Source organism: Pseudomonas sp. GW823-FHT05G12 (assembly GCF_058795575.1).
In genome coordinates this window covers 2108311-2165657 of the sequence record NZ_CM179501.1, presented here as the reverse complement: position 1 = coordinate 2165657, position 57347 = coordinate 2108311, and the positions used below count along the sequence as shown (strand labels likewise).

52 protein-coding genes, 1 tRNA gene and 2 pseudogenes (2 of these 55 only partly in view) are annotated in these 57347 nt (G+C 62.1%); 33 read left to right on the top strand and 22 right to left on the bottom strand.

Translation table 11 applies throughout. From position 1 onward, the window contains the following. Together AC3RCM_RS09755 and AC3RCM_RS09750 are read right to left on the bottom strand one after the other, a co-directional pair. Nucleotides 1–651, bottom strand: partial view of a four-carbon acid sugar kinase family protein gene (locus AC3RCM_RS09755; RefSeq protein ID WP_064491903.1) — the beginning only. It extends 741 nt beyond the left edge of the window; 651 of the gene's 1392 nt are visible here — the first part of the coding sequence; it begins with the start codon at nt 649–651; the stop codon falls past the left edge of the window. A gap of 3 nt (nt 652–654) precedes the next feature. Then, a complete protein-coding gene (locus AC3RCM_RS09750) occupies nt 655–1932 on the bottom strand; it encodes a ribulose-bisphosphate carboxylase large subunit family protein (protein WP_492629542.1) in 1278 nt (425 codons plus the stop codon). A 178-nt stretch (nt 1933–2110) separates the two neighbouring features. On the opposite strand from AC3RCM_RS09750, the gene AC3RCM_RS09745 reads away from it, so the two are divergent. Beyond that, on the top strand, nt 2111–2989 hold the full coding sequence (locus tag AC3RCM_RS09745; protein WP_198747833.1) for a LysR substrate-binding domain-containing protein: 879 nt from the start codon (nt 2111–2113) through the stop codon (nt 2987–2989). A 35-nt stretch (nt 2990–3024) separates the two neighbouring features. Here AC3RCM_RS09745 and AC3RCM_RS09740 read toward each other — a convergent pair whose 3' ends face one another. Continuing rightward, the gene (locus AC3RCM_RS09740; RefSeq protein WP_104886348.1) at nt 3025–3792 is read right to left on the bottom strand and encodes an SDR family NAD(P)-dependent oxidoreductase; all 768 of its coding nucleotides are present in this window, start codon (nt 3790–3792) and stop codon (nt 3025–3027) included. Nucleotides 3793–4172: 380 nt separating this feature from the next. On the opposite strand from AC3RCM_RS09740, the pseudogene AC3RCM_RS09735 reads away from it, so the two are divergent. Further along, nucleotides 4173–4539: pseudogene (locus tag AC3RCM_RS09735) on the top strand (transposase); the annotation flags it as partial. Between the two features lie 257 nt (nt 4540–4796). Here AC3RCM_RS09735 and AC3RCM_RS09730 read toward each other — a convergent pair. Next, a tRNA-Ser gene (locus tag AC3RCM_RS09730) sits at nt 4797–4884 on the bottom strand. Between the two features lie 133 nt (nt 4885–5017). Between AC3RCM_RS09730 and AC3RCM_RS09725 the strand changes: the two genes are divergently transcribed. The 8 genes from AC3RCM_RS09725 (at nt 5018) to AC3RCM_RS09690 (ending at nt 10761) form a co-directional block, all read left to right on the top strand. After that, nucleotides 5018–5689 carry a Bax inhibitor-1/YccA family protein gene (locus AC3RCM_RS09725; protein WP_064491922.1) on the top strand — a complete coding sequence of 224 codons (672 nt, stop codon included), beginning with the start codon at nt 5018–5020 and terminating at the stop codon, nt 5687–5689. Nucleotides 5690–5852: 163 nt separating this feature from the next. Further along, nucleotides 5853–7232, top strand: coding sequence for a nucleobase:cation symporter-2 family protein (locus AC3RCM_RS09720; protein WP_492629541.1), 1380 nt, complete (start codon nt 5853–5855; stop codon nt 7230–7232). Between the two features lie 95 nt (nt 7233–7327). Then, nucleotides 7328–7720, top strand: coding sequence for a sulfurtransferase complex subunit TusD (gene tusD, locus AC3RCM_RS09715; RefSeq protein WP_003251188.1), 393 nt, complete (start codon nt 7328–7330; stop codon nt 7718–7720). Nucleotide 7721: 1 nt separating this feature from the next. Continuing rightward, nucleotides 7722–8081 carry a sulfurtransferase complex subunit TusC gene (gene tusC / locus AC3RCM_RS09710; RefSeq protein WP_064491924.1) on the top strand — a complete coding sequence of 120 codons (360 nt, stop codon included), beginning with the start codon at nt 7722–7724 and terminating at the stop codon, nt 8079–8081. Continuing rightward, nucleotides 8081–8377, top strand: coding sequence for a sulfurtransferase complex subunit TusB (gene tusB, locus AC3RCM_RS09705; protein WP_064491925.1), 297 nt, complete (start codon nt 8081–8083; stop codon nt 8375–8377). Before tusC ends, tusB begins: the two co-directional genes overlap by 1 nt. After that, the gene (locus AC3RCM_RS09700) at nt 8374–8709 is read left to right on the top strand and encodes a TusE/DsrC/DsvC family sulfur relay protein (protein ID WP_010954804.1); all 336 of its coding nucleotides are present in this window, start codon (nt 8374–8376) and stop codon (nt 8707–8709) included. The genes tusB and AC3RCM_RS09700 overlap by 4 nt, the downstream gene beginning before the upstream one ends. Further along, nucleotides 8706–9707 carry a glycosyl transferase family protein gene (locus AC3RCM_RS09695; RefSeq protein ID WP_064491926.1) on the top strand — a complete coding sequence of 334 codons (1002 nt, stop codon included), beginning with the start codon at nt 8706–8708 and terminating at the stop codon, nt 9705–9707. Before AC3RCM_RS09700 ends, AC3RCM_RS09695 begins: the two co-directional genes overlap by 4 nt. Nucleotides 9708–9801: 94 nt before the next feature. After that, nucleotides 9802–10761 (top strand): glutathione S-transferase family protein, encoded by a 960-nt coding sequence (locus AC3RCM_RS09690; protein WP_198747835.1) that lies wholly within the window; start codon nt 9802–9804, stop codon nt 10759–10761. A gap of 106 nt (nt 10762–10867) precedes the next feature. On the opposite strand, the gene cysG is transcribed toward AC3RCM_RS09690, so the two are convergent. From cysG to AC3RCM_RS09660, 6 genes are all read right to left on the bottom strand, one after another. Next, the gene (gene cysG / locus AC3RCM_RS09685; protein WP_064491927.1) at nt 10868–12259 is read right to left on the bottom strand and encodes a siroheme synthase CysG; all 1392 of its coding nucleotides are present in this window, start codon (nt 12257–12259) and stop codon (nt 10868–10870) included. Continuing rightward, entirely contained in the window at nt 12260–13540 is a 1281-nt protein-coding gene (gene serS / locus AC3RCM_RS09680) for a serine--tRNA ligase (RefSeq protein WP_020191942.1), read from the bottom strand. A 30-nt stretch (nt 13541–13570) separates the two neighbouring features. Next, nucleotides 13571–13945 (bottom strand): fluoride efflux transporter CrcB, encoded by a 375-nt coding sequence (gene crcB / locus AC3RCM_RS09675; protein ID WP_003251205.1) that lies wholly within the window; start codon nt 13943–13945, stop codon nt 13571–13573. Beyond that, nucleotides 13942–15267: a replication-associated recombination protein A gene (locus AC3RCM_RS09670; RefSeq protein ID WP_010954809.1), complete on the bottom strand. Its 1326-nt coding sequence runs from the start codon at nt 15265–15267 to the stop codon at nt 13942–13944. The genes crcB and AC3RCM_RS09670 overlap by 4 nt, the downstream gene beginning before the upstream one ends. 12 nt (nt 15268–15279) lie before the next feature. Beyond that, nucleotides 15280–15903, bottom strand: a complete 624-nt coding sequence (gene lolA / locus AC3RCM_RS09665; RefSeq protein WP_064491928.1) for an outer membrane lipoprotein periplasmic chaperone LolA — start codon at nt 15901–15903, stop codon at nt 15280–15282. Between the two features lie 62 nt (nt 15904–15965). Then, nucleotides 15966–18470 carry a DNA translocase FtsK gene (locus AC3RCM_RS09660; protein WP_014590374.1) on the bottom strand — a complete coding sequence of 835 codons (2505 nt, stop codon included), beginning with the start codon at nt 18468–18470 and terminating at the stop codon, nt 15966–15968. Nucleotides 18471–18877: 407 nt separating this feature from the next. Here AC3RCM_RS09660 and aat point away from each other — a divergent pair, with 407 nt between their 5' ends. The 3 genes from aat (at nt 18878) to infA (ending at nt 20642) form a co-directional block, all read left to right on the top strand. Further along, on the top strand, nt 18878–19558 hold the full coding sequence (gene aat / locus AC3RCM_RS09655; RefSeq protein ID WP_234546822.1) for a leucyl/phenylalanyl-tRNA--protein transferase: 681 nt from the start codon (nt 18878–18880) through the stop codon (nt 19556–19558). Nucleotides 19559–19614: 56 nt separating this feature from the next. Next, entirely contained in the window at nt 19615–20322 is a 708-nt protein-coding gene (locus AC3RCM_RS09650) for an arginyltransferase (protein ID WP_003251215.1), read from the top strand. Between the two features lie 101 nt (nt 20323–20423). Next, the gene (infA, locus tag AC3RCM_RS09645) at nt 20424–20642 is read left to right on the top strand and encodes a translation initiation factor IF-1 (RefSeq protein ID WP_002553999.1); all 219 of its coding nucleotides are present in this window, start codon (nt 20424–20426) and stop codon (nt 20640–20642) included. Nucleotides 20643–20728: 86 nt separating this feature from the next. Here the strand turns inward: infA and clpA are convergent, their stop codons facing one another. Further along, nucleotides 20729–22999, bottom strand: coding sequence for an ATP-dependent Clp protease ATP-binding subunit ClpA (clpA, locus tag AC3RCM_RS09640; protein ID WP_064491929.1), 2271 nt, complete (start codon nt 22997–22999; stop codon nt 20729–20731). A 30-nt stretch (nt 23000–23029) separates the two neighbouring features. Beyond that, the gene (clpS, locus tag AC3RCM_RS09635) at nt 23030–23392 is read right to left on the bottom strand and encodes an ATP-dependent Clp protease adapter ClpS (protein ID WP_003251220.1); all 363 of its coding nucleotides are present in this window, start codon (nt 23390–23392) and stop codon (nt 23030–23032) included. 230 nt (nt 23393–23622) lie between these two features. On the opposite strand from clpS, the gene cspD reads away from it, so the two are divergent. Continuing rightward, complete coding sequence (gene cspD / locus AC3RCM_RS09630; RefSeq protein ID WP_014590372.1) at nt 23623–23889, top strand: cold shock domain-containing protein CspD; 267 nt, start codon at nt 23623–23625, stop codon at nt 23887–23889. A 71-nt stretch (nt 23890–23960) separates the two neighbouring features. On the opposite strand, the gene icd is transcribed toward cspD, so the two are convergent. Then, nucleotides 23961–25217 carry an NADP-dependent isocitrate dehydrogenase gene (gene icd / locus AC3RCM_RS09625; RefSeq protein ID WP_014755963.1) on the bottom strand — a complete coding sequence of 419 codons (1257 nt, stop codon included), beginning with the start codon at nt 25215–25217 and terminating at the stop codon, nt 23961–23963. Nucleotides 25218–25631: 414 nt separating this feature from the next. On the opposite strand from icd, the gene AC3RCM_RS09620 reads away from it, so the two are divergent. The 13 genes and pseudogenes from AC3RCM_RS09620 to AC3RCM_RS09560 form a co-directional block, all read left to right on the top strand. Then, nucleotides 25632–27857 (top strand): NADP-dependent isocitrate dehydrogenase, encoded by a 2226-nt coding sequence (locus AC3RCM_RS09620; RefSeq protein ID WP_492629540.1) that lies wholly within the window; start codon nt 25632–25634, stop codon nt 27855–27857. A gap of 201 nt (nt 27858–28058) precedes the next feature. Beyond that, entirely contained in the window at nt 28059–28499 is a 441-nt protein-coding gene (locus tag AC3RCM_RS09615; RefSeq protein WP_010954816.1) for an NUDIX hydrolase, read from the top strand. Nucleotides 28500–28558: 59 nt separating this feature from the next. Then, nucleotides 28559–29683, top strand: coding sequence for a tRNA 2-thiouridine(34) synthase MnmA (gene mnmA, locus AC3RCM_RS09610; RefSeq protein WP_064491931.1), 1125 nt, complete (start codon nt 28559–28561; stop codon nt 29681–29683). Further along, nucleotides 29680–30306, top strand: coding sequence for a high frequency lysogenization protein HflD (gene hflD, locus AC3RCM_RS09605; RefSeq protein WP_010954818.1), 627 nt, complete (start codon nt 29680–29682; stop codon nt 30304–30306). Before mnmA ends, hflD begins: the two co-directional genes overlap by 4 nt. Nucleotides 30307–30521: 215 nt before the next feature. After that, the gene (gene purB / locus AC3RCM_RS09600; protein WP_010954819.1) at nt 30522–31892 is read left to right on the top strand and encodes an adenylosuccinate lyase; all 1371 of its coding nucleotides are present in this window, start codon (nt 30522–30524) and stop codon (nt 31890–31892) included. Nucleotides 31893–31973: 81 nt separating this feature from the next. Continuing rightward, the gene (locus AC3RCM_RS09595; RefSeq protein ID WP_014590368.1) at nt 31974–33140 is read left to right on the top strand and encodes a ribosomal protein uL16 3-hydroxylase; all 1167 of its coding nucleotides are present in this window, start codon (nt 31974–31976) and stop codon (nt 33138–33140) included. Then, complete coding sequence (locus AC3RCM_RS09590) at nt 33133–33561, top strand: GNAT family N-acetyltransferase (RefSeq protein WP_003251237.1); 429 nt, start codon at nt 33133–33135, stop codon at nt 33559–33561. The genes AC3RCM_RS09595 and AC3RCM_RS09590 overlap by 8 nt, the downstream gene beginning before the upstream one ends. A 210-nt stretch (nt 33562–33771) precedes the next feature. Continuing rightward, nucleotides 33772–35733 (top strand): DNA topoisomerase III, encoded by a 1962-nt coding sequence (locus tag AC3RCM_RS09585; protein ID WP_198747841.1) that lies wholly within the window; start codon nt 33772–33774, stop codon nt 35731–35733. Nucleotides 35734–35879: 146 nt separating this feature from the next. After that, nucleotides 35880–37169: an NAD(P)/FAD-dependent oxidoreductase gene (locus tag AC3RCM_RS09580; RefSeq protein ID WP_064491932.1), complete on the top strand. Its 1290-nt coding sequence runs from the start codon at nt 35880–35882 to the stop codon at nt 37167–37169. A gap of 185 nt (nt 37170–37354) precedes the next feature. Next, a complete protein-coding gene (locus AC3RCM_RS09575; RefSeq protein ID WP_064491933.1) occupies nt 37355–38185 on the top strand; it encodes an alpha/beta fold hydrolase in 831 nt (276 codons plus the stop codon). Between the two features lie 183 nt (nt 38186–38368). After that, nucleotides 38369–39148 (top strand): TSUP family transporter, encoded by a 780-nt coding sequence (locus tag AC3RCM_RS09570; RefSeq protein ID WP_060489072.1) that lies wholly within the window; start codon nt 38369–38371, stop codon nt 39146–39148. Between the two features lie 110 nt (nt 39149–39258). After that, nucleotides 39259–40035 carry an RHS repeat-associated core domain-containing protein gene (locus AC3RCM_RS09565; RefSeq protein WP_155741801.1) on the top strand — a complete coding sequence of 259 codons (777 nt, stop codon included), beginning with the start codon at nt 39259–39261 and terminating at the stop codon, nt 40033–40035. Nucleotides 40036–40038: 3 nt separating this feature from the next. After that, nucleotides 40039–40170 (top strand): annotated as a pseudogene (locus AC3RCM_RS09560) (TSUP family transporter); the annotation flags it as partial. A 27-nt stretch (nt 40171–40197) separates the two neighbouring features. Here the strand turns inward: AC3RCM_RS09560 and nudC are convergent. Further along, nucleotides 40198–41028, bottom strand: coding sequence for an NAD(+) diphosphatase (gene nudC / locus AC3RCM_RS09555; protein WP_104886353.1), 831 nt, complete (start codon nt 41026–41028; stop codon nt 40198–40200). Nucleotides 41029–41064: 36 nt separating this feature from the next. Then, nucleotides 41065–41877, bottom strand: a complete 813-nt coding sequence (locus AC3RCM_RS09550) for a crotonase/enoyl-CoA hydratase family protein (protein ID WP_104886354.1) — start codon at nt 41875–41877, stop codon at nt 41065–41067. A 150-nt stretch (nt 41878–42027) separates the two neighbouring features. Between AC3RCM_RS09550 and nhaB the strand changes: the two genes are divergently transcribed. The 3 genes from nhaB to AC3RCM_RS09535 all read left to right on the top strand — a co-directional run bounded on the left by nhaB (nt 42028) and on the right by AC3RCM_RS09535 (nt 45269). Then, on the top strand, nt 42028–43530 hold the full coding sequence (gene nhaB, locus AC3RCM_RS09545) for a sodium/proton antiporter NhaB (RefSeq protein ID WP_104886355.1): 1503 nt from the start codon (nt 42028–42030) through the stop codon (nt 43528–43530). A 146-nt stretch (nt 43531–43676) separates the two neighbouring features. Then, nucleotides 43677–44222, top strand: a complete 546-nt coding sequence (locus AC3RCM_RS09540) for a lipocalin family protein (protein ID WP_020193701.1) — start codon at nt 43677–43679, stop codon at nt 44220–44222. Nucleotides 44223–44309: 87 nt separating this feature from the next. After that, nucleotides 44310–45269 (top strand): ribonuclease Z, encoded by a 960-nt coding sequence (locus AC3RCM_RS09535; protein WP_104886357.1) that lies wholly within the window; start codon nt 44310–44312, stop codon nt 45267–45269. On the opposite strand, the gene AC3RCM_RS09530 is transcribed toward AC3RCM_RS09535, so the two are convergent. Together AC3RCM_RS09530 and AC3RCM_RS09525 are read right to left on the bottom strand one after the other, a co-directional pair. Next, complete coding sequence (locus AC3RCM_RS09530; protein WP_064491938.1) at nt 45266–46549, bottom strand: Zn-dependent hydrolase; 1284 nt, start codon at nt 46547–46549, stop codon at nt 45266–45268. The genes AC3RCM_RS09535 and AC3RCM_RS09530 overlap by 4 nt on opposite strands. 49 nt (nt 46550–46598) lie before the next feature. After that, the gene (locus AC3RCM_RS09525) at nt 46599–48089 is read right to left on the bottom strand and encodes an NCS1 family nucleobase:cation symporter-1 (protein ID WP_064491939.1); all 1491 of its coding nucleotides are present in this window, start codon (nt 48087–48089) and stop codon (nt 46599–46601) included. A gap of 342 nt (nt 48090–48431) precedes the next feature. Between AC3RCM_RS09525 and hydA the strand changes: the two genes are divergently transcribed. From hydA to preA, 3 genes are all read left to right on the top strand, one after another. Continuing rightward, the gene (gene hydA, locus AC3RCM_RS09520; RefSeq protein ID WP_014590358.1) at nt 48432–49871 is read left to right on the top strand and encodes a dihydropyrimidinase; all 1440 of its coding nucleotides are present in this window, start codon (nt 48432–48434) and stop codon (nt 49869–49871) included. Nucleotides 49872–50006: 135 nt separating this feature from the next. After that, on the top strand, nt 50007–51374 hold the full coding sequence (locus tag AC3RCM_RS09515) for an NAD(P)-dependent oxidoreductase (RefSeq protein WP_492629539.1): 1368 nt from the start codon (nt 50007–50009) through the stop codon (nt 51372–51374). Next, a complete protein-coding gene (gene preA, locus AC3RCM_RS09510) occupies nt 51375–52649 on the top strand; it encodes an NAD-dependent dihydropyrimidine dehydrogenase subunit PreA (protein ID WP_064491940.1) in 1275 nt (424 codons plus the stop codon). Between the two features lie 133 nt (nt 52650–52782). Here preA and AC3RCM_RS09505 read toward each other — a convergent pair whose 3' ends face one another. The 5 genes from AC3RCM_RS09505 to gnd form a co-directional block, all read right to left on the bottom strand. Beyond that, a complete protein-coding gene (locus AC3RCM_RS09505) occupies nt 52783–53403 on the bottom strand; it encodes a TetR/AcrR family transcriptional regulator (RefSeq protein ID WP_028697673.1) in 621 nt (206 codons plus the stop codon). Continuing rightward, entirely contained in the window at nt 53403–53759 is a 357-nt protein-coding gene (locus AC3RCM_RS09500) for a VOC family protein (RefSeq protein WP_003251273.1), read from the bottom strand. The genes AC3RCM_RS09505 and AC3RCM_RS09500 overlap by 1 nt, the downstream gene beginning before the upstream one ends. A 66-nt stretch (nt 53760–53825) precedes the next feature. Then, complete coding sequence (locus tag AC3RCM_RS09495) at nt 53826–55622, bottom strand: glycoside hydrolase family 15 protein (RefSeq protein ID WP_336085149.1); 1797 nt, start codon at nt 55620–55622, stop codon at nt 53826–53828. A gap of 116 nt (nt 55623–55738) precedes the next feature. Continuing rightward, a complete protein-coding gene (gene zwf / locus AC3RCM_RS09490) occupies nt 55739–57244 on the bottom strand; it encodes a glucose-6-phosphate dehydrogenase (protein ID WP_064491942.1) in 1506 nt (501 codons plus the stop codon). Continuing rightward, nucleotides 57241–57347, bottom strand: partial view of a phosphogluconate dehydrogenase (NAD(+)-dependent, decarboxylating) gene (gene gnd / locus AC3RCM_RS09485; protein WP_064491943.1) — the 3' end only. It continues 877 nt past the right edge of the window; 107 of the gene's 984 nt are visible here — the last part of the coding sequence; its start codon lies beyond the right edge, outside the window — the gene reads right to left on this strand; its stop codon occupies nt 57241–57243. The genes zwf and gnd overlap by 4 nt, the downstream gene beginning before the upstream one ends.

The following is a 57347-nucleotide window of genomic DNA, read 5'->3' as shown; positions in this document are numbered from 1 at the left end:
GGTACCATCAAACAGCACTGCATCGTGCTGCTGTGACATCGCGTCGACTAATCGGCTGAGCTCTGCACTCTTTTCGAGCTGGCGAATATCCACTTTGCCAATCGACAAGTTCTTTTGCTTGCCGATATGGATACTCAAGTCCGCTTCATGCATCGGGGTAATCGGGTGGGCACTCATAATAGGGTGCCGGTCAATCCTGTGAACCTTGTGATCTGTCTTGGACAAGGCATAGAGGTTGCCGAAAACGCAGTAACGGCCCAATGCGGGATTGCCTGCAATGATCGGAATCCCTTTCACATCATAGATGCGAGATGCCAGCTCAATGACGTGCCCAATGCTGCCCACGGAGTCGGCACTGTCAAAAGTCGAGCAAACCTTGTAGTGAATCAACGCTGGCGATAGACGTTTGATGCCCTCAAAAATCCCGGGCAACACCGCATCCATCTCGCCATTGGACAAAGCACGGCTATCACCAGCGATGCCGATGGCGTCAAATTCACCGAGCTCCGCCAGGCGTTCTGGGGTCGGAGGAGCGAGGAACAGGGCACATTTAAGTCCAGCAGCCGTCAGAACCTCTAGAGCATCGGTCGAGCCAGTGAAGTCATCACCATAAAAGACCAACGGCAGCTTGGTAACGTGATGGGAGGTCATGACTTATTTGCCTCCAAACTTCTGGAGGGCCGCTGACAGGGCTGGCCTACCCTCTGCGTAACGCTCAAGAGGCATATGCTGTACAGCAGCTTCCCAGCCCTCACGCATGCTTTGCAAGCCTGCTTCGATACCCATCGGATGACCGATGATGCCGCCGCCAGCGAGGTGCATCAGGTCAACAGATTGAAGCCTGTTGAAAAGCTCAGGCGCCTGGCCCGCCCATTGTCCGGAGGAGAAGACAGGCATCAAGGGGCGCATGCCGGCAAATGGAGCAAGGCAGCTCTTGGCAGAGGAGATTACGGAGTCGTCCGCCTCGTAGAACTTGCCCTGAATACCATTCACATGCAGATGGTCGATCCCGGCCAGCCGCCAGATCTTCTGATACACCTCGAATGAGAAACCTAACTGGGGATAACGAGTCAGAGCTCCCCAGCCATTACGATGACCATGAATAGGCAACTGGGCATGCTTTCGAATGTGCTCTACCGCCGAATGCCCAACCCAATTCAGGCAAAGCATCACGCAGGTACCACCCGCCTCAAGCACTGCATCTTGGCGGCGCATCATCTCGTCGATGCTGCCCGAGATGTTGATAGCGTACATGGGCATGCGTCCGAGGCGATCTGCATGCTTGTGAAGCACAGGCATCACAGCACCGAGACGGGCATCGAACGAAGCGTAGGTAGGATCGATGAGCAACTCATCATCCTTGATGAAATCGATACCTCCGGCGCAGAGCTCATCGACCACAGAAGCTGTCTGCTCGGGAGTAAGGCCGATACTCGGCTTGACGATGGTTCCAATGATCGGTCGGTCATGAACACCGGCTAGCGCCCTGGTGCCCTCAATTCCGAATTGAGGGCCAATGAATCCCGATGCAAACCGCTCGGGAAGCTCCAGATCTAGCACCCTCAGCCCGCTCACCTCGCCGATCTCAAAGAGATTGCCGGCAATGGTGGTGAGCAACGCAGGGATATTCGTTCCGATATTGGCTGTAGGGAACGCGATAGTGACCTCACCTCGATGGTAGGTCTCAGAGGGATTGTGGCGAGCCAGGTAGTCGCTGTGCAGAGAAGGGCTGGAAACGGACGGCAGCGGCTCAATAGCTACGACACGAGCACGAGAGCGTTCTTTAAGCTCCGCCGATTCGCCAGGAAGTGAGAGGAAGGTACCGCTGGATTGCTCTCCTGCGATTACCTCGCTAACCCGTTCAATTGGGTAGCTGCTCTCTACAAAAAATCGGGCAGTAAATTCCTCTCGCCCGGCCTTGTGATCGACCATGATGGGTGCCTCAAATCTATTTGTTATTGTGAATCTGCCCGAAATGCCCAAGACAGTTTCAAATCAATATACATTGACCCTGTATCAATCCAACCGATATGATTTCCTTCGAGAGTGAGAAAAACTCACACTAGAATCCTAGCTATGGCCGAGGCTTCGGTCTTAAGGAGGTGCGTATATGACGTCGCCAGTCAGGCCTTCGCTCAATGCCCTACGAGCGTTTGAAATGATCGCGCGCAAAGGATCGTTCAGCGATGCAGCGGATGCTCTGTGCGTGACTCACGGAGCTATCAGCCGTCATGTCCGAAGCCTGGAAGACGCCCTAGGTGTAATTCTGCTCACCCGAAATGCACATGGCACCAAGCTCACCCCAGAGGGATCACGCCTCGCCTCGGGCTTGGCCAGGGCTTTTGCCTTGATACAAGAGAGCATTGATGAGGTTCGCCCTCGCCCGCTCGAACTCTCCTGCTCCGCCTCGATCATGATGCATTGGCTGCTACCTCGACTTGCCAAGCTACACAGCAGCTTCCCCACCATGGAATTAGGCTTGAAAACGGGTCACGGCCCCATTGATTTCGCCCACGAAGGCGTCAGCGTCGCGATACGCCTCGACAGCATCGAACCACCGCCAGGGATCGAGCCGATACCCTTGACCAGCGAATGGGTAGGTGCGATCTGTTCGCCTGCTTATCTGGCTGCGTCCGGCGTCACAGAGGTGAGCGACTTAGCTAAAGAACGTTTGCTGACCACAAAAACACGCCCTCACGCATGGAAGGACTGGTACTCATCTATTGAGGAGGAACCTGGTCAGCTGCTTGAGATGGAGTATTTCGAACACTTCTACTTGCTGATCCAGGCTGCCAAGCTTGGCTTGGGGTTCGCCTGTGTCCCACGCATGCTGGTGGAGGCAGAGCTTGAAAGTGGTGCCTTGGTGGCTCCCTTTGGCTTTGTGCAAGGGACAGCAAAATTGGTTCTGTGGGTTTCACCCAATGCGAGGCTACGCACTGATACAGCAGATTTGGAAAAGTGGATAAAGAAAGAGATGGCTCAAAGCTAGACAAGCGCCCGCTTGGGCGCTTGCAATAGTGCCGATTACAGGTCGCCTGCGCCCCAGGCCAGGAACCCGCCATCCACAGGCAGAACAACACCATTCACGTAAGCGGCTACGTCAGATGCCAGATAGCTAACTGCGCCGGCAATTTCTTGAGTCGTTCCGTAGCGCTTAGCCGGAATAGCATTGCTATAAGCCTGGCGGAAGGTGTCGCTGTGCAACTCCTTGGTCATCGGGGTATCGACCGGGCCCGGCGCAATAGCGTTAGCAGTGATCCCATATTCGCTGAGTTCCACAGCCATCTGCCGGGTCAACGCAATGACTGCACCTTTAGAAGTACCGTAAGCGGTTCGACCCTTGCCCACGGCACGCATACCAGCGACCGACGCGATGTTGATGATTCTGCCGAACCCGTTTTTCCGCATGATTTGAGCGGCGAGTTGGCAGCACATGAACGTGCCAGTGACGTTGATGTGCATGGTCTTGTTGAAAACGTCTAGATCAAACTCCAGGAACGGCATGGTCTTGGCGATACCTGCGGAATTCACTAGGACATCGCACCTGCCGAACTCGCTATCGATCCAAGAAAATGCATCCCTTACAGACTCCATCGAGGCTACATCTACCTGACATGCGTCAGCCGTGTAGCCCTCCTCACGCAGATGTCGCGAAAATTGCTCAGCCGCGTCGACATTGATGTCACAAATGACGACATGATGCCCGTCCCTTGCCAGTGAAACGGCAGCTTCAGCACCGATACCCATCGCACCGCCTGTAACCACGGCGATTTTCTTGTCTGCGTACTTCATCGAAACCCTCTCTTGTTATGACCGCCAAAGGCTTATTGGATCGCTGAAGGCTAGAGCTGTCAGGGGGCTTTGCGCAATGGATAAAAACTCGTGCTTAGGAGAGGAAACCTCACACAAGCCAGCGCGATTAACTGCACCAACTGAAGCCCCATACTAGGGTGGCATACCGAGGGGCCTTCACAGCAAATAAATAGTGACTACGTTGAACACATAAAAACTTTTAAATTCTATATGTCCACCAGAGGAAATAGCCGGGTGCTCGACAACCACTGAATTCACAACAGAGGTGAAATGTATGGGTGATGTCAAAATTTCCGCCATCCTTCCATCACATAAATATTTACGAGTAGCTACACCTGCCCACCACAGAGAGGTGCCTGATGATCAAGCAACGCCGCACCTTCACATCCGCATTTCAGCGCGAAGCCGCCCGCTTGGTGCTCGACCAGGCTACAACATCGAGGCGGCGCGGTGGCTTGGACTGGCTGAGTCAGCCTTGCCCAGGTGGATCGCCCAGCCTCTGCAGGAACGTGGCGGTGTTACACCGACCAGTGAAGCGCTGACGCCTGAGCAGCAAAAACCCAGGAACTGGAAGCGCGGATCATTTGGCAGGCGCAGGAGAAATCGATCCTAAAGAGCTACCGAGCGCTTGATGGCCGAGGAGCAGGAGCGCTCGCGTTAATCGATCAACTCTGCTGCGAAGCGCCGGTTGACCTGTTGTGCTCGCTTTTTGACATGAGCGCATCGCCTGCCCAGCAGGATATCGGCTGATTCCTGAAACAACGGCACATCTGGAAACGGCCGCATCAGCTCAACGACGGGTTACCGCCTGCGGTCGCCGAGGAAGAATGTTGCGCAGCGCCCAGGACCACTTGGCCAATACCAACAGCTCACACACAGCATGCGGAAATGATCAGAGAAATGCGGGCGCGATCCGTAAGACAAGGGCAGAAAATCGAAGCCCCAAAAACGCAAAAAGCCCTGAATAATCAGGGCTTTGAATATGGCGGAAGCGTAGAGATTCGAACTCTAGGATAGTTGCCCATCGACGGTTTTCAAGACCGTTGCCTTAAACCACTCGGCCACGCTTCCAGCTCGTTTTGCGGCCGCCATAATACCTTAATGAAACACGCTGTCAAACTCTCTGTGTCGCGGGTTGCAGGAGCTCTGATAGACTCCTAGCATCTGAACGTCCGAAACCACAGGTTTACCAAGGAGTGTCGCCATGCGCGAACAGGATTACGCCGTCCACCACGGCCAGCAGGTCGAGCAGCAGGAGATCAGCAAGGTCCTGCGCAACACGTACAGCCTGCTGGCGCTTACTCTCGCCTTCAGCGGTGTCATGGCTTTCGTTGCCCAGCAGCTGCGCGTCGGCTACCCGAACGTGTTCGTGGTGCTGATCGGCTTCTACGGGCTGTTCTTCCTTACCAACAAACTGCGTGATTCGGCCTGGGGCCTGGTGTCCACCTTCGCGCTCACAGGTTTCATGGGCTTCATCCTCGGCCCGATCCTCAACCGTTACCTGGGCATGGCCGGTGGCGCCGAGGTAGTGAGCTCCGCGTTTGCCATGACTGCGCTGGTATTTGGTGGTCTGTCGGCATACGTGCTGATCACCCGCAAGGACATGAGCTTCCTGAGTGGCTTCATCACTGCTGGCTTCTTCGTTCTGCTGGGTGCTGTCGTTGCCAGCTTCTTCTTCCAGATCAGCGGCCTGCAACTGGCAATCAGCGCTGGCTTCGTGCTGTTCTCGTCGGTCTGCATCCTGTTCCAGACCAGCGCGATCATTCATGGTGGCGAACGTAACTACATCATGGCAACCATCAGCCTGTATGTGTCGATCTACAACCTGTTTGTCAGCCTGCTGCAGTTGTTTGGCATCATGGGTCGTGACGACTGATTGATTGCTGTACCGCAAGAAGCCCGCTTCGGCGGGCTTTTTTGTGGGCGCCGGAAATGGGTTGAGCTGCAAGATGCTCGTGCCGTCATCCCGTTTTCTCTACCGCTATCCGCCATCACCCCGTAGAATGCGCTCCTTTTTTCTTCCGGGGCGGCTTTCAGCAATGAGCTCACACGAACACAGCCCAGGCGCAGCGGCGCCTGCCAATGAACTGGTGCTTGGTCTGGAGGACAAGCCACGGCTGGTGATCGGCCTGCTGGCAGCCCTGCAGCACCTGCTGGCGATCATCGTGCCGATCGTCACCCCTGGCCTGCTGATCTGCCAGGCGTTGGGTGTATCTGCACGTGATACCAATTTGATCGTTTCGATGTCGCTGGTGATCTCGGGTATCGCCACCTTCGTCCAGTGCAAACGCTTCGGCCCATTTGGCGCGGGGCTGCTGATCGTTCAGGGTACCAGCTTCAACTTCGTCGGCCCGCTGATTGCCGGCGGTGCGCTGATGGTCAAGCAAGGCACGCCGGTTGAGGGCGTAATGGCAGCTATTTTTGGCGTAGTAATCGCAGGCTCGTTCGTCGAGATGGGCGTGTCGCGCATCCTGCCCTTCGTCAAACGCCTGATCACCCCGCTGGTGACCGGCATCGTGGTGTTGATGATCGGCCTGACGCTGATCAAGGTCGGCCTGATCAGCATGGGCGGTGGTTTTGGAGCCATGGCCAATGGCACCTTTGCCAATGGCGAAAACCTGCTGATGTCGGGCGTGGTACTGGCGATCATCGTCGTTCTCAACCGTATCCCGGTGGTGTGGATGCGCAGCTGCGCCATCGTCATCGCCCTCGCGGTCGGCTATGCGCTGGCCGGATACCTGGGCCGCCTGGACTTTACCGGCATGCACGAGGCCGCGCTGTTCCAGGTGCCGACACCACTGCACTTTGGCTTGGGCTTCTCGTGGGCGCTGTTCATTCCGATGCTGGTGATTTACCTGGTCACTTCGCTGGAAGCCATCGGTGACGTTACCGCCACCAGCAAGGTGTCGCGCCAGCCGGTCGAAGGGCCGGTGTGGATGCAGCGGATCAAGGGGGGCGTGCTGGTCAACGGCGCCAACTCGCTGCTGGCCGGTCTGTTCAACACTTTCCCTAGCTCGATCTTTGCCCAGAACAACGGGGTGATTCAGCTGACCGGTATTGCCAGCCGTCATATCGGTATGTGGATTGCCGTCATGCTGGTGTTGCTGGGTCTGTTCCCGAGTGTTGCCGGGGTGATTCAGGCCGTGCCGGAGCCGGTGCTGGGCGGCGCGGCGATGGTCATGTTTGGTGCGGTTGCTGCGTCGGGGATCAATATTCTGGCCAGCACCCGGCTGGACCGTCGGGCGCTGCTGATTATTGCCGTGTCGTTGGCACTGGGCCTGGGTGTGGCGCAGGTGCCGGAATTCCTGGCGCACATGCCGGCAGCGATTCGCAATGTGCTGGAGTCGGGTGTGGCTACCGGGGGGATTTGTGCGCTGGTGCTGAACTGGTTCTTGCCAGAGGGCAAGGAGCAGGCTTGAACCTGGCGTTTGAATGAAAAGCCCGCGCCCGCTTGCACAAGCGGGCGCGGGCTTTTTTGCTTTATCATGGCACCATTCCTTTGCATGAGTTAGCCATGAAATTCGCTATCGCGGTGTTCTCCCCGGCCCATGCGCCCTCTTCGCGACGCGCCCTGCGCTTCGCCGAGGCGGTGCTGGCCGGCGGGCATGAGATTGCCCGACTGTTCTTCTATCAGGACGGGGTGCACAGTGCCTCGGCCAACGTCGTCGCGCCCCAGGACGAACTGGACGTGGCTGGCCAGTGGCGCACCTTCATACAGACCCATCAGCTGGACGCCGTGGTGTGTATCGCCGCCGCCCTGCGCCGTGGCGTGCTCGACGAAGCCGAGGCCAACCGCTACCAGCGCCCGGCCGTGAACCTGCCCAAGCCCTGGGAACTGTCGGGGCTGGGCCAACTGCACGAGGCCGCGCAAGTGGCCGACCGCCTTGTCTGCTTCGGAGGCGACTGATATGGCCAAGTCCTTGTTGATCATCAGCCGTCAGGCACCGTGGAATGGCCCCTCTGCCCGCGAGGCGCTGGACATCGCCCTGGCTGGCGGCGCGTTCGACCTGCCGTTGGGCATGCTGTTCCTCGACGATGGTGTGTTCCAGCTCGCGCCAGACCAGCAACCCGCCGCCGTGCAACAGAAGAACCTGGCCGCCAACCTGCAGGCGTTGCCGATGTTCGGTGTCGAAGAACTGTTCGCCTGCAACCACAGCCTGACCCGTCGTGGCCTGGCAGCCCATACCCTGGCGCTGCCGGTGCAAGTGCTCGATGACGCAGCGCTGGCCGCGCTGATAGCCCGTTTCGACCAGGTGATAACGCTCTGATGAAGACCCTGCATGTAATTGCCCATTCCCCGTTTGGCGACGAGCGCCTGGCCAGTTGCCTGCGCCTGCTCGGTGCCGAAGATGCCCTGCTGCTGTGCGGCGATGCCGTGTATGCCCTGCGCAGCGGCAGCGAGCCGCATGGCCATCTGCAAGCCGCCGACCTGGCCCAGCGCCTGTTCGCCCTGGACGAGGATGTACAGGCCCGCGCGGTCGGCAACGACCTGGCAAAGGCCGTGGACTACGCCGGGTTCGTCGAACTGTCGCTGCAATACGACAAGGTCAACAGCTGGCTATGAATACGCTCACCGTTGGCGATCAGGTGATCGCCCTGGACAAGGATGGCTTCCTGGTCGACCTGCAAGACTGGTCCCACGACGCCGCCGAGGCTTTGGCCAAGCGCGAGGGTATCCCGTTGACGGCGGACCACTGGGAAATCCTCGAACTGCTCCGTCAGTTCTACCAGGAATACCAGCTGTCTCCGGCCACCCGCCCGCTGATCAAGTACACGGCCCTCAAGCTGGGCCCTGAAAAGGGCAACAGCCCGCACCTTAACCGCCTGTTCAACGGCACCCCCGCCAAACTTGCCGCCAAGCTGGCGGGCCTGCCCAAGCCGACCAACTGCATATGACCGAACCTCGTCCGCTCACTCTGGAAACCCCCGCCGAACACCCGTTCGCCGAATTCGTGCGCATTCTCGGCAAAGGCAAGCGCGGCGCGCGTGGCCTGACCCGCGAGGAGGCCCGTGCAGCCATGACCCTGCTGCTGGAAGGCAAGGTCGAAGACACCCAGCTCGGTGCCTTCCTCATGCTGCTGCGGCACAAGGAAGAAAGCGCCGAAGAGCTGGCCGGCTTCACCGAGGCCTTGCGCGCCCACCTGCAGGCGCCACGCATCGCCGTTGACCTGGACTGGCCCACGTACGCTGGCAAGAAGCGTCACCTGCCCTGGTACCTGCTGGCGGCCAAGTGCCTGGCCAACAATGGCGTACGCATCCTGATGCACGGCGGCGGCGCACACACTGCCGGGCGTATGTACACAGAGCAACTCCTCGACCTGCTGCAGATTCCGCTGTGCCGCGACTGGGCCGCCGTCGGCAACGCGCTGGACCAGCATCAACTGGCATTCTTCCCACTGCACGACTGGGCGCCGCAGCTGCAACGCATGATCGACCTGCGCAATACCCTGGGCCTGCGCTCGCCCATCCACTCGCTGGCTCGGGTGCTCAACCCGCTGGGCGCTCGCTGTGGATTGCAGAGCATCTTTCACCCCGGTTACCAGGCCGTGCACCGCGAAGCCAGCCGCTTGCTGGGCGACCATGCCGTGGTGATCAAGGGTGATGGCGGCGAAATCGAGGTCAATCCCGATGTCATCAGCCATCTCTACGGCACCACGGCGGGTGAGGCGTGGGATGAAGAGTGGCCAGCGCTGAGCGAACGCCGCCATGTCAAGCCGCCCAGCCTGCAGGCAGAGCACTTGCTGGCGTTCTGGCGTGGCGAAGTGGAAGACAGTTATGGCGAAAAGGCCCTGATCGCGACCATGGCCCTGGCCCTGCGTGGCCTGGGACAGCATCGCGAGCAGGCCTTCGTAACAGCGCAAGGCTATTGGGGTACTCGAAATAGATCGATCTAGCCGATAATAGAACCCCGATCTTTGCGCTATTTCTTCGAACGATTTGCCCTAGACTGGGCTCCAACGACAAACAACTTTGTTTCAGGAGCTCACCATGGGCCTATTGATCGACGGTCGCTGGCACGACCAGTGGTATGAAAACGGCAAGGACGGCACGTTCAAGCGTGAGAATGCCCAGCGCCGCAATCAGCTGCCCGCCCCCGAGGCCGGCCGCTACCACCTGTATGTGTCGCTGGCCTGCCCATGGGCCCACCGCACCCTGATCTTTCGCGCGCTGAAAGGCCTGGAGCCGTTGATCGACGTGTCGGTGGTCAGCTGGCTGATGCAGGACCATGGCTGGACCTTCGATCAGCAGCAAGGCTCCAGCGGGGACCACCTCGACGCCCTGCAGTACCTGCACCAGCGCTACACCCAGGATGACCCGCACTACACAGGGCGCGTGACGGTGCCTGTGCTGTGGGACAAGAAAGAGAAGCGCATCGTCAACAATGAGTCGGCAGAAATCATCCGCATATTCAACAGCGCGTTCAACGAGCTGACCGGCAATACCCTGGACCTCTACCCCACATCGCTGCGCCCGACCATCGAAGCACTGAACGAGCGCATCTACCCGGCGGTGAACAACGGCGTGTACCGCGCAGGCTTTGCCACCACGCAAGACGCTTACGAGGCTGCCTTTGACGATGTGTTCAACGAGCTGGATTACCTGGAAGCCTTGCTAGGCCGCAATCGCTACCTGGCGGGTGAGTACCTGACCGAGGCTGATGTACGCCTGTTCACTACACTGGTGCGCTTCGATGCCGTGTACCACGGGCACTTCAAGTGCAACCTGCGCCGCCTGAGCGACTACCACAACCTGTCGAACTGGCTGCGTGAGCTGTACCAGTGGCCCGGGGTGGCGGGTACGGTGAACATGGAGCATATCCAGAAGCACTATTACATGAGCCACAAGACCATCAACCCGAACGGGATCGTGCCTAAAGGGCCTTTGCAGGACTTTGGCTTGCCGCATGATCGAGAGCGGTTGGCGGGCAAAGGGATTTGGCAGGCTTGAGAAAGCCGGGGCTGCTTTGCAGCCCATCGCAACACAAGGCCGCTCTTACAAGGACCTTGCAATGCCTGGGGCATATGCGATGGGCCGCAAAGCGGCCCCAACGATTTCAGCTGTTCTGCGAACCTTCGAACCAGGCCAGCTTGTCACGCAACTGCACCACTTCCCCCACAATCACCAGGGTCGGCGCATGCACCTCATGCTGGGCCACCAGGTCTGGCAAGTCCGCCAAGGTGCCGGTGAACACGCGCTGATTACGCGTGGTCCCCTGCTGCACCAACGCCGCCGGGGTACTCGCGGCACGCCCGTGGCGAATCAGCTCGGCACAGATGGTCGGCAAGCCCACCAAGCCCATGTAGAACACCAAGGTCTGCGCCGGCGCCACCAGGTCATTCCATGGCAGGTTGCTGGTGCCATCCTTGAGGTGCCCGGTGACGAAACGCACCGACTGGGCATAGTCGCGGTGAGTCAGCGGAATGCCGCCATACGCCGAGCAGCCGCTGGCTGCGGTAATGCCCGGCACCACCTGGAACGGAATGCCATGCTCGGCCAGCTCTTCGATCTCTTCGCCACCCCGGCCGAAGATGAACGGGTCGCCACCCTTCAGGCGCAGCACCCGCTTGCCCTGCCGAGCCAGATCGACCAACAGGCGGTTGATCTGGTCCTGCGGCACTGAATGATCAGCGCGGCGCTTGCCTACGTAGATACGCTCGGCATCACGGCGACACATATCGATGATGGCGGGTGCAACCAGGCGGTCGTACAGCACCACGTCGGCCTGCTGCATCAGGCGCAACGCACGGAAGGTCAACAAGTCCGGATCACCCGGGCCTGCACCAACCAAGTACACCTCACCACCCTGCTGCACCGGTGCGCCATCCACCATCGCCTGCAACAGACGTTCGGCTTCAGCACCCTGCCCGGCCAGCTGGCGCTCGGCGATCGGCCCCTGGAACACGGTTTCCCAGAAGCCGCGACGCTGGTTGACGTCCGGGTACAGGGATTTGACCTTGTGCCGGAAGCGTGCAGCCAGCCCGGCCAGCTCACCGTAGGCCGAAGGGATCCACGCCTCGAGCTTGGCTCGAATCAGGCGTGCCAGTACCGGGGCGTCACCGCCGCTGGAAACAGCGATTACCAGCGGCGAACGGTCCACGATCGCCGGGAAGATCACCGTACACAGGGCCGGCGCATCCACCACATTGACCGGCAGGCTAAGGGCCTGCGCATCGGCCGACACCTGGGCATTCAGCCCAGGGTCGTCAGTCGCCGCGATCACCAGCCGGCAACCGATCAGGTCGGCTGCCTGATAGCCACGCACCAGCACCTCACCGCCACCTTCCCGGGCCAACGCCGCCAACTGGCCGTCGACGTCCGGCGCCACCACGCGCAGCACGCCGCCGGCATCGGCCAGCAGGCGCGCCTTGCGCAAGGCGATCTCACCGCCACCGACGACCAGCACGCGGCCGCCCTGCAGCTTGTGGAACAGCGGCAGGTAATCCATTTAGCGGATGACCTCGACGCCGCCCATGTACGGCTTCAGCACTTCCGGCACCAGGATCGAACCGTCGGCCTGCTGGTAGTTTTCCAGCACAGCAACCAGGGTACGGCCTACGGCCAGACCAGAGCCGTTGAGCGTGTGCACCAGCTCTGGCTTGCCGGTTTCCGGGTTGCGCCAGCGAGCCTGCATGCGGCGCGCCTGGAAGTCACCACAGTTGGAGCAAGAGCTGATTTCGCGGTACTTGTCCTGGCTCGGCACCCACACTTCCAGATCGTAGGTTTTCACCGCACCAAAGCCCATGTCGCCAGTGCACAGGGCCAGCACGCGGTATGGCAGCTCCAGCAGCTGCAGCACGCGCTCGGCATTGGCAGTCAGGCCTTCCAGGGCTTCCATCGACTTGGACGGCTCTACCACCTGCACCATCTCGACTTTGTCGAACTGATGCTGGCGGATCATGCCGCGGGTGTCACGGCCGGAAGCGCCGGCTTCGCTGCGGAAGCAAGGGGTATGGGCAACCAGTTTCAGCGGCAGCTGCTTGGCGTCGAGGATTTCACCTGCCACCAGGTTGGTCAGCGACACTTCGGCGGTCGGGATCAGGTAGAAGTCAGCCTCGCCATCGCGGGTGATCTTGAACAGGTCTTCCTCGAACTTCGGCAACTGGCCAGTGCCCTGCAGCGCCGGCGCCTGCACCATGTACGGGGTGTAGTGTTCCTCGTAGCCATGCTCGCCGGTGTGCAGGTTGATCATGAACTGCGCCAGGGCGCGGTGCAGGCGGGCAACCGGACCACGCAGCACAGCAAAACGGGCGCCGGACAGCTTGGCAGCCGCTTCGAAGTCCAGGCCACCGCTGATTTCACCGAGGGCCACATGGTCCTTGATTTCGAAGTCGAACGCCTTCGGCGTGCCCCAACGGCGCACTTCGACGTTGTCGTCCTCGCTGGCACCGACCGGTACGCTGGCGTCCGGCAGGTTGGGAATGGTCAGCAGGATGCCATCCAGCTCGGCCTGAATAGCGTCCAGCTCAGCCTTGCCGGCAGCCAGTTCGTTGGCCATGCGCTCGACGTCAGCCATCAGCGGGGCGATGTCTTCGCCCTTGGCCTTGGCCTGGCCGATGGACTTGGAACGGGCGTTACGCTCAGCCTGCAGTTGTTCGGTGCGGGTCTGCACCGCCTTGCGGCGCTCTTCCAGTGATTCGATGCGCGCGACATCCAGGCTGAAGCCACGGGAGGCCAGGCGGTCCGCCACTTCCTGAAGTTGGCCGCGTAACAGTTTGGAATCGAGCATATCGTTCTCTCGTTATATGTAGGTGTTGGTTCAGAATCGGGTCAGGGACAGGCCAGCCCAGGTTGCGAGCAGCCCGCCCACCACGCTGATACTGGTATAGCCCAAGGCAAGGGGCACTTGCCCGCTTTCCATCAGGCGCACGGTATCGAGCGAGAAGGAGGAAAAGGTCGTCAGGCCACCGAGAAAGCCGACAATCAGGCCGGCGCGCAATTCGACCGGCGCCAGCGGCTTGTGCAAGAACAAGCCATAGAGCAAGCCGATCAGCAGGCAGCCAACCAGGTTGACCGCCAGCGTACCGGCATAGAAGTGTCGTGGCCAGTGGGCCGCCACCCAGTTGGTGGTAGCGAAGCGCAACAAGGTACCAGCAATACCACCGGCGCTGACCGCGGCGATGAGTGCAATCATGGTTTTCTCCGCTGGCGGGGGCTGTTGCGGTCGAGGTCAGCCAGGTGGCGCAGCTTCTCGCCAATTTTCAGTTCCAGGCCACGGGGCACCGGCTGATAGTACTGGCGCGGCTCCAGTTCATCGGGGAAGTAATCCTCTCCGGCGGCGTAGGCGTCGGGTTCATCATGGGCATAGCGGTACTCGTCGCCATAGCCCAACTGCTTCATCAGCTTGGTCGGGGCATTGCGCAGGTGCAACGGCACCTCCAGCGAACCGTGCTCGGCCGCTTCACGCAGGGCGGTCTTGAAACCCACGTACACCGCGTTGCTCTTGGGTGCGCAGGCCAGGTAGGTGATGGCCTGGGCCACCGCCAACTCGCCCTCGGGGCTGCCAAGGCGCTCCTGCACATCCCAGGCAGCCAGGCACAGGCTAAGCGCACGCGGGTCGGCATTGCCGATGTCCTCGCTGGCCATGCGCACCACTCGGCGGGCGATGTAAAGCGGGTCACAGCCGCCGTCGAGCATGCGTGCAAACCAGTACAGGGCGCCATCGGGATTGGAGCCACGCACCGACTTGTGCAGCGCGGATATCTGGTCGTAAAACGCCTCGCCGCCTTTGTCGAAGCGGCGGCGACTGTCACCCAGCAGGCTCTGTAGCATCTCGACGTCGATCTCGCTGCCGTCTTCAGCCAGGTCCGAGGCGTTCTCGAGGAAGTTGAGCATGCGCCGGCCATCGCCGTCGGCAGCGGCCATCAGCATCTTGAAGGCGTCGTCGCCCACCCGCAGGTTGCGCTTGCCCAGGCCACGCTCTTCCGTCAGCGCACGGTTGACCAGCTTGCGCAGGGCGGCTTCGTCCAGGCTCTTGAGCACATACACCCGCGCCCGTGACAGCAGCGCGTTGTTCAGCTCGAACGACGGGTTTTCGGTGGTGGCACCGATGAACAGCAGGGTGCCGTCCTCGACATAGGGCAAAAAGGCGTCCTGCTGCGACTTGTTGAAGCGGTGCACCTCGTCAACGAACAGGATGGTTCGACGGCCATATTGGCCAGCCTGCTGTTTGGCCACCTCCACAGCCTGGCGGATCTCTTTCACCCCGGCCAGCACCGCCGACACCGTTTCGAAGTGCGCATCGCAGAACTGCGCCAGCAACCGCGCCAGCGTGGTCTTGCCGACCCCGGGCGGCCCCCAGAAGATCATCGAGTGCAGCGCACCTTGTTCCAGCGCTTCGCGCAGCGGTTTACCGCGCGCCAGCAGGTGCTCCTGGCCGACGTACTCATCCAGGCTGGACGGGCGCAGACGGGCGGCCAGGGGCTGGGCGACGGGTTCGCTTCGAAACAGGTCCATGGCGAGCTCTGGTTACTCCTTGATCACGTCCGCGCCCTTGGGGATGTCGAACTTGAACTTGCTGTCCGGCACCGCCTGGTTGGCCTTGACGCCATTGAACAGGATGTTGGTGCGCTGGCCGACGCTGTCGACCAGCTGCATGTCATTGATCAGGCCTTTGCGGAACGACACGCGCAGCGAGTCGAACAGGGTGTCCTTGGTCTTTGGCTTGAGGGTGAAGTCCATTACTTCGCCCTGCTCCTTGGACGCAATATCAAAGCTCTGGCTGATCTTCGACACGTCACCGGACAGCAACAAGGCCGGGGTCTGGTTCAGGCGCACGTCGAGCTTCTTGATGGTGGCCTGTTCCAGGTCCGGGTCCCACAGGGTGACGTTCTTGCCGTCCGACACCACCACCTGCTCCTGCGGTGCATCGGTGTGCCAGTAGAACAGGCCCGGGCGCTTGACCGTCATCTTGCCCGAGGTTTCCTGCAGGCTGGTGCCATCGGCGCCCAGGGTCAGCTGGGAGAAGTTGGCCTCGATGGTCTGCGACTTTTCCAGCAACTGGGTCAGGCGTTGTACGTCTTGCTCACCGGCATAAGCAGTAACCGAGCCCAGGGTAAGGGCAGAAACCAACAGCATGCGAATCGCGCGCATGGGAATCCTCATTGAGCGTTGAAAAGGCCTGGCGCCACCGTTGGTGCCAGGCAGGGTGTTCATCAGTCGCGCGGGCCGCCCGGGGCTATCACTTCCCGCGAGCCGTTGCTGTTCATCGGGGTGACAACGCCGGCCATCTCCATCGACTCGATCATGCGCGCGGCACGGTTGTAGCCGATCTTCAGCTTGCGTTGCACGGCAGAAATGGAGGCACGACGGCTCTCGAGCACGAATTGCACCGCCTCATCATACAGGGCGTCGGTTTCGGCATCGTCACCCTCGCCACCGCCGCCGCCGCCGTCAAAGCCGCTACCGGCCTCTTCGACGCCGTTGAGGATGTCGTCGTTGTAGTCCGGGGCGCCACGCAGCTTCCACGCCTCGACCGTGCGGTGCACTTCGTCGTCAGACACGAATGCGCCGTGCACCCGGATCGGCAGGCTGGTGCCCGGCGGCATGTACAGCATGTCGCCATGGCCCAGCAACTGCTCGGCACCACCTTGGTCGATGATGGTACGCGAGTCGATCTTGCTCGACACCTGGAACGCCATACGGGTCGGGATGTTGGCCTTGATCAGGCCGGTGATCACGTCCACCGACGGGCGCTGGGTGGCGAGGATCAGGTGAATACCGGCCGCCCGTGCCTTCTGCGCGATACGGGCGATCAGCTCTTCGACCTTCTTGCCGACGATCATCATCATGTCGGCGAATTCGTCCACCACCACCACGATGGTCGGCAGGGTTTTCAGCGCAGGCGGCTCATCGTCCATGCTCTCACGGCGATACAGCGGGTCATGGATGATTTCGCCAGCTTCCTGGGCGTCCTTGATCTTGCGGTTGAAACCGGCCAGGTTACGCACGCCCATGGCCGCCATCAGTTTGTAGCGCCGCTCCATTTCGGCCACGCTCCAGCGCAGGGCGTTGGCGGCGTCCTTCATGTCGGTGACCACCGGGCACAGCAGGTGCGGGATGCCTTCGTAGATCGACAGTTCAAGCATTTTCGGGTCGATCATGATCAGCCGCGCGTCTTCCGGACTGGACTTGAACAGGATCGACAAAATCATCGCGTTCACACCCACCGACTTACCGGAGCCGGTTGTACCGGCCACCAACAGGTGCGGCATCTTGGCCAGGTCGGTGATCACCGGCTTGCCGCCAATGTCGTGGCCCAGCGCCAGCGTGACGGGCGATTTCTGCTCGTCGTACTGCGGCGTGGCCAGCACTTCGGAGAAGCGCACCATCTGGCGGTTTTCGTTGGGTATCTCGATACCTACCGTGGTCTTGCCAGGGATGACCTCGACCACTCGCACACTGGTCACGGCCAGCGAACGCGCCAGGTCCTTGGCCAGGTTGGCGATGCGGCTGACCTTCACACCGGCGGCCGGCTGGATTTCATAACGGGTAATCACCGGGCCGGGGTGGATCGAATCCACCGCCACTTCCACACCGAATTCCTTGAGCTTGATTTCCAGCAGCTGACCGACGCCGGCCAGGGATTCTGGCGAATACTCGATCTTTTTCTGTTCGGCCGGGTCGAGGATGGAAATCGAGGGCAAGGTGCCTTCCACGGCGCTGTCGACGAACAGCGGCGCCTGCTTTTCCTTCATCGCCCGCTTGCTCGGCTCCGGCGCTCTGCTGGCGGCTGACGGCGGCACAATGGTGGGCGCTGCGTGCTGCTGGCGGGGCACCACGGTTTCGCGCGGCGCCAATGCCTCAGGCGCCGTTTCACGTGGCGGCACAATCGGTTCGCGTGCAAGGGTTGGCTCACGCGGCTCGACCGGCTGAGCGGGTGGCTCTTCACGCTTGAGGATGCGCTCGCGCAGTGACGGCTTGGCCGGCTCGCGCTTCTCGGCAGCCATCGGCGCGGCCTTGAACACCGGTTCGTCCTCGCGCAACTGTGCCTCGAGGCGCTTGCGCTCGTTGCGCGCTTCCCACCAGCGGGTGGCAGCCCCTTGCACCAGTTCGAACAGGTCGAGGGTGATCTTGCCGGTCAGGTCCATCACCTTGAACCACGACAGGTCGGTGAAGACGGTCAGGCCGAACAGGAACAGGGCAATGAACATCAGCGTGCTGCCCTGCACGTTCAGCAGGTTGCGCGCCAGGTCGCCCAGGCTTTCGCCCAGTGCACCACCGGCAGAGAACGGCAGGCTGGCGGGCGGGTGGAAGTGGATATGCGCAAGCGCCGCCCCCGACAGCACCAGGAACACCAGGCCAATCAGCCGCCAGGAGAACAGCCAGCCGCTCCAGTCCCATGGCTGGTGGCGTTCGCGGAAAATCTGCCAGGTCTTGACCGCCAGCAGCAGCGGAAAAATATAGGCGAAGTAACCCAGCACCATGAACAGGATGTCGGCGAAATAGGCACCGGCACGCCCGGCCGCATTCTGCACCTGGTCGACGTTGCTGGTGTGGCTGAAGCCCGGGTCCGACGTATCGTAGGTCAGCAGCGCCATCCACAGGTACAGGCACAGCGCGCCGACAGCGATCAACGCACCTTCCTTGAGGCGATAATGCAGCTGCTGCCGCCACAGTGGCACAGGCAATGGAGCTGGAGTTGCGGTGGATTTCTTCAAAACGCGTCTATTCCTGCGCGTGGTGCGCGTCCAATAGTGATCGGCCGCTGCGCGACCAACGAACCACTACTTTTAACATTACTGCCCGCCAGCCGCCATGGCGGCACGCCGTATGGGGGTTTGGCCGGGGGCGAATTCATATAGCTGCAATTTGAGCATGCATTTTCTTTCGTGACAAAGGCTTATGCTGTGTTTTTGCACAGGTGTGACAGCAAATGTAGCGGATGGTGCCTGCGGTTTGATGAATGTGTAGGAAATTGCCCTGAATTGCCGCAAAACTGCCTCACTTCCCTGTAGGGGTAGCCTTGTGCAGGTTACCGCGCTGGCTTTGAGACCCCCAAAGAGATTGACCCCGCTTTTCACCCAAGCCATGCTGCCCTCTCCCCTCCCCCACCGCACGATAGACCATGCTCACCTGGCTGACCCGCGACTCGCTTACCTTCCCGCCCCTGGAAAAGGCGCTGCACGACCCCAACGGCCTACTGGCCGCCGGCGGCGACCTGAGCCCCGAGCGCCTGGTGCAGGCGTATCGCCATGGCTGCTTCCCGTGGTACCAGGACGGCCAACCGATCCTGTGGTGGTCACCCGACCCGCGCACGGTGTTGTTGCCTGACCAGTTGCATGTGTCACGCTCGCTGGCCAAGCTGATGCGCCAAGGCCGCTACCAGGTCAGCTTCGACACCGACTTCCCGGCCGTGATCGCCGCCTGCGCCGCGCCTCGCGACTACGCTAACGGCACCTGGATCACCGACACCATGCGCAACGCCTACTGCGAGCTGCACCGCCGTGGCATCGCTCATTCGGTCGAAGTTCGCCAGGACGGCGAACTGGTCGGGGGCCTGTACGGCCTGGCCATGGGCCAGCTGTTCTTTGGCGAATCGATGTTCAGCCGCGCCGACAACGCCTCCAAGGTCGGTTTCGTGACCTTGGTCAACCACCTGCGAGACGCCGGCTTCGTGCTTATCGACTGCCAGATGCCGACCAACCACCTGCACAGCCTGGGCGCCCACGCCATCAGCCGTGCCGAGTTCGCCAGCTACCTGGCACGCCACCTTGACCAGCCCAACAGCGCTTCATGGGTTGCCTAGGCGAGTTCCCGTAGCTGGCTTACACTTAAAACAAAGTCTCACCGAAGGGGTTGATCATGACAGAGTTGGCGCGGTTGAAGTTCTATGCCACTCAGCCCCACTCCTGCAGCTACCTGCCGGAGGAGCAGGCGACCACGCTGTTCCTCGACCCCAGCCAGCCGATGGACGTGCACGTGTACGCCGATTTGTCGGAAATGGGCTTTCGCCGCAGTGGCGACCACCTGTACCGCCCACACTGCCAGAACTGCAACGCCTGCGTGCCGGCGCGCATCCCGGCGGCGCGCTTCATTCCCAACCGCCAGCAGCGTCGCATACTCAAACGTAACGCCGACCTGACCGTAACCGCAGCGCGCCCGGCGTTCAAGGAAGAGTACTTCGAGCTGTACCGGCGCTATATCGAAACCCGCCACGCCGATGGCGACATGTACCCGCCCAGCCGCGATCAGTTTTCCACCTTCCTGGTACGCGACCTGCCGTTCTGCTGGTTCTACGAGTTTCGCCTGGAAGGCCGGTTGATGGCGGTGGCAGTGTGCGACCTGCTGCCCAATGGCCTGTCGGCGGTGTACACCTTCTACGAGCCGGACGAGGAGCGCCGCAGCCTTGGCCGTTTCGCCATTCTCTGGCAGATCACCGAAGCGCTGCGCCAGAACCTGGAGGCGGTTTACCTGGGCTACTGGATCAAGAACTGCAAGAAGATGAACTACAAGACGCAGTACCGACCTATCGAGCTGCTGATAAACCAGCGCTGGGTCACCCTCAACTGAAAGCATTGGCTTGACACGCAGTTTTCCGGCATAATCCACGCCACTTTTTTGCCCGGTGCGGATATGCGTCGGGCTAACATTGGATCCGAGGGCTCAACTGCATGTCGAAAGAAGACAGCTTCGAAATGGAAGGTACTGTCGTCGACACCCTGCCCAACACCATGTTCCGCGTGGAGTTGGAAAACGGGCACGTCGTAACCGCGCACATCTCCGGAAAGATGCGCAAGAACTACATCCGCATTCTCACTGGCGACAAGGTCCGCGTCGAGCTGACGCCGTACGACCTGAGCAAGGGCCGCATCACCTACCGTGCGCGCTAAGCTCAAGCCATGAAAAAGCCCGGCCAGGTGCCGGGCTTTTTTGTGCCTCAAGAAACTGCAAGGGGCTGCAAGGCAGCCCCTGCACATCACGCGACCTCAGCCGTGGTTTCGAAGTCGAACACCAGTTCGCCATCGCGCAGGTCGACATGCACCACGCCACCATGCTCGGCCAGCTCGCCAAACAGGATCTCCTCGGCCAGCGGCCGCTTGATCTTGTCCTGGATCAGCCGCGCCATTGGCCGCGCGCCCATCTGCACGTCATAGCCCGAAACCGCCAGCCAACCGCGTGCTTCATCGCTGACTTCCAGCAGCACACGCTTGTCTTCCAGCTGCGCCTGCAATTCGATAAGGAACTTGTCGACGATGCTTTTGATCGTCTCCGTGCTCAGGCGGCCAAACTGGATGATGGTATCCAGACGGTTGCGGAACTCTGGCGTGAAGCTCTTGCGGATCACTTCCATGGCATCGGACGCGTGGTCCTGATGAGTAAAGCCGATCGACGCCCGCGCCGCAGTTTCTGCACCGGCGTTGGTGGTCATGATCAGGATCACGTTACGGAAGTCGGCCTTGCGCCCGTTGTTGTCGGTCAGGGTACCGTGGTCCATCACCTGCAGCAGCAGATTGAAGACTTCCGGGTGGGCCTTCTCGATTTCGTCGAGCAACAATACGCAGTGCGGCTGTTTGGTGATCGCCTCGGTCAACAAGCCACCCTGGTCGAAACCGACATAACCCGGCGGCGCACCAATCAAACGCGAGACGGTGTGGCGCTCCATGTACTCAGACATGTCGAAACGCACCAACTCCACACCCAGCGCCTTGGCCAATTGCCGCGCCGCTTCGGTCTTGCCGACGCCGGTAGGGCCGGCGAACAGGAACGAACCAACCGGCTTGTCTGGCGACTTGAGGCCGGCACGGGACAACTTGATCGCGGTGGCCAGCGAGTCGATTGCCTGGTCCTGGCCAAACACGGTCAGTTTCAGGTCGCGCTCAAGGTTGCGCAGCAGCTCCTTGTCGGAACTGGTGACGTGCTTCGGCGGAATTCGCGCAATCTTGGCGACGATATCCTCCACTTGCGGCACATCAATGCGTTTGACGCGACTGGCCTCTGGCTGCAGGCGCTGGTAGGCGCCTGCCTCGTCGATCACATCGATGGCCTTGTCAGGCATGTGCCGGTCATTGATGTAGCGCGAAGCCAGTTCGGCGGCGGCGCGCAGGGCTTCGTCGCTGTACTCGATGTTGTGGTGGCTTTCGAAACGCCCTTTCAGGCCGCGCAGAATGCCCACGGTATCTTCGACCGATGGCTCGCTGACATCCACCTTCTGGAAGCGACGCGCCAGCGCACGATCCTTCTCGAAGATGCCGCGAAACTCCTGGAACGTGGTCGAACCGATGCAGCGGATTTCACCCGACGACAGCAGCGGCTTGAGCAGGTTGGAGGCATCCATCACCCCGCCCGACGCCGCACCGGCGCCGATGATGGTGTGAATTTCGTCGATGAACAGGATGGCCTGCGGACGCTTGCGCAGCTCACCGAGCAGCGCCTTGAAGCGCTTCTCGAAGTCACCACGGTATTTGGTACCAGCCAGCAAGGCGCCCAGGTCGAGGGAATACACCACGCTCTGCGCCAGCAGGTCAGGCACCTGACCATCGACGATGCGCTTGGCCAAGCCTTCGGCGATGGCCGTCTTGCCCACGCCTGCCTCACCCACCAACAGCGGGTTGTTCTTGCGCCGACGGGCCAGGATTTGCGCCACGCGCTCCACTTCCTGCTCGCGACCTACCAACGGATCGATACGGCCGGCACGGGCCAGCTCGTTCAGGTTGCTGGCGTAGGCGTCCAGCGGGTTGCTCGAAGAGGAGGTTTCACCGCCCTCTTCGTCCTGCATGTCCTGGTCGCTTTCAGATTGCGCACCATGCCCTGGCACCTTGGAGATGCCATGGGCGATGTAGTTGACCACGTCGATACGGGCCACGCTCTGCTGCTTGAGCAGGAACACGGCCTGGCTTTCCTGTTCGCTGAAGATCGCCACCAGCACGTTGGCGCCGGTCACTTCGCGCTTGCCAGAGCTTTGCACGTGGAACACGGCACGCTGCAGCACGCGCTGGAAGCCCAGGGTCGGCTGGGTTTCACGGTCTTCGTCGTTGACAGGGATCAACGGCGTGGTGGAGTCGATGAACTCTTGCAGGTCATGCTTGAGCTTGTCGAGATTGGCGCCACAGGCGCGCAGAACGGTCGCGGCAGCCTCATTGTCAAGGAGTGCCAGCAGCAGATGCTCGACGGTCATGAACTCATGACGCTTCGAACGGGCCTCCTTGAAGGCAAGATTGAGGGTGACTTCGAGCTCGCGGTTTAACATAGCTTCACCTCATACCCAAGTGGTCGGCGATTAACCGTCCTTCTCGATTTCACAGAGTAGCGGATGCTGGCTTTCCCTGGCGTATTGGTTGACCTGCATAGCCTTTGTTTCGGCGATGTCACGGGTAAACAATCCGCACACTGCCCGCCCCTCGGTATGGACGGTCAGCATGATCTTGGTCGCCAGCTCGCGGTTCAGACTGAAGAACGTCTCGAGCACTTCGACGACGAAATCCATTGGCGTGTAGTCATCGTTGAACAAAACCACCTTGTACATCGGTGGCGCCTGCAGGATCGGCTTGGCTTCCTGAACTGCAAGACCTGAGCCGTCGTCCTCATTCGATTGCGGGCGATCCTGATTGAATGTTAGTCGAATCTCACTAGGTGCATGCATGGAAAGAATTTCATCATGAGCGTCAGGTTAAGGTTTCGGGTTGACTGCACAGGCCACCGCCAGCGCAGGCGCCGCGTGACCTTGACTATCGGCAAAACGGTGTTACAACCAATAAGAACCCACCGTGGTCGATAAAGATCCGCGCAGTCAACCAGATTTTTCGCAAGGTTCGTATGCGGATGAAGTGGATGATACTCCAGTGATGGAGTCCTTTGCAGAGGGACATAGGGATGGCAAGCGGTAAAGTCAAGTGGTTCAACAATGCCAAGGGCTATGGATTCATCAATGAGGAAGGTAAATCCGATGACCTGTTCGCCCATTATTCCGCCATCCGAATGGACGGATACAAGACCCTGAAGGCTGGCCAGGCCGTGATATTCGACATCGTCCAGGGCCCCAAAGGCTTGCACGCCGTCGAAATCAAAGATGCCGCGGCCGCTGCAGCAGAGGCTGCCAGAACCCTGGGCGAGCCGCAAAGCGAAACTGCAAAAGCCTGACTGCCTGCGCTGTGCCGATAGACGAAAAAACCGGCCGCCTCTTTACAGGAGGCGACCGGTTTTCTGTTGCCTTACATGTGTTTGATCATTTCATCGCCAAAGCCTGAGCTGCTTACCAGCTTGGCCCCCTCCATCAGCCGCTCGAAATCGTAGGTCACGGTCTTGGCCGCAATGGCGCCATTGGTGCCCTTGATGATCAGGTCGGCGGCCTCGGTCCACCCCATGTGGCGCAGCATCATCTCGGCCGAGAGGATCACCGAGCCCGGGTTGACCTTGTCCTGCCCGGCATACTTGGGCGCCGTGCCGTGAGTGGCCTCGAACATGGCCACGGTGTCGGACAGGTTGGCGCCCGGGGCAATGCCGATACCACCCACTTCCGCCGCCAGGGCATCGGACAGGTAGTCACCGTTGAGGTTGAGGGTGGCGATCACGTCGTACTCGGCCGGGCGTAGCAGGATCTGCTGCAGCATGGCGTCGGCGATGGCGTCCTTGACGATGACCTCGCGACCGGTCTTGGGGTTCTTGAACTTCATCCAAGGGCCGCCATCGAGCAGTTCAGCGCCGAACTCGTCACGCGCCACCTCGTACCCCCAGTCCTTGAAGGCACCCTCGGTGAACTTCATGATGTTGCCCTTGTGCACCAGGGTCAGTGATTCGCGGTCGTTATCCACCACGTATTGCAGGGCCTTGCGCACCAGACGTTTGGTACCCTCCTTCGACACCGGCTTGACGCCGATACCGCAGTCCTGGTCGAAGCGGATCTTGGTGACCCCCATTTCCTCCTTGAGAAACTTGATCACCTTGTTCGCCTCAGGCGACCCGGCCTTCCACTCGATGCCGGCATAGATGTCTTCGGAGTTCTCGCGGAAGATCACCATGTCGACGTCGCCAGGCTTTTTCACCGGGCTCGGTACACCCTGGAACCACAGCACCGGCCGCAGGCACACATACAGGTCCAGTTGCTGGCGCAGGGCCACGTTGAGCGAGCGGATGCCGCCACCGACCGGGGTGGTCAGCGGGCCTTTGATCGATACCACGTAATCACGCACGGCATCGAGGGTTTCCTGCGGCAGCCAGGTATCCTGGTCATACACCTGGGTGGCTTTCTCGCCAGCGTACACCTCCATCCAGGCAATCTTGCGCTTGCCGCCGTAGGCCTTCTCCACGGCGGCATCAACCACCTTGATCATGACCGGCGAAACATCGACGCCGATCCCGTCGCCTTCGATGTAAGGAATGATCGGATGATCAGGCACGTTGAGCGAATGATCTGCATTGACGGTGATCTTGCTGCCGTCGGTCGGAACCTTGATTTTCTGGTATCCCATGCTTGCACTACTCCGCTGTCGGGTGTGGTTTGGACATCGTGCGATCCACTGAGCCTAAACCACATCTGCCGACCTGCAAGGCATGCGACAACCCGCCGCATTGCCGCTTAGTCTTTGGTCTTATAAATGGGCCGATATCACTTGGCCTTGCTGATTAGCCCAAATGGTTTGGTATACTCCGCCGCGACCGAAGGGTCATCGGGGCGAATCCCAGGAAAATGCGGACCGCCCTAGGCCATGAATGGCCATAAAGCCTGGGTTGTTACCGCAGCTCAGCACTTGACGCTCGACTGATGCATCCACCATCACCGCTCGCAGCCTCTCGACTTTCCGCTCATGGTGCTACCAGGGCGATGCGCCTACCCTGCGCACCACGAGACTCGAGCACGCTCAGCACACAGAGAGTTAACCCGCATGCCCACCCGTTCCAAGATCATCTATACCTTCACCGACGAAGCCCCCGCCCTCGCCACTTACTCGCTGCTGCCGATCATCGAAGCGTTCACCGCTTCGGCTGACATCGCTGTCGAAACTCGCGACATTTCCCTGGCTGGCCGTATCCTTGCCGCCTTCCCGGAGCAACTGGGCGCAGAGAAGCAAGTAGGCGATCACCTGGCGGAACTGGGCCAGCTGGCTACCACCCCTGAAGCCAACATCATCAAGCTGCCGAACATCAGCGCCTCGGTACCGCAGCTCAAAGCCGCGATCAAGGAACTGCAAGGCAAGGGCTTCAACATCCCTGACTACGCCGACGAGCCGGCCACCGCGGAAGAAAAAGAATCCCGCGCCCGCTACGACCGCATCAAGGGCTCCGCCGTGAACCCGGTGCTGCGCGAAGGCAACTCCGACCGCCGCGCGCCGCTGTCGGTCAAGAACTACGCCCGCAAGCACCCACACAAGATGGGCGCCTGGGCCGCTGACTCCAAGTCGCACGTTGCCCACATGACCCAGGGCGACTTCTACGGCAGCGAAAAAGCCGCACTGATCGAAGCTGACGACAGCCTGCGCATCGAGCTGGTCGGCAAAGACGGCAGCACCACCGTGCTGAAAGAAAAGACCGCCGTCAAAGCCGCCGAAGTCATCGACTGCGCCACCATGAGCCGCAAGGCCCTGAAAGCCTTCATCGCCGAGCAGATCGCCGATGCCAAGGCCGCCGGCGTGCTGCTGTCGGTGCACCTGAAAGCCACCATGATGAAGGTCTCCGACCCGATCATGTTCGGCGTCATCGTCGAAGAATTCTACAACGACGTGCTGACCAAGCACGCCGCTGCCCTGGCCGAAGTAGGCTTCAACGCCAACAACGGTATCGGCGACCTGTACGCCCGCATCAAGGACCTGCCAGCCGACAAGCAGGCCGAGATCGAAGCCGACATCCAGGCCCTGTACGCAGAGCGCCCGGCCCTGGCCATGGTCAACTCCGACAAAGGCATCACCAACCTGCACGTGCCGAGCGACGTGATCGTCGACGCCTCGATGCCGGCCATGATCCGTGACTCGGGCAAGATGTGGAACGCCGCAGGCGAACTGCAAGACGCCAAGGCCGTGATCCCGGACCGCTGCTACGCCGGCATCTACCAGGCCACCATCGAAGACTGCAAGGTCAACGGTGCCTTCGACCCGACCACCATGGGCAGCGTGCCGAACGTTGGCCTGATGGCGCAGAAAGCCGAAGAGTATGGCTCCCACGACAAGACCTTCCAGATCAAGGCTGACGGCGTGGTTCGCGTAGTCGATGGCAAGGGCAACGTCGTGCTGGAGCAGAACGTCGAAGCCGGTGACATCTTCCGCATGTGCCAGACCAAGGACGCGCCGATCCAGGACTGGGTCAAGCTGGCCGTCAACCGTGCCCGCCTGAGCAACACCCCGGCGGTGTTCTGGCTGGACCCGGCTCGCGCCCACGACGGCGTCATGATCGAGAAGGTGCAGAAGTACCTGAAAGATCACGACACCACCGGCCTGGACATCCGCATCCTGGCACCGGTCGACGCCATCAAGTTCTCCCTGGCCCGCATCCGCGAAGGCAAGGACACCATCTCGGTGACCGGCAACGTGCTGCGTGACTACCTGACCGACCTGTTCCCGATCATGGAGTTGGGCACCAGCGCCAAGATGCTGTCGATCGTACCGCTGATGAGCGGCGGTGGCCTGTTCGAAACCGGCGCCGGCGGTTCGGCTCCGAAGCACGTGCAGCAGCTGGTTGAAGAGAACTTCCTGCGCTGGGACTCGCTGGGTGAATTCCTGGCCCTGGCCGCTTCCCTGGAGCACCTGGGCAACACCTACGACAACCCGCGCGCCAAGGTTCTGGCCAACACCCTGGACCAGGCTACCGGCAAGTTCCTCGACACCAACAAGTCGCCGTCGCGCAAAGTCGGCGGTATCGACAACCGCGGCAGCCACTTCTACCTGACCCTGTACTGGGCCGAGGCCCTGGCCGCTCAGACGGACGACGCTGCCCTGCAGGCACGCTTCGCACCACTGGCAAAAACCCTGGCCGAGAACGAAGCGACCATCGTCGCCGAGCTCAACGCCGTTCAAGGCAAGCCAGCCGATATCGGCGGCTACTACGCCCCGGATGCCGAGCTGACCGCCAAGGTGATGCGCCCAAGCCAGACCCTGAACAGCGCCATCGCCGCCCTGTAAGGTTCGCTTGAAGTAACAGCACAAACCCCGGCCACGCACCGGGGTTTGTGCTTTCTGGATCGGGGCCGCTGCGCAGCCCTTCGCGGGGTTGCCCGCTCCCACAGGAAGGTGCTGCCAGCAAGACCTGCACTGCACCTGTGGGAGCGGGCGAGCCCGCGAAGGACCGCAAGGCGGTCCCGGCAATCTGAAAGGACATGGCAAATGACCTGGCAACCCCACATCACCGTCGCCACCATCGTCGAGCACGAAGGCAAGTTCCTCTTCGTCGAGGAATTCAAAGCCAACCAGCACGTCTTCAACCAGCCTGCCGGCCACCTCGAACCCAACGAGACCCTGCCCCAGGCCGCCCTGCGCGAAACCCTGGAAGAAACCGCCTGGGAAGTCGAGCTGACCGGCGTGGTCGGCATCTACCTGTACACCGCCCCCAGCAACGGCGTGACCTACCAGCGCGTCTGCTTCGCCGCCCGCCCCGTGCGCCATCACGCCGACCTGGCACTGGACAGCGACATCGTCCGCGCCGTGTGGCTGACCCGCGACGAACTGCTGGCCGACCCCACTCGCTGGCGCAGCGAGCTGGTGCCGCGCTGCCTGGATGACTACCTCAAAGGCCCGCTGCACAGCCTCGACCTGCTACGCGACTGACGCGGCGCCGCGGGTTTGATAGAATCGGCGTTTTTCCCCCTTGATACACACCGGTACCCATGACCAGCCCAGCACTTAAAGACCCCGCCAAGACCCGCGTCATCGTCGGCATGTCCGGCGGCGTGGACTCTTCCGTCTCAGCCCTTCTGCTCATCGAGCAGGGCTACCAGGTGGAAGGGCTGTTCATGAAGAACTGGGAAGAGGACGACGGCACCGAATACTGCACCGCCCGTGAAGACCTGGCCGACGCCCAGGCCGTGTGCGACCGTATCGGCATCAAGCTGCACACCGCCAACTTCGCCGCCGAATACTGGGACAACGTGTTCGAGCACTTCCTTGAGGAATACAAGGCCGGCCGCACACCCAACCCCGACATCCTCTGCAACCGCGAAATCAAGTTCAAGGCGTTTCTCGACTACGCCCTGTCGCTGGGTGCCGACCTGATCGCCACCGGCCACTACGTGCGCCGCCGCGATACTGGCGCGCTCACCGAACTGCTCAAGGGCCTGGACCCGAACAAGGACCAGAGCTACTTCCTGCACGCCGTCGGCGGCCAGGAAATCGCCCGCACACTGTTCCCGGTCGGCGAACTGGAAAAGCCCGAAGTACGCGCCATCGCCGAAAAGCACGGCCTGGCCACCGCCAAGAAGAAAGATTCCACCGGCATCTGCTTCATTGGCGAGCGCCGCTTCAGCGACTTCCTCAAGCAGTACCTGCCGGCCCAGCCAGGCGACATTGAAACCACCGAAGGTGAAGTGATCGGCCGCCACCATGGCCTGATGTACCATACCATCGGCCAGCGCCAGGGCCTGGGCATTGGCGGCCTGAAGGATGCCAGTGACGAGCCGTGGTACGTGCTGCACAAGGACCTGGCCCGCAACGTGCTGGTGGTCGGCCAGGGCAACGAGCACCCATGGCTGTTCTCCCGCGCCCTGCTGGCCTCGGAAATTTTCTGGGTCAACCCGATCGACCTCGACAGCCCACGGCAGTTGACTGCCAAGGTGCGCTACCGCCAGAGCGACCAGCGATGCACCCTGGAACGCACCGCCAGCGGCTACCGCGCCGTGTTCGACGAGCCTCAGCGCGCCGTGACGCCGGGCCAGTCCGTGGTGTTCTACGATGGCGAAGTGTGCCTGGGCGGCGGCGTGATCGAGGCTGCCGAGCCGTGGAGCCCGCGCGCATGAGCAACCTGCAGGAGCAGCTGATCGCGTTGGGTGGTGTGTTCCAGGCCGCCGTGCTTGTCGACCGCATCGCCCGCACCGGCCAGGCCAGTGAAGCCAATATCGGCTGCATGCTGGGCAGCCTGCTGGTGCGCGACCCCAAGGACACCCTGGAGGTGTTCGGCGGTGACGACCTGAACCTGCGTGACGGCTACCGAGCGCTGATCGGCGCCCTTGAGCGCGACCCCAACAGCCTGCAACGCGAGCCGCTGCGCTACGCCCTGTCGATGCTGGGCCTGGAGCGCCAGCTGAACAAGCGTGGCGACCTGCTGGACACCATCGGCAACCGCCTGCCGCAAATCCAGTCGCAGGCCGAGCATTTCGGCCTGGTTCACGAAAACGTCATCGCTTCCAGTGGAGCCTTGTACCAGGACACCCTGAGCACCTTGCGCCAGCGCATCCAGGTGCATGGCGACATGCGCTTCCTGCAGCAGCCCAACAATGCCTCGAAGATCCGCGCCCTGCTGCTGGCCGGCATCCGCGCCGCGCGACTGTGGCGGCAGCTGGGCGGGCACCGTTGGCAACTGGTGTTCAGCCGGCGCAAGTTGCTGAACGAACTGTACGACATGATGCGCAGCCCCAACTGACGGGCTGGGCAGCCCTTTGTGGGAGCGGGCGTGCCCGCGAAGCAGGCGACGCGGTGTATGGCACCGGCTACGCCGGTGTTCGCGGGCATGCCCACTCCCACAGGGTCTGCCACCAGATCCAAATTGGGCCGACCTTTGGTCAGCCACCCGACCCAGGCGCATTTTTCATGTATGATATGCGCCCTTCCAAAAGCCTGACTGTCCGAGAACACCCCATGCAGCTTTCTTCGCTCACTGCGGTTTCCCCTGTAGACGGCCGTTATGCCGGCAAAACCCAGGCCTTGCGCCCCATTTTCAGCGAATTCGGCCTGATCCGTTTCCGCGCCCTGGTCGAAGTGCGCTGGCTGCAGCGCCTGGCCGCCCACCCGCAAATCGGCGAAGTGCCGGCGTTCTCCGCCGAAGCCAACGCCCTGCTGGACAGCCTGGCCACCGATTTCAAGCTGGAGCACGCCGAGCGCGTCAAGGAAATCGAGCGCACCACCAACCACGACGTCAAGGCCATTGAATACCTCCTCAAGGAGCAGGCCGCCAAGCTGCCTGAGCTGGCCAAGGTCAGCGAGTTCATCCACTTCGCCTGCACCAGCGAGGACATCAACAACCTGTCCCACGCCCTGATGCTGCGCGCCGGCCGTGACGAAGTGCTGCTGCCGCTGATGCGCCAGGTCGCCGACGCCATCCGCGCCCTGGCCCACGCCCACGCCGAAGTGCCAATGCTGTCGCGCACCCACGGCCAGCCGGCTTCGCCGACCACCCTGGGTAAAGAGCTGGCCAACGTCGTGTATCGCCTGGAGCGCCAGATCGCCCAGGTTGCCGCCGTGCCGCTGCTGGGCAAGATCAACGGCGCCGTGGGCAACTACAACGCCCACCTGTCGGCCTACTCGCAGATCGACTGGGAAGAGAACGCCCGCGCCTTCATCGAAGACGAACTGGGCCTGCAGTTCAACCCGTACACCACCCAGATCGAGCCGCACGACTACATCGCCGAGCTGTTCGACGCCATCGCCCGCTTCAACACCATCCTGATCGACTTCGACCGTGATGTGTGGGGCTACATTTCGCTGGGTTACTTCAAGCAGAAGACCGTCGCCGGCGAAATCGGCTCGTCGACCATGCCGCACAAGGTCAACCCGATCGACTTCGAAAACTCCGAAGGCAACCTGGGTATCGCCAATGCGCTGTTCCAGCACCTGGCCAGCAAGCTGCCGATCTCGCGCTGGCAGCGTGACCTGACCGACTCCACCGTGCTGCGCAACCTGGGCGTGGGCTTTGCCCACAGCGTCATCGCCTTCGAGGCCAGCCTGAAAGGCATCGGCAAGCTGGAAGTCAACGAAGCTCGCATCGCCGCCGACCTGGACGCCTGCTGGGAAGTGCTGGCCGAGCCGATCCAGACCGTGATGCGCCGCTTCAACATCGAAAACCCCTACGAGAAGCTCAAAGAGCTGACCCGTGGCAAGGGCATCACCCCAGAAGCGCTGCTGACCTTCATCGACGGCCTGGACATGCCAGCCGAAGCCAAGGCCGAGCTCAAGCAGCTGACCCCCGCTACCTACATCGGTAACGCGGCGGCCCAGGCCAAACGCATCTAAGCTGAGCGTCGCGTACAACGCCCGGCCTGGCCGGGCGTTTTTATTCCCGTACGAAAATTACGTTTTTTCAATAGGTTGAACATGAATCCTGATACTCCACTGCAGCTGCTCGGCGGCATCTCGGCCCGCGAATTCATGCGCGACTACTGGCAGAAGAAGCCGCTGCTGGTACGCCAGGCCTTCCCGGACTTCATCAGCCCGATCGACCCCGACGAGCTCGCCGGCCTAGCCCTGGAAGACGAAGTCGAGTCGCGTATCGTGCTGGAGCACGGCGCACACCCGTGGGAGCTGCGCCGCGGCCCGTTCAACGAAGACACCTTCGCCGAACTGCCGGAAAAAGACTGGACCCTGCTGGTACAGGCCGTTGACCAGTTCGTTCCGGAAGTGGCCGAACTGCTGGAAAACTTCCGCTTCCTGCCCAGCTGGCGTATCGATGACGTGATGATCAGCTTCGCCGCCCCGGGTGGCAGCGTCGGCCCGCACTTCGACAACTACGATGTGTTCCTGCTGCAAGGCCACGGCCAGCGCAACTGGAAGATTGGCCAGATGTGCAGCAGTGACAGCCCGCTGCTGGAGCACGCCGACCTGCGTATCCTGGCCGAGTTCGAGCAGAGCGGCGAGTGGACCCTGGAGCCCGGCGACATGCTCTACCTGCCACCGCGCCTGGCCCACTACGGCGTGGCCGTGGATGACTGCCTGACCTACTCGGTCGGCTTCCGCGCACCGAGCGCTGCCGAAGTGCTGACCCACTTCACCGACTTCCTCGGCCAGTTCCTGCCCGACGAAGAGCGCTACAGCGACGCCGACGCCCAGCCGGTCAGCGACCCGCACCAGATCCAGCACGATGCCCTCGACCGCCTCAAGGCGCTGCTCGACAAGCACATGGGCGACAAGGACCTGCTGCTGACCTGGTTCGGCCAGTTCATGACCGAGCCGCGCTACCCCGAGCAGATCGTTGGCGAAGAGCTGAGCGAGGAAGAGCTGATCAATGCCCTTGAGCAAGGCGCCATCCTGATCCGCAACCCCAGCGCACGCCTGGCCTGGTCCGAATTCGAAGACGACCTGCTGCTGTTCGCCAGCGGCCGTAGTTGCCCACTGCCTGGCAAACTGCGAGAGCTGCTGAAGCTGGTATGTGCGGCCGACGCCCTGCACATCGATAACCTGGCCGAGTGGCTGCAGGATGAGGATGGCCTGATGCTGGTACAGCAGCTGGTCAAACAAGGGAGCCTGGGATTCGCCAATGAATAAGATCAGCGTTCGCCTCGCCGATTGGCACAAAGACAACGCCGACATCCGCCGTATCCGTGAAGCCGTGTTCGTCGCCGAGCAGCACATTCCACCAGAGCTGGAGTTCGATTCGGAAGACCAGGACGCCCTGCACTTCCTGGCCCTGGAAGGCGACTATCCAATCGGTACTGCGCGCCTGCTGGCCGACGGCACCATCGGGCGCATCTCGGTGCTCAAGGACTGGCGTGGCCTGAAGGTGGGCGATGCGTTGGTCAATGCGGTCATCGTCGAAGCGCAGAACCGCGACCTGAAACAGCAGATGCTCAGCGCCCAGGTGCACGCCACGCCGTTCTATGAGCGGCTGGGCTTTCGCGTAGTCAGCGAGGAATTCCTCGAAGCTGGCATCCCGCATGTCGACATGGTGCGCGACTCGCGCGCCTGATCCATCACCTGCACTGGCCGCTTCGCGGGTAAACCCGCTCCTACAAGCACCGCGCTTCCCTGTAGGAGCGGGTTTACCCGCGAAGAGGCCGGCTCAGGCGATATACATCCCCGCTGACAAAAAACCTGTACATCCATCCAGATAAAACTTGCCTCTGCGCCCCCGCTTGCGCATCCTATGGCCCACCACCCCGATGAAGCGTCCCCGGCCATGCGCCTGTTTCTCTGCGAAAAACCCTCCCAGGCAAAAGACATCGCCAAAGTGCTCGGCGCCAACCGCAAAGGCGACGGCTGCTGGCAAGGCACCGACATCTGCGTAACCTGGTGCATCGGCCACCTGCTGGAAACCGCCCCGCCCGACAGCTACGACGAACGTTACAAGCGCTGGAACCTGGCCGACCTGCCGATCATTCCAGACAAGTGGAAGATGCTGGTAAAGCCCAAGACCGCCAGCCAGTTCAAGGCGGTCAAGCGCCTGCTCGGTGAAGCGCGGGAGCTGGTGATTGCCACCGACGCCGACCGCGAAGGCGAAATGATTGCCCGCGAGCTGGTCGAGCACTGCCGCTACCGAGGCCCGGTGCAGCGCCTGTGGCTGTCGGCACTGGACGACGCCTCCATCCGCAAGGCCCTGGCACGCCTGCTGCCAGGCCACGAGACGTTCAACCTGTACCACTCGGCGCTGGGCCGCTCACGCGCCGACTGGCTGATCGGCATGAACATGAGCCGGCTGTTCACCTTGCTGGGCCGCCAATCCGGCTACCAGGGTGTGCTGCCGGTAGGCCGCGTGCAAACGCCGACCTTGCGCCTGGTGGTCGACCGTGATCGCAGCATCGCCAACTTCGTGCCGGTGCCGTTCTGGGCCATCGACGTACAGCTGGAACACGCCGGCCAACGCTTCAATGCCCAATGGCGCGCTCCCGAAGACGCCTGCGATGACCAAGGCCGCTGCCTGAAGCAAAGCCTGGCACAGCAGGCCGCCACCGACATCGGCCATGCCGGCACTGCCCGAGCGGTAAAGGTGGCGACCGAGCGTGTGCGCGAAGCGGCACCGCTGCCCTTCGACCTTGGCACCCTGCAGGAGCTGTGCTCGAAAAAGTTCGGCCTCGGCGCCCAGGAAACCCTCGACATTGCCCAGGCACTGTACGAAACACACAAGCTGATCACCTACCCGCGCAGCGATTGCGGCTATTTGCCACAAAGCCAGCACGCCGAGGCACCCGCCATCCTTGCCGCCCTGCAACGGGCCGATGCCAGCCTTGCGCCGCTGCAGCCCTACCTGGAGCCGCAACGCCGCTCGCGGGCGTGGAACGACGCCAAAGTCAGCGCTCACCATGGCATCATCCCCACCGCCGCCGCCAGCGACCCCTCGCGCCTGCCGGCCAAGCACAAGGCCGTGTACACCCTGATCCGCGCCCGCTATCTGGCGCAGTTCCTGCCCAACCATGAGTACGACCGCACCCAGGCCGACTTCGACTGCGCCGGTCATGCGCTGCGTGCTGTGGGCAAACAGATCGTCGAGCCGGGCTGGCGCCGCGCCTTGCCCGAAGCGCTGACCCCGGCCAAAGGCCGCGAGGCACCACCGGCCCAGGTGTTGCCAGCGCTGCGCGAAGGCCAGGACTGCAACGTAAACGGCCTGCAACTGAAAGACCTGTGGACCCAGCCGCCCAAGCCGTTTACCGAAGGCGACCTGATCAAAGCGATGAAAAACGTGGCCAAGCTGGTGGATGATCCTCGGCTGAAGCAGAAACTCAAGGAAACCACCGGCATCGGCACCGAGGCCACCCGCGCCAGCATTATCCAAGGTCTGCTCGACCGCGGTTACCTGGTAAAGAACGGCAAGGCGTTGTCGGCCACACCTGCGGCCTTCAGCCTGATCGACGCTGTTCCCCGCGCGATTGCCGACCCCGGCACCACGGCGATCTGGGAGCAGGCGCTGGACATGGTGCAAAGCGGCGAGATGACCTTGGACGAGTTCGTCGCCCGGCAGTCAGCGTGGATGGGCAAGCTGGTCGAGCGTTGCAGCGGCATGCGCATGACCATCAGCGGGCCAGCGGCCGGGGCGGCCCCGCCCTGGAAAAAGAAACGTCGCGGTGGCGGGAAGAGCAAAGCGACTGGAAGCAAGGCGACCCCAAACAAGCCACGACAGGCGCGAAAAAAGCGAGCCCCCCTGTAGGAGCGGGTTCACCCGCGAAGAGGCCAGCCCAGGCAACACATTAACCACAGGCAAACCACAAACCCCGACCAACACATTGGCAACGTGAAATTTAACTGCTAACTTTTCATGAAAATAAACATAATAATTTTCACGGAAAATCCTGCATGTTCAAACAATCCGCCCAGCACGTCGCCAGTTACTACGCCCAGACCTACCCCGCCAACATCCCATTACGCCCTACCCTGCAAGGCGCTCAAGACACCGACGTGCTGATCATCGGCGCCGGTTTCAGCGGCCTGCACACTGCCCTGCGCCTGACCCAGGCCGGCAAACGCGTAACGCTGCTGGAGGCCAGCCGGGTTGCCTGGGCGGCCTCCGGACGCAACGGTGGCCAGGCGCTGTTGGGCTGGTCGTGCGACATGCCGCCGCTGGAGCAGGCCCTTGGCACCGAACGCACCCAACGGCTATGGGCCAGCATGTGCTGGGCCGCCGACGAAATGCGCGAACTGCCCCAACGCCACGGCTTCGACATCGACTACCGGCAGGGCAGCCTGTGGACTGCGGTATTGCCGCGCCGGGTGAAAATGCTCGAAGAGGCCCTGCATGATGCCGAACATAAATGGGGTTACGACGCCCTGCGCCTGATCGGCCGTGACGAGTTGCCGCAATGGGTCGACAGCCCGCGCTACCAGGCCGCGCTGTACGACGCCAAAGGCGCCCACCTCAACCCGCTGAAACTGGCGCAGGGCCTGGCCAATGCCATAGAGGCTGCCGGCGGGCGAATCTACGAACAGAGCCAGGTGCGCAGCTACGAGCAGGCTCGCGACGGCTATGTCGCCCGTACCGACCGTGGCGAAGTTCGTTGCCAGGTATTGGTGCTGGCCTGCAACGCTTACATCGATCGCCTAGACCGCAGCCTGTCGCGTCGCCTGTTGCCAGTCGGTTCCTACCAGGTAGCCACTGCGCCTCTGGATGCCGACTTCGCCCATTCGTTACTACCTCGCAACAGTTGCGTGATCGACAACCAGTTCGTGCCCGACTACTTCCGCCTCACCCCAGACCACCGCCTGCTGTTCGGCGGTGGCTGCACTTACCTGGGCGGCATTCCCAAGGACGTCGCCAGCGCCACCCGCCCGTACCTGGAGCGGGTATTCCCGCAACTGGCCGGGGTGGCCATCGACTATGCCTGGGGTGGCCACATCGATTGCAGCATCAAGCGCACCCCGGACGTCGGCCGCGAGGGCCAGCGCTACTGGTTGCAGGGTTTCTCCGGCCATGGCGTACTGCCGACCCTGGCGGCGGCGCGTGCGGTCAGCGATGCCATTCTCGGCGATGAAGACCTGTTGGCGCTGTACCAAGCCATCGACAACGGCCGCTTTCCCGGTGGCGACCTGCTGGCTGCGCCATTGGAAGCTGCGGCAAAGGCCTGGTACCGCATGCGCGATCGCGTCTGAAGGGCATAAGTGCGGGCCTCTTCGCGGGTGAACCCGCTCCTGCGCATTCAAAATCCATGAGCCCCCTGTAGGAGCGGGTTCACCCGCGAAGAGGACCGCACAGGCAACACAACTTCCTGATACCCGCCAAAATTCCTCCTATTCTCAATAGCTCCCTTCGCTTCCTGCACTCTGGAGACACGACGATGAGCTATGTAACCACGAAGGACGGCGTACAGATCTTCTACAAGGACTGGGGCCCGCGCGATGCGCCGGTGATCCACTTCCACCACGGCTGGCCGCTCAGTGCCGATGACTGGGACGCGCAGATGCTGTTCTTCCTCGCTGAAGGCTACCGGGTGGTCGCCCACGACCGGCGAGGCCATGGCCGCTCCAGCCAGGTATGGGACGGCCACGACATGGACCACTATGCCGACGACGTAGCCGCCGTGGTCGCCCACCTGGGCACCCAGGGTGCCGTGCATGTCGGCCACTCGACCGGCGGCGGCGAGGTGGTGCGCTACATGGCCCGGTACCCTGAAGACAAGGTGGCCAAGGCCGTGCTGATCGCGGCCGTACCCCCCTTGATGGTACAAACCCCCGGCAACCCCGGTGGCCTGCCCAAGTCGGTATTCGACGGCTTCCAGGCCCAGGTTGCCAGCAACCGGGCGCAGTTCTACCGGGATGTGCCAACAGGGCCGTTCTACGGCTACAACCGCCCAGGGGTCGAAGCCAGCGAAGGCATCATCGGCAACTGGTGGCGCCAAGGCATGATCGGCAGTGCAAAGGCCCATTACGATGGCATCGTGGCGTTTTCCCAGACCGATTTCACCGAGGACCTGAAGGGCATCACGCAGCCGGTGCTGGTGATGCACGGCGACGATGACCAGATCGTGCCCTATGAAAACTCCGGGGTATTGTCGGCCAAGCTGCTGCCCAATGGCACGCTGAAAACCTACAAAGGCTACCCGCATGGCATGCCGACCACCCATGCCGATGTGATCAATGCGGATTTGCTGGCGTTTATTCGTAGTTGATGTTTTCGCCAGTACCGGCCCTTTCGCGGGTAAACCCGCTCCTACGGGATTGCGCCATCTTCGTAGGAGCGGGCTTGCCCGCGAAAGGGCCGGCACTGGCAACACACCTTCCCCAGGATTACCATGCTCCCCTTCTAGTGCAGCACTTTGCCGCCTCCTTGCCTCCCTGCCTGTCAAAAACCCATGCCCTTCGAACTCACCGTAGAACCCCTCACCCTGCTGATCCTGGCGCTGGTTGCCTTCGTCGCCGGATTCATCGATGCCATCGCCGGTGGCGGGGGCCTGCTCACCACTCCGGCCCTGCTCACTGCCGGCATGCCACCGCACCTGGTCCTGGGCACCAACAAGCTCAGTTCCACCTTCGGCTCGGCCACTGCAGGTTTCACTTACTACAAACGCAAACTATTCCACCCGGCGCAGTGGCGCCCGGCATTGTTCGCCACCCTGACCGGGGCGTCGCTCGGCGCCGTCATTGCCCACTACATGCCAGCCGAATGGCTGAACAAGATGTTGCCGGTGATCGTCTTCGCCTGTGGCATCTACCTGTTGTTCGGCGGCACGCCCAAGGCACCGCTGGATGCCGATGCACCGATCAAGAAAAAGTGGCAAGTGCCGCAAGGCTTCACCCTGGGCTTCTACGACGGCGTAGCCGGCCCAGGTACCGGGGCGTTCTGGACGGTCAGTACCCTGCTGCTATACCCCATCGACCTGGTACGCGCCAGCGGCGTGGCGCGCAGCATGAACTTCGTCAGCAACATCGCGGCGCTGACGGTGTTCATCATTTCCGGGCAGGTGGACTACATCGTCGGCCTGTGCATGGGCCTGTCGGTGATGGTCGGCGCCTTTTTCGGCGCACGCACGGCGATCAGCGGCGGCAGCAAGTTCATCCGCCCGGTGTTCATCACCGTGGTGCTGGCGTTGACCGTGCGCCTAGCGTGGCAACACTGGTTCGGGCAGGCCTGAACCTTTGTACCCGATCATGAGGCCCATCAGCCGTACTATCATTTATGCCAGTTGAGGGGTGCGCAAGGAATTGTAAATATATGACGCCTCTCATCAACGGAAATATCTAAATGCAGAGCAAGGTTATTTCCTTCCAATATACCTGCTATGGAGCCTCAGCTAAGCCAGGGAATATTTACGTACTGGGTTTCACGGGAGCACCTCGCGACATATGGACAGGCTGCTACCTACTGGGAAACGGCAAGCGTACTTATAACCCGAATTTGATGAGGTTCCTCTCGTCCGACAGCCTAAGCCCTTTCAGTAAAGGAGGCATAAACGCCTACGCCTATTGCTCTGCCGACCCAATAAACAGGCTAGATCATTCAGGCCAGAATTGGATCAAGAAACTGTTCAGTCGCCCCGAACCTGCTTATAAGATGACAGAGATAATAGCCGCTCACGACCATCCAGACCTGCAAAAGTACTCGGGGTGGCGTTTCAGCAGCAAGGCAACTGGCTGGGATGTTAAAATGGCGAAAAAGCTACCAAAACGACTGGCAGAAAAGGCTCAGCTTGAGCGCGACATACCAGAAGCAGCACAACTTCGATCGTATAACCTCCTCCCAAAGCTGGTAAAGCGATTACAGTATGTCACCGCTAAGATCGAAGCCACTGACAGCAGGCTTGCAGAACTACAGTCTGGATTGACCCCGCACGAATTAGCTGCTGCTCTTTCACAAAATCAAGGTCTTCCACCACCGCCGTATTCCGAAACTAGCCCAGATAGCTTAGGTCTCCCCAACCCTTTTTTTCGGGCAATGAATACCATACGTTGGGCAGGGAGCTCCCCCCAAGCGACACCAGATTCCCGAGCATATACCAGTAATCAGAATAACGATTCCTGAATACCCATCGACCCGGTTCGCGCCAGCGACGTGGCGCGCAGCATGAACTTCGTCAGCAACATTTCGGCGCTGACGGTGTTCATCATTTCCGGGCAGGTGGACTACATCGCCGGCCTGTGCATGGGCCTATCGGTGAGGGGCGATGAACACTTCTCACTGCAGCTAGGACGGGAAAGCAGGGATATCACAGCCCAGCCGCCGCGCAACATACAGGTCGATCAGGTACCGGGCGATGGACCGCCCGGCCGGCAGCGGCGGCAGGTCGTGGACGCTGAACCACTTGGCGTCCTCTATCTCGTCCGGTTGCATGACAATCTCGCCACCGGCGTACTCGGCATGGAAACCGAGCATCATCGAATGCGGAAACGGCCAGCACTGGCTGCCGACGTACTGAATGTTCTTCACCTCCACCGCCACTTCTTCGCGCACTTCGCGCACCAGGCAGTCTTCGGCCGATTCACCCGGTTCGGCAAAACCTGCCAAGGTGCTGTACACCCCGGTGACGAAGCGCGGCGAACGCGCCAGCAGGATTTCATCGCCGCGGGTCACCAGCACGATCATGCTGGGTGAAATGCGCGGATAGCTGCGCAGGTCGCAGGGTTGGCAATACATCGCCCGCTCCCAGCGAATTTGCGTCATCGCCTGGCCGCAACTGCCGCAGAAGCGATGCTCGCGGGCCCAGGTGCCGATCTGTGCGGCATAGCCCAGCACCTTGTAGGTGTCGAAGTCGCCTTCGAGCATGAACGCACGCAGGCCGCGCCAGCTGCAGCCAGGCACATCAGTGGCGCTGCGCAGTTCCAGCAGGAACACCGGCTGGCCGTCAAAGTGGCCGATGCCATGCTCGCACAGCACGTCGAGGTCCTGGCGCTTTAGCCAGTCGCGGGGGAACAGCGCGCCGTTGGCGTCCACCAGAAACCCTTCAGGGCTGCGGGCCACGGCCAGCCCCCCGGTCATCTGTGGGTCGAGTACTGCAGTAGTCCAGCGTGCTGACATGTCGGGGGTTCCTTTACTGCGCGTCCCCCGGCCCGATCAGTCGGCGAACGTCGGTTTCTGTTTGCTCATGTGCGCCGCCACAGCCACACGCAGGTCTTCGGACTGCAGCATTGCGGCGTTCCAGGTGGCAATGTAGTCCAGGCCATCGTCGATGCGATGGTCACGCATGTAGCTGAGCATTTCCTTGGTGCCGGCCACGGCGATCGGCGATTTTGCGGCAATCTCGCGGGCGATGGCAAAGACGCCGTCCATCAGTGCAGCCTGATCATCATAGACTCGGTTGACCAGGCCGATACGCAGCGCCTCGTCGGCCTCGACATTGCGCCCGGTAAACGCCAGCTCACGCATGATGCCGTCGCCAATGATGCGTGGCAAACGTTGCAATGTGCCGACATCGGCAGCCATGCCCATGTCGATTTCCTTGATCGAGAACTGCGCGTCACTGCTGCAGTAGCGCATGTCGCACGCCGAGATGAGGTCGATGGCGCCGCCGATGCAGTAGCCTTGAACCGCCGCCAGTACCGGCTTGCGGCACGTGTCTACAGCGGTGAACGAGGCCTGCAGCCGCTGGATGGTCTTGCGCAGGAAGCGTGCATTGCGGCCCACGTCCTTGCCCATCTGCCCGGCCAGCGAGGCCAGCATCATCAGGTCGATACCGGCGGAAAAATGCTTGCCAGCGCCACTGATCACCACCGCGCGCACGGCATCGGTGTCATCGATCCACTGGAAGATGTCGACGATTTCCTCCCAGAAGGCCGCATTCATCGCGTTGACCTTCTCTGGGCGATTGATCTGAACATGGGCGATGCTGTCGGTCAGTTCGACCTTGAATGCACTGTACTCGGTCACGGGCGGCACTCCTATGGGTGAAAGGTTCATGACACCGATGGTAACCCAGCCCAATGGCCGTACATGTGCCAAAAACGGGACTGTGCGCCTTGCCTCAGACGCGCTTATCCGGCACCGTGCGCCATCGCTGAATCATAAGGATACATATTCATGTCGCGTTCCCTGACCGGCGCCCTCGCTCACGGTTTCCTGGGCCAGTCGCCGCTTTGGTACAAAGCGGTCATCTGCCTGTTCCTGGTGCTCAATCCGCTCCTGCTGGCAACCATTGGCCCCGCCGCAGCGGGGTGGGCACTGGTAGTCGAATTCATCTTCACCCTGGCCATGGCCCTGAAATGCTACCCGTTGATGCCCGGTGGCTTGTTGCTGATCGAAGCCCTGCTGTTGCAGATGACCACGCCACAGGCGCTGTACGAGGAACTGCAGCACAACTTCCCGGTAATCCTGCTACTGATGTTCATGGTCGCCGGCATCCACTTCATGAAGGAACTGTTGCTATTCCTGTTCTCACGCATTTTGCTCGGGGTGCGTTCCAAGGCCATTCTGGCGCTGCTGTTTTGCGTACTGTCGGCGTTTCTATCCGCGTTTCTCGATGCCCTGACCGTCACGGCGGTGATCATCAGCGCTGCGGTCGGCTTCTACGCGGTGTACCACCGCGTCGCGTCCGGGGCCAATCCGCGCGAGGACAGCGCACTGGAGAGCGACCAGCAAGTCGCTCACCTGCACCGGGAAGACCTCGACCAGTTCCGCGCCTTCCTGCGTAGCCTGCTGATGCATGGCGCTGTGGGTACCGCCCTGGGCGGCGTTTGCACGTTGGTGGGCGAGCCGCAGAACCTGTTGATCGGCCACGAGATGGGGTGGCACTTCGTCGAATTCTTCTTGAAGGTGGCGCCCGTATCGCTGCCAGTGCTGGGTGCTGGCCTGGTGACCTGCGTGCTGCTGGAAAAAGCGCGCCTGTTCGGCTACGGCACGCTGATGCCCGAACCGGTGCGCAGGGTGCTGACCGCCTATGCGGCCGAAGACGATGCGGCGCGCACCCAGGCCCAGCGCATCGCGCTGTGGGTACAAGGGCTCGCTGCACTGATCCTGATCATCTGCCTGGGGCTGCATGTGGCCGAGGTCGGCCTGATCGGCCTGATGGTGATCGTACTGATCACGGCCTTCACCGGCATCACCGACGAGCACCGCCTGGGCCGTGCCTTCCAGGACGCCATGCCGTTCACTTCGCTGTTGGTGGTGTTCTTCGCCGTGGTCGCGGTGATTCATCAGCAGCAGCTTTTCAGCCCATTGATCAACTGGGTGCTGACGCTGCCGGCCGAACAGCAACCGGGCATGCTGTATCTGGCCAACGGCTTGCTGTCGGCGATCAGCGACAATGTGTTCGTTGCCACCATCTACATCACCGAAGTGAAGCAGGCATTTCTCGATGGCAGCATGAGCCGCGAGCATTTCGAAACCCTGGCGGTGGCGATCAACACCGGCACCAACCTGCCAAGCGTGGCGACGCCGAACGGGCAGGCGGCGTTCCTGTTCCTGCTGACCTCGGCCATTGCACCGCTGATCCGGCTGTCGTATGGGCGGATGGTGTGGATGGCGCTGCCCTATACCGTGGTGATGGGCGGGTTGGGATGGTGGGCGGTGACGTACTGGCTGTGAGGCAGGCCTGTGCGGACCTGTGCGGGGCCTTTCGCGGGCAAACCCGCTCCTGCATGGGTTTCGCCGCAGGCAAGATCGTCTACAACTTTTTCCCCGCACAGGCGTCGAAACACAGGTACGCCCCATCCGCTCCAAGGAGGTCACCCATGGCGCTGCGCACAACACTGCTGCTTTCCTGCATGACCCTGGCCCTGCTCGGCTGCGCCGGCAACGATCACCCGGCACCGCCGCGTACCCAGCAGGTGGACCTGCAACGCTATCAGGGTACCTGGTACGAACTGGCACGCCTGCCGATGTTCTTCCAGCGTAACTGCGTGAAGTCCGAGGCGCGCTACGGCTTGCGCGAGGACGGCCGTATCGATGTAACCAATCGCTGCCAGGAAAAGGACGGCCAGTGGAATGAAGCCAAGGGCATCGCCGAGGCTCAGCAACCGGGCAGCACCGACAAGCTGTGGGTGCGCTTCGACAACTGGTTCAGCCGCCTGGCACCGGGCCTGACCAAGGGTGAGTACTGGGTGCTTTACCACGACAAGGACTACCGCGTGGCACTGGTCGGCCACCCCAACCGCGAGTACCTGTGGCTGCTTTCGCGCACGCCAGCGGTCACCGACCAGCAGCGCGAGCAACTGCTGACAATCGCCCGAGAGCAAGGTTATGACACCAGCGAGCTCATCTGGCGGCAGGATAACTAGCGGGCCGTCGACGGCGGGTGGCAATCCGGCTAAGGTGTGCGCCCCGTATCACCTTGGCCGCTTCTGGCCTGAAACAGGAGCCTGAGCATGGACCTGCTGTTCCTCGGCACCTCCGCCGGGGTGCCCACCAAGGCACGCAATGTCAGCGCCACTGCCGTGATCGAAGCCAGTGGCAGCCACTGGTATCTGGTCGATTGCGGCGAAGGCACCCAGCACCGCCTGCTACACAGCCCGCTTTCGATCCGCGACCTGCGCGCGATTTTCATCACCCACGTGCATGGAGACCATTGCTTCGGCCTGCCCGGCCTGCTGGCCAGCGCGGGCATGAGCGGGCGCACCCAGCCGCTGGAAGTGATCCTGCCCGCCGTACTGCACGATTGGGTACGCCAGGGCCTGGTTGCCAGCGACACCTTCCTGCCGTTCGAGCTGCGCCTGTTGCCCTTGGAAGAGCTGATCGCATGGCGCAGCGAGACCCTGCAGGTGACCACCGTGCAACTGTCGCACCGGGTGCCCAGCGTGGGTTTCGTATTCACCGAAATCAACCCTGAGCCACGCCTGGACATCCAGCGCCTGGACGCCGAGGGCATACCGCGTGGTCCGCTGTGGGGCGAGCTGGCCAAGGGGTTGACCGTGACGTTCAATGGGCAACTGCTGAACGGCAACGACTACCTGCGCCCTTCGCGTCCGCCCCAGCGGGTGATCGTGTGCGGGGACAACGACAAACCAGAGCTGCTGGCAGCCGTCGCCAGGGGTGCGGATGTACTGGTGCACGAAGCCACCTTCACCCAGGCGGTGGTCGAACGCACCGGGGGCACGTTCGGCCACAGCACCGCCGCTGAGGTGGCACGCTTTGCCGAGGCCGCTGGCGTGCGCAACCTGGTACTGACGCATTTCAGCGCCCGCTACCAGAACGACCCGCGACGCAGCCCGCACATCGACAACGTGCGCGACGAGGCCCTCGCCCATTACAGCGGGCAGTTGACCCTGGCGCAGGACCTGCAGCGCTATCACCTTGGCCGTAACGGCCTTCTTGAGGCCAGTGCCTAGGCCGCCAGGCGCCCGCTGGCAATTGCCTCCGACGCCGCCAGCATCGCCCGCAACAATACCGCGCAGCCCGCCGCCAGGTCTTCGGGCGTGGCGTTCTCGATCTCGTTATGGCTGATGCCGTTTTCGCACGGCACGAAAATCATCCCCGCCGGCCCCAGCTCGGCCAGGAAGATCGCGTCATGCCCCGCGCCACTGACGATGTCCATGTGCGGCAGGCCCAGCGCCTTGGCCGACTCGCGCACGGCGTCGACACAGCCTTTGTCGAAGTAAAGCGCCGGGAAGTCGGCCGTGGGCACCAACTCATGGCTCAGGCCATGCTTGGCACAGGTCGCCTCGATCACCCCGCGCACATCGGCAATCATCGCATTCAACTGCTCGCCCTCCAGGTGGCGGAAGTCGAGGGTCATGCGCACTTCGCCCGGGATCACGTTACGCGAGCCCGGGTACGCCTGAAGGCAACCCACTGTGCCACAGGCGTGGGGCTGGTGGGCAAGCGCCGTGCGGTTGACCGCCTCTACCACAGCGGCTGCACCCACCAGGGCGTCCTTGCGCAGGTGCATCGGCGTAGGGCCGGCATGGGCTTCAACACCGCGCAGGGTCAGGTCGAACCACTTCTGGCCCAGCGCGCCGAGGACCACGCCGATGGTCTTGGCCTGGTCCTCAAGGATAGGACCCTGCTCGATATGCGCTTCGAAATACGCCCCCACCGGGTGCCCCGACACGGCACGCGGACCGGCGTAGCCAATGGTGTTCAACGCTTCGCCAACGCTGACACCCTGGGCATCGCGCTTGGCCAGGGTGTCTTCCAGGGTGAACTTGCCGGCGAACACCCCAGACCCCATCATGCACGGCGCAAAACGCGAACCTTCTTCGTTGGTCCACACCACCACTTCGAGCGGCGCTTCGGTTTCCACGCCCAGGTCGTTGAGGGTGCGGATCACCTCCAGCCCGGCCATCACCCCGAAGCAGCCATCGAACTTGCCGCCTGTGGGCTGGGTGTCGATATGGCTGCCGGTCATCACCGGCGGCAGCTTGGGGTTACGGCCCGGGCGGCGGGCGAATATGTTGCCGACGGCGTCGATGCTGACCGAGCAACCGGCCGCCTCGCTCCACTGCACGAACAGATCGCGGGCCTGGCGGTCGAGGTCGGTCAAGGCCAGGCGGCAGACACCGCCCTTGGCAGTGGCGCCGAGCCGGGCCAGGTCCATCAGCGACTGCCACAGGCGGGTGCTGTCGACGTGACGGGCGTTGGTCTTCAGGATCTCTTTGACGGGGGTCACGGGCTTCTCCTTCAGGCTTCTTATTGTTTGTACAGGCCTCTTCGAGGCCTCAAGGCAAGGGTTTGACCAGCCGCACCGGGTTGCGTGCCGCCAAACCGCCAAGCACGGCGTACAGTGCACCGCCCAGCAGCGAGCCGGTGAACCAGCCGTAGTCGTAGAACCAGCTGAAACTGCTGTTGCCAATCGCCATTACCGTCAGCCCGACTGGCAAGGCGAAGGCGGCAAAACCGGCCCAGTTCCACGCGGGATACACGTCGTCGCGGTATAGCCCGGCCAGGTCCAGCTTCTGCCGCCGGATCAGGAAGTAGTCCACCACCATGATGCCGGCAATAGGCCCCAACAAGCTGGAATAGCCCAGCAGCCAGTTGGAATACACGCTCTCCAGGCTAAGGTCGGAGACAATCAGGCCCAGCTTCTTCAGCAGTTCATGCCCCATCAGCGCCAGGCCGATAAAGCCGGTCAGCCATACCGCGCGGCTTCGGCCGATCAGGCGTGGGGCAATGTTCTGGAAGTCATTGGTGGGCGACACGATGTTCGCCGCGGTGTTGGTCGACAGCGTGGCGATCACGATCAGCGCCATGGCCAGGGCCACCCAGAACGGGCTTTGAATCTTGCCGATCAGGCTGACCGGGTCGGACACCGTCTCGCCCACCAGCGACGCCGAAGCGGCGGTCAGCACCACACCCAGCGCAGCGAACAGGAACATGGTCAGCGGCAGGCCGAAGATCTGCCCGAGAATCTGATCCTTCTGGCTGCGGGCGTAGCGGCTGAAGTCGGGAATGTTCAGCGACAGTGTGGCCCAGAAACCGACCATGGCCGTCAGCCCGGCGCAGAAGTAACTGACCACGCTCGCCCCTTCCGGGCGCTTGGGCGGCTGTGCCAACAGCTCGGTCATCGACATGTGCGGCAAGGCCCAGAACAGCAGACCGACGCCCACTGCCACCAGCAGCGGTGCCGACAGTGTTTCCAGCCACTTGATCGACTCGGCACCGCGCAGCACCACCCACAGGTTCAGGCACCAGAAGATCATGAAGCCAATCACCTCGCCTGTACCGCCCAGCGCCTTCCAGCCGTCGAACACCGAACCCAGGAACAGGTGAATGGCCAGCCCGCCGAACATGGTCTGGATACCGAACCAACCACAGGCCACCACCGCGCGGATCAGGCACGGTACGTTGGAGCCGAGAATGCCGAACGACGAACGCAGCAGCACCGGAAACGGGATGCCGTACTTGGTACCGGGAAAGGCATTTAGGGTAAGCGGTATCAGCACGATAACGTTGGCCAGCAGGATCGCCAGCAGCGCTTCGCCAACACTGAGGCCGAAGTAGGCGGTGAGGACACCGCCGAGGGTGTAGGTGGGTACGCAGATGGACATCCCCACCCACAGGGCGGTGATGTGCCATTTGTTCCAGGTGCGCTGGTGCACCTTGGTCGGTGCTATGTCGGGGTTGTAGCGCGGGCTGTCGAGGACATCGCTGCCCTCGGACAGCTCGAACAGGCCATCTTGCTCGACCACTTCCGATCTGCTCTGTTGCATAGGCCCTTCTCCAGTTTTTCTTCTATTTTTCGCTCATCAGGCTGATTCGATGACCGGAGTTCGCACGCGGAATTGTGCTTAGAAATCTCGACCAGATTTTCATCTTGTCAAGTTAGTCAAATACCCTGAAAACCCCGTCGCCCATTCGCGCGTTAATTTTTTCCTTTTTTTATCAACAACTTAAAAACCACAAATTTAATGGGAAAATTTTCTTGCTGAATCCAGAATCAGCATCTAGCCTCGAATCTTGTCAGGCCTGACAGGATTGACCGCCCTGCCCGCCCTGCATCCATGACAATGCAAAGAACCGGCCAAGACCGGTCAGCCTGCGAGGAAAACGGCATGTCCCTGTTGATCCGTGGCGCCACCGTGGTTACCCACGAAGAGAGTTACCCCGCCGATGTCCTGTGTGCCGATGGCCTGATCCGTGCCATCGGGCAAAACCTCGAACCGCCCACCGACTGCGAGATCCTCGACGGCAGCGGCCAGTACCTGATGCCCGGCGGCATCGACCCACACACCCACATGCAGTTGCCGTTCATGGGCACGGTGGCCAGTGAGGACTTCTTCAGCGGCACCGCTGCGGGCCTGGCTGGCGGCACCACCTCGATCATCGACTTCGTCATTCCAAACCCGCAGCAGTCATTGCTGGAGGCCTTCCACACCTGGCGTGGCTGGGCCCAGAAAAGCGCCAGCGACTATGGCTTCCACGTCGCCATCACCTGGTGGAGCGAGCAGGTGGCCGAAGAGATGGGCGAGCTGGTGGCCAAGCACGGGGTGAACAGCTTCAAGCATTTCATGGCCTACAAAAATGCGATCATGGCCGCCGACGATACCCTGGTGGCCAGCTTCGAGCGTTGCCTGCAACTGGGCGCGGTGCCCACCGTGCATGCCGAAAACGGCGAGCTGGTGTACCACCTGCAGAAGAAACTGCTCGCCCAGGGCATGACCGGGCCGGAAGCCCACCCGCTGTCGCGCCCCTCGCAGGTTGAAGGCGAAGCGGCCAGCCGCGCCATCCGCATTGCCGAAACCCTCGGCACGCCGTTGTACCTGGTGCACATTTCCAGCCGCGAGGCACTGGATGAAATCGCCTATGCCCGAGGCAAGGGCCAGCCGGTGTATGGCGAGGTGCTGCCCGGCCACCTGCTGCTGGACGACAGTGTCTACCGTGACCCGGACTGGGCCACCGCCGCCGGTTATGTGATGAGCCCGCCGTTCCGCCCACGCGAACACCAGGAGGCGCTGTGGCGCGGCTTGCAATCGGGCAACCTGCACACCACCGCCACCGACCACTGCTGCTTCTGCGCCGAGCAGAAAGCCATGGGCCGCGACGACTTCAGCCGCATCCCCAACGGCACCGCCGGCATCGAAGACCGCATGGCGGTGCTGTGGGATGCCGGGGTCAACAGCGGGCGTTTGTCGATGCACGAATTCGTCGCGCTGACCTCTACCAACACGGCGAAAATCTTCAACCTGTTCCCGCGCAAGGGCGCTATCCGCGTGGGTGCCGATGCCGACCTGGTGCTGTGGGACCCGCAGGGCACCCGCACCATTTCCGCCAAAACCCACCACCAGCAGGTGGACTTCAACATTTTCGAAGGCCGCACCGTGCGCGGCATCCCAAGCCACACCATCAGCCAGGGCAAGGTGCTCTGGGCCGATGGCGACCTGCGCGCCGAGCCGGGCGCGGGGCGCTATGTGGAACGGCCGGCGTACCCGGCGGTGTATGAGGTGCTGGGGCGCCGGGCCGAGCATCAGCGGCCGATGCCTGTTCAGCGCTGAAGTCATTGGGGCTGCTGTGCAGCCCATCGCGACGCAAGGCCGCTCCCACAAGGACCGCCATCGCCTGTGGGAGCGGCCCCAGAATCGACCGCAATACCTGTCGCCTGCACCAAAAAAAATAGAGAGGCTACAACCGTGACCAACGCCCTGAACCATTTGCCGCGCCCACGGGCCGGCGCCGACCAGTTGGCCGAGCGCTTCAGCGACCTGGCCCCACCCCTCACCGCGCGTCAGGCCGCCCTGGAAAGTGCACGCTGCCTGTACTGCTACGACGCCCCCTGCGTCAACGCTTGCCCCAGCGAAATTGACATCCCCTCGTTCATACACCGCATCAGTGACGAAAACCTGCAAGGCGCCGCCGAGCGCATTCTTTCGGCCAACATTCTGGGCGGTAGTTGCGCCCGCGTGTGCCCCACCGAAATCCTCTGCCAGCAAGCCTGCGTGCGCAACAACGCCCAGGAATGCGCGCCGGTGCTGATCGGCCAACTGCAGCGTTACGCCCTGGACAACGCCCAGTTCAGCGCACACCCGTTCAAGCGCTCGGCAGCCACCGGCAAGCGAATCGCCGTGGTGGGCGCCGGCCCGGCAGGGCTGTCCTGCGCCCACCGCCTGGCCATGCACGGGCATGACGTGGTGGTGTTCGAGGCCTGCGACAAAGCCGGTGGCCTCAACGAGTACGGCATCGCCCGCTACAAGCTGGTAGACGACTATGCCCAGCGTGAAGTGGATTTCTTGTTGGGCATTGGCGGTATCGAAGTCCGCCATGGCCAGCGCCTGGGTGGCAACCTCAGCCTGGGCGAACTGCGCGATCAGTACGACGCGGTGTTCCTGGGCCTCGGCCTGAATGCCGTGCGCCAGCTAGGGCTGCCCGACGAGGAAGCCCCCGGTGTGGTCGCCGCCACCGAATACATCCGCGAGCTACGCCAGGCCGATGACCTGAGCCAGCTACCGTTGGCCGACCGCTGCCTGGTGATCGGTGCTGGCAACACGGCCATCGACATGGCCGTGCAGATGAGCCGTCTGGGGGCCCGCGACGTCAACCTGGTGTACCGCCGTGGCCACGCCGACATGGGCGCGACCGGCCACGAGCAGGACATTGCCAAGGCCAACCAGGTACGCCTGCACACCTGGGCCCGCCCTGATGCCGTGCTGCTGGATGAGGCCGGCAAGGTCCGCGGCATGCGCTTTGCCCGCACCGAGCTGGCGGAAGGCCGCCTGCGCGATACCGGCGAAACCTTCGAGCTGGCTGCGGACGCCATTTTCAAGGCCATTGGCCAACGCTTTGACGATGCCAGCCTCGGCGACCCGGTGGCTACGCAACTGGCCCGCGAGGGTGAGCGCATCCGCGTTGACGAAAACCTGCAGACTAGCCTGCCGGGCGTGTACGCAGGCGGCGACTGCACCGCGCTGGGGCAGGACCTTACCGTGCAGGCCGTGCAACACGGCAAGCTGGCCGCCGAAGCCATCCATGCCCAACTCATGCTCAACGTGGAGGCAGCGTAAATGGCCGACTTGTCTATCGTATTTGCCGGCATCAAGGCACCCAACCCCTTCTGGCTGGCCTCCGCACCGCCAACCGACAAGGCCTACAACGTGGTCCGCGCCTTCGAGGCCGGCTGGGGCGGCGTGGTCTGGAAAACCCTGGGCGAAGACCCTGCGGCGGTCAACGTGTCGTCGCGCTACTCGGCCCACTATGGCCCCAACCGTCAGGTACAGGGGATCAACAATATCGAGTTGATCACCGACCGCTCCCTGGAAATCAACCTGCGCGAGATCACCCAGGTGAAGAAGGACTGGCCCGACCGCGCACTGATCGTGTCGCTGATGGTGCCGTGCATAGAGGAATCGTGGAAGTTCATCCTGCCGCTGGTGGAAGCCACGGGGGCCGATGGCATCGAGCTGAACTTCGGTTGCCCGCACGGTATGCCGGAGCGCGGCATGGGGGCGGCCGTCGGCCAGGTGCCGGAATATGTGGAAATGGTCACCCGCTGGTGCAAGACGTACTGCGCGCTGCCGGTGATCGTGAAGCTTACGCCGAACATCACCGATATCCGCCAGTCGGCCCGCGCCGCGCATCGAGGCGGGGCCGATGCCGTGTCGCTGATCAACACCATCAACTCCATCACCAGCGTCGACCTGGACCGCATGGTGGCCCACCCGATTGTCGGAGACCAGAGCACCCATGGCGGTTACTGCGGTTCGGCAGTGAAGCCGATTGCCTTGAACATGGTGGCGGAAATCGCCCGCGACCCGGAAACGCGGGGCTTGCCGATTTGTGGCATTGGCGGCATCGGTAACTGGCGTGACGCCGCCGAGTTCATGGCCCTGGGCAGTGGCGCCGTGCAGGTGTGCACGGCAGCGATGCTGCATGGCTTCCGTATCGTCGAGGACATGCAGGACGGCCTGGCACGCTGGATGGACCAGCATGGGCATGCCACTATCGAAGCGTTCCGCGGGCAGGCGGTGGGGCATACCACCGACTGGAAATACCTGGACATCAACTATAAATCGGTAGCGCACATTGACCAGGAGGCGTGCATTGGTTGCGGGCGCTGCCACATTGCGTGCGAGGACACCTCGCACCAGGCGATTGCAAGCACGCTGAAGGCTGACGGCACGCATGCCTACAGTGTGATCGAAGAGGAATGCGTGGGCTGCAACCTGTGCCAGATCACCTGCCCGGTGGAAAACTGCATCGAAATGGAGGCACAGGACACCGGCAAGCCGTACCTGAACTGGACGCAGGATCCGCGTAACCCGTACCGCGAGGCCAGTTGAAGCAATGGGGGCTGCCATGCAGCCCTTCGCGGGCTTGCCCGCTCCCACAGGACTGCGCCGTTTCTGAGGACAGCGCAGAACCTGTGGGAGCGGGCAAGCCCGCGAATGCCGCGCAGCGGCCTCCATCGCCGGTTCACGGCTCCAGCCCGATCCCCCGCAAGATCACGCTGGTCACCGTCTGCACCGCACTCTCGAACGCCATGTCCGACAGCATCTCGCCGCCGTTTAGCAACTGCACCTGGTAGCCGAAGTCGGCGTAATGCTGGGTCGAGGCCCAGATCATGTACAGCAGCGCCGACGGCTCCACCGGCAGAATGCGCCCCTCTTCCACCCAACAGCGGATCTTGGCCTCTTTCATCTTCGCCCAGGGCACCAGGCTTTCGTCGAGGTTAACCCCCAGCACCGGCGCCCCGTGCAGCATCTCTTCAGCCCAGATTTTCGAGCCCAGCGGCCGCGAGCGCGAATGCCCCATCTTCGCCCGGATGTAGCTGGTCAGCACCACACGCGGATCGTCGAAGTTCTCGAAGCACAGGGCGTCCTGCTTCCACACATCCAGCAGGTCCTGCAGCACCGCGCGGAACAGCTCGTCCTTGGTGCTGAAGTAATAATGCAGGTTGGAGCGTGGCAGCTCAGCCTGCTCGGCAATATCGCCCATGGAGGTGGCGCCGTAGCCCTTCTCGGCAAACACCTTTTCCGCCGCTTGCAGGATTTTTTCGATATTGCGTCGGCGGATTTCGATCTTGTGATTGGCCATCAGGCTTGGGCCGTCCACACCGCCAGCTCATAACCGTCCGGGTCGATGAAATGAAAGCGCCGCCCGCCGGGGAAGGCAAAGGTCGCCCGGCTGATTTTCGCCCCGGCAGCTTCGATCCGTTGCTGCGTGGCCTCCAGGTCGTCAGCGTACAGGATGACCAGCGGCCCGCCCGGGCGCACCGGCTCACCCGTGGTGAAGCCACCCGTCAACCGGCCATCGCTGAACTCGGTGTAGGTCGGCCCGTAGTCGGTGAACGCCCAGCCGAATACACTGCCATAGAAGGCCTTGCTCCGTGAGATGTCGCTGACATTGAACTCGATGTTGTCGATCTGCCGGTCAGTACCGCGAATGCCCATGTATGCTCCGTGCCGAAAGGGTTTGGCCTAGTCTACTCCGGTCAAGGCAGTCGCCCTACTCATTCGCTACCCACAACGCGCCCGGTCGCGCGCCGGGCACTGTGCGCGGTGCAGATTCAGCGCGGTGTTGATGATGCCTATCTGGCTGAAGGCCTGGGGGAAGTTGCCGAGCATGCGCTGGCCGGCCGGGTCGTACTGTTCGGCCAGCAGGCCGAGGTCGTTGCACAGGCCGGTCAGGTGTTGGTACAGCGCTTCGGCTTTGGCCTGGCGCCCCAGCAATACATATACGTCAGCCAGCCAGAACGAACACACCAGGAAGGTGCCCTCTCCCGGCGTCAGGCCGTCGCTGCAGCTGTCACTGTCATAGCGCAGCAGCAGGCCGTTCTTCATCAGACGCTGTTCGATCTGTTCGAGGGTGCGCATGAAGCGTGGGTCATCCGCCGGCAGGAAGCCGGTCAGAGCGATCTGCAACAGGCTGGCGTCCATTTCGGTCGAACCATAGGCCTGGACGAAGAACCGGCCGCTGGGGTCGAGGCCGTGCTCGCACACGTCGCGGTGAATCTCGTCAGCCACCTGGCGATAATGCTGCCCGCGCTCGCGGCCTTCTTCCGTAGTGTCGGCCAGCCCTGCGGCGCGGTCGAAGGCGACCCAGGCCATCACCTTGGAGTGCACGAACTGCTGCCGGCCGCCACGCACTTCCCAGATGCCTTCGTCCGGCTCGCGCCAGATGCGTTCGACATAAGGCAATATCAAGCGCGAAATGGCGGCGCTGCGCGGGTGGCGGGGCAACCCGCCCTTGATCGCCTGGGTCATCGCATCGGCCAGTTCGCCATAGATGTCCAGTTGCCTCTGCGCCGAAGCGGCGTTGCCCACCCGCACCGGCTGAGAATGCTCATAACCGGCGAGCCACGGCAAGGTGTACTCCTGCAGGTCACGCTCGCCAGCCAGGCCATACATGATCTGCATCTGCTCGGGGTTGCCGGCCACCGAGCGCAGCAGCCACTCGCGCCAGGCCTGGGCCTCGTCGAAGTAGCCAAGGTTCATGAAGGCCAGCAGGGTCATGGTCGCGTCGCGCAGCCAGCAGAAGCGGTAGTCCCAGTTGCGCTCGCCGCCCACACGCTCGGGCAGCGACGTGGTGACGGCAGCGACAATACCGCCGGTGGGGGCGTAGGTCATGGCCTTGAGGGTGAGCAGCGACCGACGCACCAGGGCGGTATATGGCCCTACCTGCGGGCAGCGGTCGGCGAAGGCCTGCCATTGCTCACAGGTGTTTGCCAGGGCATGGTCGATGTTGCAGTCAGGCTGCACCGGCAAGTGCGAGGGCTGGTGACGCAGGCTGAAGACCTGGCGCTGGCCCGCGCTGACGCGAAAGCGGCAGCCGGTATGGTGGTCGCGGGCTTGCGGGGGCACGGTGCTGCACAGGATCAGCCGGTCAGGGCCGGCGACGGCGCTGAGGGTCAGTGGGTCCAGTCGTTCCACCCAGGGCACGCTGCGGCCGTAGTCGAAGCGCATGACCAGGTCCATTTCGAAATGGGTTTCGCCAGACAAGCCTTCGACGATGCGCACCACCGAATTGACTTCGCCCAGGGGCATGAAGTCGAGCACCCGGGCACGACCGCTGGCGGTGACCCAAGTGGTTTCCAGCACCAGGGTGTCGCCCAGGTATTGGCGGCTGCTGTGCGTTACCGGGTCGCAAGGGGCCAGGCGCCAGCGGCCATTTTCTTCGTTGCCCAGCAGGGCCGCGAACACCGCGGGGGCGTCGAAGCGTGGCAGGCACAGCCAGTCCAGCGCGCCATCGCGGCTGACCAGCGCCGCACTTCGGCAGTTGCCCAGCAGGGCGTAGTCTTCGATATGGGCAGGCATTAGGTCTCCTTTGTGTGGTTGCCTGTGCTGGCCTCTTCGCAGGTGCCTGAGGGAAATGGAATTCCCTGTAGGAGCGGGCTTGCCCGCGAAAGGGCCGGCACAGGCTTGCAAACCTCTCACCCCAACCGGTGCCACTCCCGCTTGTCGCGGGTCAGCAATTCATTGCCGGCCTCAGGCCCATCTTCGCCAGCCGAGTACTCATGCACTTCGCCGCCCTGGGCCCAGGCATCGAGAAACGGCTGCACCGCTCGCCAACCGTTTTCGATGTTGTCAGCCCGCTGGAACAGGGTCTGGTCACCGGTCAGGCAGTCATAGATCAGCGTCTCGTAGCCAGTGGCCGGGGTCATCTTGAAGAAGTCCTTGTAGGCAAAACCCAACTCGACATTCTCCATCACCAGCTCTGGCCCGGGCCGTTTGGCTTGCAGGTCGAACCACATGCCTTCATTGGGCTGGATCTGGATTTTCAGGTAGTTGGGTTTGGGCCGTTCCAGCTCCGACTCGCGAAACTGCGCATACGGTGCGGGCTTGAAGCAGATGGCAATCTCGGTATCACGCACGCTCATGCGCTTGCCGGTGCGCAGGTAGAACGGCACGCCGGCCCAGCGCCAGTTGTCGATCATCACCTTCAGCGCCACGTAGGTCTCGGTCTGGCTATCCGGCGCGACGTTGGACTCCTGACGGTAGCCTGGCAACGGCTTGCGCCCCTGCTTGCCGGCGCTGTACTGGCCTCGTACGGAATTCTTCAGGGCCATTTTTGCCGACCATGGGCGGATAGCGCCGATTACCTTGGCCTTTTCACCGCGCACCGCATCAGCGCCGAACGCGGCCGGCGGCTCCATGGCCACCATCGCCAGCAACTGGAACAGGTGGTTGGGCACCATGTCGCGCAGGGCGCCGGTGCTGTCATAGAAGGCACCACGGGTCTCGACACCGACGGTTTCCGCTGCGGTGATCTGCACGTGGTCGATGTAGTGATTGTTCCAGAACGATTCGAACAGGCCGTTGGAAAAGCGGCTGACCAGAATATTCTGCACCGTCTCTTTGCCCAGGTAATGGTCGATGCGGTAGATCTGCCGCTCGCCCATCACCTTCAGCAGGCAGGCGTTGAGCGCCTCGGCGCTGGCCAGGTCGGTGCCGAACGGTTTTTCAACCACCACCCGGCGAAAGCCGCCGGCAGACTCGTCCAGCAGGCCGGCCTGCCCCAGGCGCTGCGCCACCTCAGGGAAGAAGCGCGGCGACGTGGCCAGATAGAAAATGGCATTGCCGTGGCGGGTCTTGTCGATGCGCCTGGCCAGGGCCTGGTAGGTGGCCGGATCGAGAAAGTCGCCCGTCTGGTAATCCAGGCGCTTGGCCAGGCGGGCCCATAGCTTCTCGTCCAGGCACTTGGCGCTGCCCTCGCTTCCTTTGTCACGCTCGACCATGAACGCGTGCAGGCGCGCGGCGAAATCCTCGGCGCTGGCCGGGTTATGGTCGACGCCGACGATGCGCAGGTTACGGTCCAGCAAACCGTCACGGCTGAGGTTGTACAGCGCGGGCATCAGCAGGCGCTTGACCAGGTCGCCATTGGCGCCGAACAGGAACAGGGTACAAGGGGGGGCGGCCGCAAGGGTCTGTTTAGTCATTCGCCTTTCTTCTCGACGTGGCCACCGAAGCCCAGGCGCATGGCCGAGAGAATCTTGTCACCGTAGGTGCCCTGTTGCTGGCGCGAACGGAAGCGCGCGAACA

Bases quoted from the DNA above. Each gene is read 5' to 3' on its own strand.
- AC3RCM_RS09750 (WP_492629542.1), bottom strand. From the start codon at position 1,932: ATGGTCGATCACAAGGCCGGGCGAGAGGAATTTACTGCCCGATTTTTT.
- AC3RCM_RS09745 (WP_198747833.1), top strand. From the start codon at position 2,111: ATGACGTCGCCAGTCAGGCCTTCGCTCAATGCCCTACGAGCGTTTGAA.
- AC3RCM_RS09740 (WP_104886348.1), bottom strand. From the start codon at position 3,792: ATGAAGTACGCAGACAAGAAAATCGCCGTGGTTACAGGCGGTGCGATG.
- AC3RCM_RS09725 (WP_064491922.1), top strand. From the start codon at position 5,018: ATGCGCGAACAGGATTACGCCGTCCACCACGGCCAGCAGGTCGAGCAG.
- AC3RCM_RS09720 (WP_492629541.1), top strand. From the start codon at position 5,853: ATGAGCTCACACGAACACAGCCCAGGCGCAGCGGCGCCTGCCAATGAA.
- tusD (WP_003251188.1), top strand. From the start codon at position 7,328: ATGAAATTCGCTATCGCGGTGTTCTCCCCGGCCCATGCGCCCTCTTCG.
- tusC (WP_064491924.1), top strand. From the start codon at position 7,722: ATGGCCAAGTCCTTGTTGATCATCAGCCGTCAGGCACCGTGGAATGGC.
- tusB (WP_064491925.1), top strand. From the start codon at position 8,081: ATGAAGACCCTGCATGTAATTGCCCATTCCCCGTTTGGCGACGAGCGC.
- AC3RCM_RS09700 (WP_010954804.1), top strand. From the start codon at position 8,374: ATGAATACGCTCACCGTTGGCGATCAGGTGATCGCCCTGGACAAGGAT.
- AC3RCM_RS09695 (WP_064491926.1), top strand. From the start codon at position 8,706: ATGACCGAACCTCGTCCGCTCACTCTGGAAACCCCCGCCGAACACCCG.
- AC3RCM_RS09690 (WP_198747835.1), top strand. From the start codon at position 9,802: ATGGGCCTATTGATCGACGGTCGCTGGCACGACCAGTGGTATGAAAAC.
- cysG (WP_064491927.1), bottom strand. From the start codon at position 12,259: ATGGATTACCTGCCGCTGTTCCACAAGCTGCAGGGCGGCCGCGTGCTG.
- serS (WP_020191942.1), bottom strand. From the start codon at position 13,540: ATGCTCGATTCCAAACTGTTACGCGGCCAACTTCAGGAAGTGGCGGAC.
- crcB (WP_003251205.1), bottom strand. From the start codon at position 13,945: ATGATTGCACTCATCGCCGCGGTCAGCGCCGGTGGTATTGCTGGTACC.
- AC3RCM_RS09670 (WP_010954809.1), bottom strand. From the start codon at position 15,267: ATGGACCTGTTTCGAAGCGAACCCGTCGCCCAGCCCCTGGCCGCCCGT.
- lolA (WP_064491928.1), bottom strand. From the start codon at position 15,903: ATGCGCGCGATTCGCATGCTGTTGGTTTCTGCCCTTACCCTGGGCTCG.
- aat (WP_234546822.1), top strand. From the start codon at position 18,878: ATGCTCACCTGGCTGACCCGCGACTCGCTTACCTTCCCGCCCCTGGAA.
- AC3RCM_RS09650 (WP_003251215.1), top strand. From the start codon at position 19,615: ATGACAGAGTTGGCGCGGTTGAAGTTCTATGCCACTCAGCCCCACTCC.
- infA (WP_002553999.1), top strand. From the start codon at position 20,424: ATGTCGAAAGAAGACAGCTTCGAAATGGAAGGTACTGTCGTCGACACC.
- clpA (WP_064491929.1), bottom strand. From the start codon at position 22,999: ATGTTAAACCGCGAGCTCGAAGTCACCCTCAATCTTGCCTTCAAGGAG.
- clpS (WP_003251220.1), bottom strand. From the start codon at position 23,392: ATGCATGCACCTAGTGAGATTCGACTAACATTCAATCAGGATCGCCCG.
- cspD (WP_014590372.1), top strand. From the start codon at position 23,623: ATGGCAAGCGGTAAAGTCAAGTGGTTCAACAATGCCAAGGGCTATGGA.
- icd (WP_014755963.1), bottom strand. From the start codon at position 25,217: ATGGGATACCAGAAAATCAAGGTTCCGACCGACGGCAGCAAGATCACC.
- AC3RCM_RS09620 (WP_492629540.1), top strand. From the start codon at position 25,632: ATGCCCACCCGTTCCAAGATCATCTATACCTTCACCGACGAAGCCCCC.
- AC3RCM_RS09615 (WP_010954816.1), top strand. From the start codon at position 28,059: ATGACCTGGCAACCCCACATCACCGTCGCCACCATCGTCGAGCACGAA.
- mnmA (WP_064491931.1), top strand. From the start codon at position 28,559: ATGACCAGCCCAGCACTTAAAGACCCCGCCAAGACCCGCGTCATCGTC.
- hflD (WP_010954818.1), top strand. From the start codon at position 29,680: ATGAGCAACCTGCAGGAGCAGCTGATCGCGTTGGGTGGTGTGTTCCAG.
- purB (WP_010954819.1), top strand. From the start codon at position 30,522: ATGCAGCTTTCTTCGCTCACTGCGGTTTCCCCTGTAGACGGCCGTTAT.
- AC3RCM_RS09595 (WP_014590368.1), top strand. From the start codon at position 31,974: ATGAATCCTGATACTCCACTGCAGCTGCTCGGCGGCATCTCGGCCCGC.
- AC3RCM_RS09590 (WP_003251237.1), top strand. From the start codon at position 33,133: ATGAATAAGATCAGCGTTCGCCTCGCCGATTGGCACAAAGACAACGCC.
- AC3RCM_RS09585 (WP_198747841.1), top strand. From the start codon at position 33,772: ATGCGCCTGTTTCTCTGCGAAAAACCCTCCCAGGCAAAAGACATCGCC.
- AC3RCM_RS09580 (WP_064491932.1), top strand. From the start codon at position 35,880: ATGTTCAAACAATCCGCCCAGCACGTCGCCAGTTACTACGCCCAGACC.
- AC3RCM_RS09575 (WP_064491933.1), top strand. From the start codon at position 37,355: ATGAGCTATGTAACCACGAAGGACGGCGTACAGATCTTCTACAAGGAC.
- AC3RCM_RS09570 (WP_060489072.1), top strand. From the start codon at position 38,369: ATGCCCTTCGAACTCACCGTAGAACCCCTCACCCTGCTGATCCTGGCG.
- AC3RCM_RS09565 (WP_155741801.1), top strand. From the start codon at position 39,259: ATGCAGAGCAAGGTTATTTCCTTCCAATATACCTGCTATGGAGCCTCA.
- nudC (WP_104886353.1), bottom strand. From the start codon at position 41,028: ATGTCAGCACGCTGGACTACTGCAGTACTCGACCCACAGATGACCGGG.
- nhaB (WP_104886355.1), top strand. From the start codon at position 42,028: ATGTCGCGTTCCCTGACCGGCGCCCTCGCTCACGGTTTCCTGGGCCAG.
- AC3RCM_RS09540 (WP_020193701.1), top strand. From the start codon at position 43,677: ATGGCGCTGCGCACAACACTGCTGCTTTCCTGCATGACCCTGGCCCTG.
- AC3RCM_RS09535 (WP_104886357.1), top strand. From the start codon at position 44,310: ATGGACCTGCTGTTCCTCGGCACCTCCGCCGGGGTGCCCACCAAGGCA.
- AC3RCM_RS09525 (WP_064491939.1), bottom strand. From the start codon at position 48,089: ATGCAACAGAGCAGATCGGAAGTGGTCGAGCAAGATGGCCTGTTCGAG.
- hydA (WP_014590358.1), top strand. From the start codon at position 48,432: ATGTCCCTGTTGATCCGTGGCGCCACCGTGGTTACCCACGAAGAGAGT.
- preA (WP_064491940.1), top strand. From the start codon at position 51,375: ATGGCCGACTTGTCTATCGTATTTGCCGGCATCAAGGCACCCAACCCC.
- AC3RCM_RS09505 (WP_028697673.1), bottom strand. From the start codon at position 53,403: ATGGCCAATCACAAGATCGAAATCCGCCGACGCAATATCGAAAAAATC.
- AC3RCM_RS09500 (WP_003251273.1), bottom strand. From the start codon at position 53,759: ATGGGCATTCGCGGTACTGACCGGCAGATCGACAACATCGAGTTCAAT.
- AC3RCM_RS09495 (WP_336085149.1), bottom strand. From the start codon at position 55,622: ATGCCTGCCCATATCGAAGACTACGCCCTGCTGGGCAACTGCCGAAGT.
- zwf (WP_064491942.1), bottom strand. From the start codon at position 57,244: ATGACTAAACAGACCCTTGCGGCCGCCCCCCCTTGTACCCTGTTCCTG.